The 56,318-nt window shown below is 64.2% G+C and carries 52 protein-coding genes (2 of these 52 only partly in view); 28 read left to right on the top strand and 24 right to left on the bottom strand.

The features are described from left to right. The 10 genes in view from gspE to gspG are tightly spaced (at most 60 nt apart) and all read right to left on the bottom strand, a layout consistent with a single transcriptional unit that may run on beyond the window. Window positions 1–1,014, bottom strand: the 5' portion of a protein-coding gene (gene gspE / locus I7X39_RS03890; RefSeq protein ID WP_198109653.1) for a type II secretion system ATPase GspE. It extends 408 nt beyond the left edge of the window; 1,014 of the gene's 1,422 nt are visible here — the first part of the coding sequence; its start codon is at window positions 1,012–1,014; its stop codon lies off the left edge, out of view. Further along, entirely contained in the window at window positions 1,014–3,140 is a 2,127-nt protein-coding gene (gene gspD, locus I7X39_RS03885) for a type II secretion system secretin GspD (protein ID WP_232351690.1), read from the bottom strand. Before gspD ends, gspE begins: the two co-directional genes overlap by 1 nt. A 2-nt stretch (window positions 3,141–3,142) precedes the next feature. After that, window positions 3,143–3,913: a type II secretion system protein N gene (gene gspN, locus I7X39_RS03880; protein ID WP_198109651.1), complete on the bottom strand. Its 771-nt coding sequence runs from the start codon at window positions 3,911–3,913 to the stop codon at window positions 3,143–3,145. Continuing rightward, window positions 3,910–4,419 (bottom strand): type II secretion system protein M, encoded by a 510-nt coding sequence (locus tag I7X39_RS03875; RefSeq protein ID WP_198109650.1) that lies wholly within the window; start codon window positions 4,417–4,419, stop codon window positions 3,910–3,912. Before I7X39_RS03875 ends, gspN begins: the two co-directional genes overlap by 4 nt. Window positions 4,420–4,426: 7 nt before the next feature. After that, on the bottom strand, window positions 4,427–5,650 hold the full coding sequence (gene gspL / locus I7X39_RS03870; protein WP_198109649.1) for a type II secretion system protein GspL: 1,224 nt from the start codon (window positions 5,648–5,650) through the stop codon (window positions 4,427–4,429). Between the two features lie 60 nt (window positions 5,651–5,710). Next, a complete protein-coding gene (gene gspK / locus I7X39_RS03865; protein ID WP_198109648.1) occupies window positions 5,711–6,685 on the bottom strand; it encodes a type II secretion system minor pseudopilin GspK in 975 nt (324 codons plus the stop codon). Next, complete coding sequence (locus I7X39_RS03860) at window positions 6,685–7,407, bottom strand: PulJ/GspJ family protein (RefSeq protein ID WP_198109647.1); 723 nt, start codon at window positions 7,405–7,407, stop codon at window positions 6,685–6,687. The genes gspK and I7X39_RS03860 overlap by 1 nt, the downstream gene beginning before the upstream one ends. After that, window positions 7,407–7,766, bottom strand: coding sequence for a type II secretion system minor pseudopilin GspI (gspI, locus tag I7X39_RS03855; RefSeq protein WP_198109646.1), 360 nt, complete (start codon window positions 7,764–7,766; stop codon window positions 7,407–7,409). The genes I7X39_RS03860 and gspI overlap by 1 nt, the downstream gene beginning before the upstream one ends. Then, window positions 7,763–8,209 (bottom strand): prepilin-type N-terminal cleavage/methylation domain-containing protein, encoded by a 447-nt coding sequence (locus I7X39_RS03850; protein WP_232351689.1) that lies wholly within the window; start codon window positions 8,207–8,209, stop codon window positions 7,763–7,765. The genes gspI and I7X39_RS03850 overlap by 4 nt, the downstream gene beginning before the upstream one ends. Continuing rightward, window positions 8,193–8,627, bottom strand: coding sequence for a type II secretion system major pseudopilin GspG (gspG, locus tag I7X39_RS03845; protein ID WP_198109903.1), 435 nt, complete (start codon window positions 8,625–8,627; stop codon window positions 8,193–8,195). The genes I7X39_RS03850 and gspG overlap by 17 nt, the downstream gene beginning before the upstream one ends. A gap of 57 nt (window positions 8,628–8,684) precedes the next feature. On the opposite strand from gspG, the gene I7X39_RS03840 reads away from it, so the two are divergent. Next, entirely contained in the window at window positions 8,685–9,374 is a 690-nt protein-coding gene (locus I7X39_RS03840) for a hypothetical protein (RefSeq protein ID WP_198109644.1), read from the top strand. Window positions 9,375–9,380: 6 nt separating this feature from the next. Here I7X39_RS03840 and I7X39_RS03835 read toward each other — a convergent pair whose 3' ends face one another. Both I7X39_RS03835 and ilvA read right to left on the bottom strand, forming a co-directional pair. Beyond that, a complete protein-coding gene (locus I7X39_RS03835; protein WP_198109643.1) occupies window positions 9,381–10,559 on the bottom strand; it encodes a nicotinate-nucleotide--dimethylbenzimidazole phosphoribosyltransferase in 1,179 nt (392 codons plus the stop codon). Between the two features lie 32 nt (window positions 10,560–10,591). Further along, window positions 10,592–12,130, bottom strand: coding sequence for a threonine ammonia-lyase, biosynthetic (ilvA, locus tag I7X39_RS03830; protein ID WP_198109642.1), 1,539 nt, complete (start codon window positions 12,128–12,130; stop codon window positions 10,592–10,594). Window positions 12,131–12,187: 57 nt separating this feature from the next. On the opposite strand from ilvA, the gene I7X39_RS03825 reads away from it, so the two are divergent. Next, window positions 12,188–12,613 carry an OsmC family protein gene (locus I7X39_RS03825; RefSeq protein ID WP_198109641.1) on the top strand — a complete coding sequence of 142 codons (426 nt, stop codon included), beginning with the start codon at window positions 12,188–12,190 and terminating at the stop codon, window positions 12,611–12,613. Here the strand turns inward: I7X39_RS03825 and coq7 are convergent, their stop codons facing one another. After that, entirely contained in the window at window positions 12,614–13,249 is a 636-nt protein-coding gene (gene coq7, locus I7X39_RS03820) for a 2-polyprenyl-3-methyl-6-methoxy-1,4-benzoquinone monooxygenase (protein WP_198109640.1), read from the bottom strand. A 139-nt stretch (window positions 13,250–13,388) separates the two neighbouring features. Here coq7 and I7X39_RS03815 point away from each other — a divergent pair, with 139 nt between their 5' ends. The 5 genes from I7X39_RS03815 (at window position 13,389) to I7X39_RS03795 (ending at window position 18,476) form a co-directional block, all read left to right on the top strand. Continuing rightward, complete coding sequence (locus I7X39_RS03815) at window positions 13,389–14,417, top strand: porin (RefSeq protein ID WP_198109639.1); 1,029 nt, start codon at window positions 13,389–13,391, stop codon at window positions 14,415–14,417. A gap of 169 nt (window positions 14,418–14,586) precedes the next feature. Next, window positions 14,587–15,564, top strand: coding sequence for an ABC transporter permease (locus tag I7X39_RS03810; protein ID WP_198109638.1), 978 nt, complete (start codon window positions 14,587–14,589; stop codon window positions 15,562–15,564). A 2-nt stretch (window positions 15,565–15,566) separates the two neighbouring features. Continuing rightward, window positions 15,567–16,487, top strand: a complete 921-nt coding sequence (locus tag I7X39_RS03805; RefSeq protein ID WP_198109637.1) for an ABC transporter permease — start codon at window positions 15,567–15,569, stop codon at window positions 16,485–16,487. A gap of 10 nt (window positions 16,488–16,497) precedes the next feature. Beyond that, window positions 16,498–17,487 carry an ABC transporter ATP-binding protein gene (locus tag I7X39_RS03800; RefSeq protein WP_198109636.1) on the top strand — a complete coding sequence of 330 codons (990 nt, stop codon included), beginning with the start codon at window positions 16,498–16,500 and terminating at the stop codon, window positions 17,485–17,487. Then, on the top strand, window positions 17,484–18,476 hold the full coding sequence (locus tag I7X39_RS03795) for an ABC transporter ATP-binding protein (RefSeq protein WP_198109635.1): 993 nt from the start codon (window positions 17,484–17,486) through the stop codon (window positions 18,474–18,476). Before I7X39_RS03800 ends, I7X39_RS03795 begins: the two co-directional genes overlap by 4 nt. Here I7X39_RS03795 and I7X39_RS23790 read toward each other — a convergent pair. Then, window positions 18,473–18,547, bottom strand: a complete 75-nt coding sequence (locus I7X39_RS23790; protein ID WP_375140738.1) for a lipoprotein — start codon at window positions 18,545–18,547, stop codon at window positions 18,473–18,475. The genes I7X39_RS03795 and I7X39_RS23790 overlap by 4 nt on opposite strands. A gap of 96 nt (window positions 18,548–18,643) precedes the next feature. Between I7X39_RS23790 and cyaY the strand changes: the two genes are divergently transcribed. Continuing rightward, window positions 18,644–18,973, top strand: a complete 330-nt coding sequence (cyaY, locus tag I7X39_RS03790) for an iron donor protein CyaY (protein ID WP_198109634.1) — start codon at window positions 18,644–18,646, stop codon at window positions 18,971–18,973. Here cyaY and I7X39_RS03785 read toward each other — a convergent pair. After that, entirely contained in the window at window positions 18,963–21,314 is a 2,352-nt protein-coding gene (locus I7X39_RS03785; RefSeq protein ID WP_198109633.1) for a penicillin-binding protein 1A, read from the bottom strand. The genes cyaY and I7X39_RS03785 overlap by 11 nt on opposite strands. A gap of 208 nt (window positions 21,315–21,522) precedes the next feature. Between I7X39_RS03785 and I7X39_RS03780 the strand changes: the two genes are divergently transcribed. The 12 genes from I7X39_RS03780 (at window position 21,523) to I7X39_RS03725 (ending at window position 38,714) form a co-directional block, all read left to right on the top strand. Further along, window positions 21,523–22,602 (top strand): pilus assembly protein PilM, encoded by a 1,080-nt coding sequence (locus I7X39_RS03780; protein ID WP_198109632.1) that lies wholly within the window; start codon window positions 21,523–21,525, stop codon window positions 22,600–22,602. Next, window positions 22,599–23,204, top strand: coding sequence for a PilN domain-containing protein (locus I7X39_RS03775; protein WP_198109631.1), 606 nt, complete (start codon window positions 22,599–22,601; stop codon window positions 23,202–23,204). The genes I7X39_RS03780 and I7X39_RS03775 overlap by 4 nt, the downstream gene beginning before the upstream one ends. Window position 23,205: 1 nt before the next feature. Continuing rightward, complete coding sequence (locus I7X39_RS03770; protein ID WP_198109630.1) at window positions 23,206–23,886, top strand: type IV pilus inner membrane component PilO; 681 nt, start codon at window positions 23,206–23,208, stop codon at window positions 23,884–23,886. Window positions 23,887–23,912: 26 nt separating this feature from the next. Further along, complete coding sequence (locus tag I7X39_RS03765; protein ID WP_232351688.1) at window positions 23,913–24,413, top strand: pilus assembly protein PilP; 501 nt, start codon at window positions 23,913–23,915, stop codon at window positions 24,411–24,413. Continuing rightward, on the top strand, window positions 24,410–26,560 hold the full coding sequence (locus I7X39_RS03760; RefSeq protein ID WP_198109628.1) for a type IV pilus secretin PilQ: 2,151 nt from the start codon (window positions 24,410–24,412) through the stop codon (window positions 26,558–26,560). The genes I7X39_RS03765 and I7X39_RS03760 overlap by 4 nt, the downstream gene beginning before the upstream one ends. 86 nt (window positions 26,561–26,646) lie before the next feature. Next, window positions 26,647–28,743, top strand: a complete 2,097-nt coding sequence (locus I7X39_RS03755) for an Ig-like domain-containing protein (RefSeq protein WP_198109627.1) — start codon at window positions 26,647–26,649, stop codon at window positions 28,741–28,743. Beyond that, a complete protein-coding gene (locus tag I7X39_RS03750; RefSeq protein ID WP_198109626.1) occupies window positions 28,740–29,282 on the top strand; it encodes a shikimate kinase in 543 nt (180 codons plus the stop codon). The genes I7X39_RS03755 and I7X39_RS03750 overlap by 4 nt, the downstream gene beginning before the upstream one ends. Continuing rightward, on the top strand, window positions 29,279–30,427 hold the full coding sequence (gene aroB / locus I7X39_RS03745; RefSeq protein ID WP_198109625.1) for a 3-dehydroquinate synthase: 1,149 nt from the start codon (window positions 29,279–29,281) through the stop codon (window positions 30,425–30,427). The genes I7X39_RS03750 and aroB overlap by 4 nt, the downstream gene beginning before the upstream one ends. Further along, window positions 30,424–31,557, top strand: a complete 1,134-nt coding sequence (locus I7X39_RS03740; protein ID WP_198109624.1) for a deoxyguanosinetriphosphate triphosphohydrolase — start codon at window positions 30,424–30,426, stop codon at window positions 31,555–31,557. Before aroB ends, I7X39_RS03740 begins: the two co-directional genes overlap by 4 nt. A 48-nt stretch (window positions 31,558–31,605) precedes the next feature. Further along, window positions 31,606–32,322: a transposase gene (locus tag I7X39_RS03735; protein ID WP_198109623.1), complete on the top strand. Its 717-nt coding sequence runs from the start codon at window positions 31,606–31,608 to the stop codon at window positions 32,320–32,322. A gap of 99 nt (window positions 32,323–32,421) precedes the next feature. Further along, window positions 32,422–37,206: a glutamate synthase-related protein gene (locus tag I7X39_RS03730; protein ID WP_198109622.1), complete on the top strand. Its 4,785-nt coding sequence runs from the start codon at window positions 32,422–32,424 to the stop codon at window positions 37,204–37,206. A 20-nt stretch (window positions 37,207–37,226) separates the two neighbouring features. Further along, complete coding sequence (locus I7X39_RS03725; RefSeq protein ID WP_198109621.1) at window positions 37,227–38,714, top strand: glutamate synthase subunit beta; 1,488 nt, start codon at window positions 37,227–37,229, stop codon at window positions 38,712–38,714. A 62-nt stretch (window positions 38,715–38,776) separates the two neighbouring features. Here I7X39_RS03725 and I7X39_RS03720 read toward each other — a convergent pair whose 3' ends face one another. The 6 genes from I7X39_RS03720 to I7X39_RS03695 all read right to left on the bottom strand — a co-directional run bounded on the left by I7X39_RS03720 (window position 38,777) and on the right by I7X39_RS03695 (window position 46,112). Beyond that, window positions 38,777–42,751, bottom strand: coding sequence for a pilus assembly protein (locus I7X39_RS03720; RefSeq protein WP_198109620.1), 3,975 nt, complete (start codon window positions 42,749–42,751; stop codon window positions 38,777–38,779). A 17-nt stretch (window positions 42,752–42,768) separates the two neighbouring features. Beyond that, entirely contained in the window at window positions 42,769–43,377 is a 609-nt protein-coding gene (locus I7X39_RS03715) for a hypothetical protein (RefSeq protein ID WP_198109619.1), read from the bottom strand. Between the two features lie 105 nt (window positions 43,378–43,482). After that, window positions 43,483–44,556, bottom strand: a complete 1,074-nt coding sequence (locus tag I7X39_RS03710; RefSeq protein ID WP_198109618.1) for a PilW family protein — start codon at window positions 44,554–44,556, stop codon at window positions 43,483–43,485. Next, the gene (gene pilV, locus I7X39_RS03705; protein WP_198109617.1) at window positions 44,553–45,056 is read right to left on the bottom strand and encodes a type IV pilus modification protein PilV; all 504 of its coding nucleotides are present in this window, start codon (window positions 45,054–45,056) and stop codon (window positions 44,553–44,555) included. Before pilV ends, I7X39_RS03710 begins: the two co-directional genes overlap by 4 nt. 1 nt (window position 45,057) lies before the next feature. After that, the gene (locus tag I7X39_RS03700; RefSeq protein WP_232351721.1) at window positions 45,058–45,657 is read right to left on the bottom strand and encodes a GspH/FimT family pseudopilin; all 600 of its coding nucleotides are present in this window, start codon (window positions 45,655–45,657) and stop codon (window positions 45,058–45,060) included. Beyond that, entirely contained in the window at window positions 45,657–46,112 is a 456-nt protein-coding gene (locus I7X39_RS03695) for a type IV pilin protein (RefSeq protein ID WP_232351686.1), read from the bottom strand. The genes I7X39_RS03700 and I7X39_RS03695 overlap by 1 nt, the downstream gene beginning before the upstream one ends. A gap of 228 nt (window positions 46,113–46,340) precedes the next feature. On the opposite strand from I7X39_RS03695, the gene I7X39_RS03690 reads away from it, so the two are divergent. From I7X39_RS03690 to I7X39_RS03665, 6 genes are all read left to right on the top strand, one after another. Then, window positions 46,341–47,207, top strand: a complete 867-nt coding sequence (locus I7X39_RS03690; protein ID WP_198109901.1) for an ABC transporter ATP-binding protein — start codon at window positions 46,341–46,343, stop codon at window positions 47,205–47,207. Continuing rightward, window positions 47,204–47,989, top strand: a complete 786-nt coding sequence (gene mlaE / locus I7X39_RS03685; protein ID WP_198109615.1) for a lipid asymmetry maintenance ABC transporter permease subunit MlaE — start codon at window positions 47,204–47,206, stop codon at window positions 47,987–47,989. The genes I7X39_RS03690 and mlaE overlap by 4 nt, the downstream gene beginning before the upstream one ends. A 34-nt stretch (window positions 47,990–48,023) precedes the next feature. Then, window positions 48,024–48,500, top strand: a complete 477-nt coding sequence (gene mlaD / locus I7X39_RS03680; RefSeq protein ID WP_198109614.1) for an outer membrane lipid asymmetry maintenance protein MlaD — start codon at window positions 48,024–48,026, stop codon at window positions 48,498–48,500. Next, the gene (locus I7X39_RS03675; protein ID WP_198109613.1) at window positions 48,497–49,243 is read left to right on the top strand and encodes an MlaA family lipoprotein; all 747 of its coding nucleotides are present in this window, start codon (window positions 48,497–48,499) and stop codon (window positions 49,241–49,243) included. The genes mlaD and I7X39_RS03675 overlap by 4 nt, the downstream gene beginning before the upstream one ends. 73 nt (window positions 49,244–49,316) lie before the next feature. Next, entirely contained in the window at window positions 49,317–49,961 is a 645-nt protein-coding gene (locus I7X39_RS03670; RefSeq protein ID WP_198109612.1) for an MlaC/ttg2D family ABC transporter substrate-binding protein, read from the top strand. 3 nt (window positions 49,962–49,964) lie between these two features. Further along, entirely contained in the window at window positions 49,965–50,288 is a 324-nt protein-coding gene (locus I7X39_RS03665) for an STAS domain-containing protein (protein ID WP_198109611.1), read from the top strand. Here the strand turns inward: I7X39_RS03665 and I7X39_RS03660 are convergent. From I7X39_RS03660 to I7X39_RS03650, 3 genes are all read right to left on the bottom strand, one after another. Further along, window positions 50,276–51,136 carry a MurR/RpiR family transcriptional regulator gene (locus tag I7X39_RS03660; RefSeq protein WP_198109900.1) on the bottom strand — a complete coding sequence of 287 codons (861 nt, stop codon included), beginning with the start codon at window positions 51,134–51,136 and terminating at the stop codon, window positions 50,276–50,278. The two genes, I7X39_RS03665 and I7X39_RS03660, sit on opposite strands and share 13 nt — an antisense overlap. 8 nt (window positions 51,137–51,144) lie before the next feature. Continuing rightward, window positions 51,145–52,599, bottom strand: a complete 1,455-nt coding sequence (zwf, locus tag I7X39_RS03655) for a glucose-6-phosphate dehydrogenase (RefSeq protein ID WP_198109610.1) — start codon at window positions 52,597–52,599, stop codon at window positions 51,145–51,147. Window positions 52,600–52,751: 152 nt separating this feature from the next. Continuing rightward, window positions 52,752–54,317 (bottom strand): S8 family serine peptidase, encoded by a 1,566-nt coding sequence (locus tag I7X39_RS03650; RefSeq protein ID WP_198109609.1) that lies wholly within the window; start codon window positions 54,315–54,317, stop codon window positions 52,752–52,754. 258 nt (window positions 54,318–54,575) lie between these two features. Here I7X39_RS03650 and tal point away from each other — a divergent pair, with 258 nt between their 5' ends. Both tal and pgi read left to right on the top strand, forming a co-directional pair. Next, entirely contained in the window at window positions 54,576–55,520 is a 945-nt protein-coding gene (tal, locus tag I7X39_RS03645; RefSeq protein WP_198109608.1) for a transaldolase, read from the top strand. Continuing rightward, window positions 55,520–56,318: the start of a glucose-6-phosphate isomerase gene (gene pgi / locus I7X39_RS03640; protein ID WP_198109607.1), read on the top strand. The gene runs 809 nt beyond the window's last position; the window shows 799 of its 1,608 coding nt (coding positions 1–799); the start codon lies at window positions 55,520–55,522; its stop codon lies beyond the right edge, outside the window. Before tal ends, pgi begins: the two co-directional genes overlap by 1 nt.

Below are 56,318 nucleotides of genomic sequence, written 5' to 3'. Positions count from 1 at the left end.
GTGGCCGGTGAGCGAAGCCTGGATGGCGATTTGCGCGGTCTCGAAGTCGCGGATCTCGCCAATCATGATGACGTCCGGGTCCTGGCGCAGGATGGCGCGCAAGGCCTTGGCGAAGGTCAGGTCGATCTTGGCGTTGACCTGGGTCTGGCCGATGCCAGGCAGTTCGTATTCGATCGGGTCTTCCACCGTGAGCACATTGGTGCCGGCGGTGTCCACCGTCTGCAGCGCGGCGTAGAGCGTGGTCGTCTTGCCCGAGCCGGTGGGGCCGGTGACGAGCACGATGCCATGCGGCTGCGCCGTCAGGCGCTTGAACTGGCTCAGCACCGCGCCGTCCATGCCCAGGCCTTCGAGGCTGAACTTGCTCTCGCTCTTGTCGAGCAGACGCAGCACGGCACGCTCGCCGTGGGCGGACGGCAGCGTGGAGACGCGCACATCGATGGCGCGCCCGCCGATGCGCAGCGAGATGCGGCCATCCTGCGGCAGGCGCTTCTCGGCGATGTCCAGCTCGGCCATGATCTTCAGACGGCTGATCAGCGCAGCGTGCAGCGCGCGGTTTGGCTGCACGATCTCGCGCAGCGAGCCGTCGACACGGAAGCGCACCGAGCTGCTGCGCTCGTAGGGCTCGATGTGGATGTCGCTGGCGCCGTCCTTGGCGGCCTGCGTCAGCAGCGCATTGAGCATGCGGATGATGGGCGCGTCATTGGCAGCCTCGAGCAGGTCCTCCACCGCGGGCAGGTCCTGCAGCAGGCGGCTAAGGTCCACCGCCGATTCCACTTCGCCCACCACGGTGGCGGCGCTGCTCTCGTTGCCGGCATAGGCCACGCTGATGCGCTCGCGCAGGCGCGAGCCTTCCTCGTGCTCCAGGCGGTCGACGGCGTAGAGGCGCTGCACCTCGGCCACGGCGCTCAGCGGCAGGGGCTGGGGGGCCCACAGGATCAGCTCGTCCTGGGTGTCCTCCAGCAGCAGCTGCTGCGCCTTGGCAAAGGCGTAGGGCAGGGGGTAGCGCGAGGCCATCAGGGGGCGACCGGGCCGGTGGACTTGGGCACCGGTTTGGGCAATTGCGGTGCGCCGGTATCGGGCAGCAACAGGGTGGCGGCCGGCTGGGCCTGCACCTGTTCCGCGCGGATCTGGTCGTACCGATCCAGCGTCAGGCGGTTCGAGTCGTCGGCCGTGCGCATGATTACCGGGCGCAGGAAGATCATCAGATTGCTCTTGGTGCGCTTGCGGTTCTCGCCCTTGAACAAGTTCCCGAGGAGCGGAATCTTGGAGAGGACCGGTACCCCCGAGTTGCCGTCGGTGTACTCATCCTGCATCAGACCACCCAGTACAAGAAGATCGTTGTTGTCCACGGTCACCGTGGTCTCCACAGAATTCTTGTTGGTGATAGGTCCTTGGGCACTCTGCGAGCCGATGCTGGACAGCTCCTGGTACACCACCATGCGTATCGCGCCCCCTTCACCGATTTGCGACTTGACTCGCAGCACCAAGCCCACGTCCTTGCGCTCGACGGTCTGGAAAGGGTTGACGGTGCCGCCAGCACCGGTGCCCGTATTGGTGAAGCTGCCGGTCACGAAGGGAACGTTTTGGCCGACGACGATCTTGGCTTCTTCGTTGTCCAAGGCCACCAGATTGGGCATAGAAAGGATGTTGCCGCCACCTTCCTGCTCAAGGAAGTTGGCGAGTGCGCCCAGGGTGTAGAACTCACCGAATTTCTTCAGCACGCCCAGGTTCAGGCCACCGGGCGCACCGCCTTGGGCCAGTGCCGTGCCTGCTGCCGTCCGTCCCCCGGCGATCGCCGAAGTCAGATTGATGATGTTGCTGTTGCCGGAACCGAAATTGGTGCCGGCGCCGACGATGGAGCCGTCCCCCTTGTCCCCAAAGAGGTTTTGCCATTGGATGCCGAACTGGGCGCTTCTGCTGGCGTCCACCTTGACGATCATGGCCTCCACATAAACCTGAGCGCGGCGGCCATCCAGCTGCTCGATGACGGCTCGGACCTGTTTGTAGAGCGGCTCCGGCGCCGTGATGATCAGCGAGTTGGTCGAGGGGTCGGCCTGGATGAATCCGCCGGTCGAGGGGCCGGCCGATTGCGCCACCGGGGCCGTGGCAGCTGCGCTGCCGGCGCCGGTGTTGTTGCCCGCATTCGCCAGGTTGGGCATCTGCGGCTGGGCCGCTGCGCCCACCGCCGCGGCAAAGCCCAGCGCGCCGCTGCTGCTGCCACCCGAGCTGCCGCTGCTCTGGGCGCCGAAGGCCGCCCGCAGCACCTGCGCCAGCTTGGCGGCGTCGGCATTCTTCAGGTAGACGACGTGGATGCCCCCGGTGGCGCCGCCGCCCGGGCGGTCCAGTTTCTGCACCAGGGTCTTCAGGGCCTCCAAGCGCGCGGCGTTGGGGGCGCGCAGGATCAGGGTGTTGGCGCGCGGGTCGGCAATCACGCTGGTGGTGCCGCCGGCGCCCGGCGCGGCGCCGGGGATGGCCGCGCCCTCGCCGAGTTTCTGCACCAGGCCGGCGATGTCGCTGGCCACCGCATGCTGCAGCGGCACGACCTCGACATCCGAGCTGGCCGGGCTGTCCAGCGCCGCCACGATCTTGGCGATGCGCTTGAGGTTGTCGGCGTAGTCGGTGATCACCAGGCTGTTGTTGCCCGGGTTGGCGTTGATGGTGTTGTTGACGTTGACCAGGGGCCGCAGCACGGCCACCAGGTTGTTGGCGTTCTCGTGCTTGAGCAGGAAGACCTGGGTCAGGATCTGATCACCGCGCACCTTGAGCTCGTCCACCGCCACCGTGGTGGCCTGCAGCTTGGCGTCGGCCTCGGGCAGCACCTTCAGGATGCCGGCCACGTCCACCACCGAAAAGCCCAGGCCGCGCAGCGCCGCCAGGTACTGCGCAAAGGCGTCCTGGGCCTTCAGCGGTTGCTCGGCGTAGAGGGTGATGGTGCCCTTGACGCGCGGGTCGACGAGGATGTTGCGGCCGAGCAGATTGCCCATCGCGCGGCTGACGGCCTCGATGTCGGCATTGACGAAGTTCAGCGCCACCGGGGCGTCGGACTTGAGCGCCGGGCCAGTGGCCAGCGCGGGCAGCGTGGGCAGGGCCAGGCTCAGGCCCAGCGTGGCGGCGCGCAGCAGGGTGATGGAGGTCTTCATCGTCATCCGATCGTGATCACCGAGCGCTCGCCCTGGCGGCGGCCGATGATGTTCAGCAAATTGTTCAGGGCCGCTTCCTGGCCCGGGTTGGCGCGCGCTTCGCCCTGGAACTGCAGGCGTCCTTCCAGGCGGCCGCTGCCGTGCAGCTGCAGCGCACCCTCCAGGGTCTGCAATTGCAGCTGCACCGGGCCCTGCGGCACGGCCAGCAGCTGCAGGCGGTAGCTGCCCAGGCTGGGCAGGGTGGAAAGGCGCGAGCCGAATTGGTGCAGCTCAAGCTCCAGCTGGCCCTGTGGCTGCCAGCGGCCGCCTTGGTATTCGAAGGCAGCGGCCTGGGCCGAGAAGCGCAGCTGGCCGCTCGGTTGCAAGGTGTTCCAGGGCGTGCCCAGGCCGTTCAGCCAGGCGGCCGGCAGGCGCAGCAGCGGGCCCTGCTGCTGCGGCAGCTCCACGCGCAGGCGGCCCCAGCCGGGCTTGAGCGGCAGCGCCAGCTCGCCGGCGCTGCAGCAGTCCAGGTTCAGGCGCAGCTGCGGGCCGCTGCGCCAGCTCAGGCGCCAGTGCAGGCGGCCGGGCAGGCGGCTGGCGTCGCGGCTGCCCGCGCCGCCGCTCAGCACCAGGCCGGCACTGCCGTGCCACAGGCTGCCGCGCGGCTCCACCAGCTGCAGGCGGCCTCCGCTGCCTTGGGCCACCCAGCCGCTCAGCCAGCGCGCCGGCGCCTGCCAGATCAGCGCAATCAGCAGGCCGCTGGCCAGGCCGGCCCCTGCCCAGCGCTTCTTCACAGCCCACCCCCGAGCGCCAGCACGATGTGGCCGCTGTAGCCCCGCGGGCCGCGCTGCAGCTGGGCCTCGATGGGACGGGCGCGGGCGCTGCTGCGCACCTCGGCCAGCCAGCGGTTCAGGGCCTCGCCGTTGAGCTCGGTGACGCTGACGCGGGCGCGCTCGCCCTGCAGGTCCAGGCGTGCGCCGGAGCCGAGGAAATCGGTGGCGGCCTTCAGGGCCTGCTGGGCCTGGGCCGGCGGCACGGCGGGCAGCTGGCGCAGCTGCTGCGCCTCGGCCGCCCACTGCTGCATCTGCTGCAACTGAACTTCGAGCTGGGCAGCCTGGGCCGGGCCCTGACGCAGGGTGCGCCAGGCCGGCTGGATGCCAAGCCAGAACAGGGCCAGCACCAGCAGGGCAGCCGCAGCCAGCTGAAGGCCGAGGCGCTCGCGCGGCGCCAGGCCCTGCCACTGTTGCCGGGCGCGGGCCCAGGCGGGTTGCAGGGCGGTGGGCAGACGGGGGGCGTTCATGAGGGGATCAGTTCTTGGCGCGGCGCAGGATCAGCCGGCCTTGCTCGTTGGCCAGGCTCCAGCCTTCGCTGGCCAGGCGCTGGCGCAGCAGCTCGATCTGGGCCTCGGTCCAGCCCGCGCTGGCCAGGCTGAGCTGGCCGGGTTCGAAGCCCAGGGCCTCGGCGGGGCCGCGGTCCTCGGGCCAGGCGCTGGCGGCGGCAGCCAGCAGCGGCTCCAGGTCCTGCGGGCCCAGCGCGCCGGCCTGGGCGCGCAGCAGGTCCATCTGGCGCTGCATCTGCGCCGGGGCATCCAGCACGGCGCGCACCTGGGGGAAGGTCTGGGTCAGGGTCTGGTCGATGGCCAGCTGCTGGCTGCGGATCTGCTGCCGCTGCTGCCAGGCGAGCGCATTCAGGCCGACCAGCTGCAGGCCCAGCAGGGCCAGCAGGCCGATGCGCACCGGCCGCCAGGCCGGCTGCATGAAGCGATGCAGCCATTGGTTGATGCGCTGCAGGCCCTGGATGCGCGGGCGCAGCTCGAACTGGCGCAAGTCCCAGCCCGACCCCAGCGCATCCAGCGCGAACTGGGCGCGGCTGCGTAGCGGCAGGGCCTCGCCCGCGGCACCCAGCTGGGCGGTGGCCGCGGCGGCCACTTCGGGCTCCGCACTGCACTGCGTGCCTGCGGGCAGCAGCGGGGCCGGGCCGCGCAGCGGCCGCAGCAGCAGGCCCTCGGCCTGCGCCAGCAGCAGCAGCGGGGTGCCTTGCTCGTCGGCCAGCACATGGGCGCGCGGGGTTTCGTCGGCAGAGGCCAGCGGAGTGCCGGGTGGCACGATGCGATCCACAAAGCGCTGCGCCGCTTCCAGGGTGGCCACGGCTTGCTCCAGCGGCGCGCGGGCGGTCACGCAGACCCAGAGCTCCTGCCCCGGTGCGGCGCCCGGTGGCAGCGCGAAATGCAATTGCTCCGGTTCTTCCAGCAGCTGTTCTTCCAGCAGCCCGGCCAGGGCGGCGCGCCAGCGCGCGGCGGGCGCGCGCGGCAGCGTGGCGCGGTGGAAGCTGCAGTCCAGCGCATGGGGTTGCAGCACCAGCTGATCGGCCTTGGGCAGGGCGGCGGCGGGGCTGCGGCCTTGCTCCAGGGCGTCACCGCGCTGCAACACCCAGTCGAACTCCGGCACCCGCGCCGTGGCGCCGGCCCGGGCGCTGCGTGCGCCGGCCTGCAGGCGTTCTCGGGGGGGCAGCAGGATCAGCAGGGTGCTCATGAAGGAGAGAGGCGGCGGCCCGCGGGGGCTGGAAGGGCTCGGAGCAAAGGGCGGGCGATTCTAGGGAGCGCCCAGGGCGCCGGTCTGGGTGCTAGTACCGGGTGGTGGGCTGACGCGTTCGCGCCAAAGCAGCTTCACCTCGGTGTCCACGCGCTGCACCAGCGAGCGCTGTTCGACCACCCGGTCGTCCAGGCGCAGCCGGCCGGTGACGAGGAAGTGGCTGCTCTTGACGTCAATGCGCTTGGCGTCTACGCCACCTTCGGCTGCACGGCCCAGAATTTGCTGAATTTCGCCGACGTTGCGAAAGGGCTGGCTGCGCCGCTGCTGCACCAGGCGCTCCGCGGTGGCGAGGTCCATGTTGTCGAACAAGGCCGCCAGCACCTCGCGCGGCGCGGTGTTGACGTTGACGGGGCTGGACTGCGGCAGGATCACCACCCAGGGCTCCAGCGCGCGCAGCGCATCGGGCGGTAGCCCCAACCAGGCCAGCTGGGCCACGGTTTGCGGACGCAGCGGCGCGTCGGCGCTGTCGTCGCTGGCCTGCAGGGCGCGGTTCAATTGCTGCACGAACTGCTCAGCCAGGTCGGTCGGCAGGCCGGCGGACTGGAACAGGCGCACCACAGTGCGCTTTTCCAGCGCCGGAATTTCCTTGCCTTCCAGGTTCCTGAGGTTGTAACGCGCCTGGGCGTCGTCGATGCGGCCGGACAGAAAGGCCTCGGGGCCGTCGTCGGGCTGGGCGTTCTGCTTGTCCGCGGCCAGGAAGGTGGACAGGCGCGCCTCGGCCAGCGGCACGGCCCAGACCTCGCCCAGATGGTCGACCGGCTCGCCGGCATTGGCGCGCTGGTCCTCGCGCAGGATCAGCCGGGCCCAATCCAGCGCGCCCAGCAGCACCCAATGCGCCTGGGCGCGCGCGCGGTCGGCCGCTTCCAGATGCACGGCGCGCATCTGGCGCCACACCATGGCCGCGGCCAGCGTGGCCACCAGGGTGACGATGAGCAGGGCGGTCAGCAGGGCCGCCCCTTGCTGGCGCGCGCGCATCAGGAAGCCCCCAGCAGGACCTGGCGCACCAGCGGGCCGCCGAACTGACCGGGTTCGAAGTCCAGCTGCATGCGCACCGCCTGCGGCAGGGCCGAGCGGGCGGGGTTCTGGGGGCCGGTGGTGGGGGGCTGGGTATCACCGCCGCTACCGCCGGTCGTGCCACCGCCCGGAGTGCCCGGGTTGCTTGGCGCCGGGCCCTTGTTTTCCGCATCGCGCTTGGCGCGCACGGCCGCGTCCTCGATCAGATCGCCGCTCGACTGCGCATTGGTCCAGGCATTGCCGAAGTAGTAGGCCATCTGCCAGCCGGCCACACCTTCCAGCGTGCTGAGCGAGCGGCTGGCCAGCGCCAGGGGCTGTTGGCTTTCTTCGAAGCTCTGCCGCAGCGCCTGCAGATTGCGCACCGGCGCGCCGGCCCAGCGCTGCAGCTTGCCCTCGGCCAGCCACCACACCACCACCTGCAGGCCTTCGGGCTGGCGGCGCGTCAGCCGCAGATGCCGGCCGTCGAAGCGCAGGGCCGGTATGAGGAGGGTGTCCTGCACCTGCTCCAGGTCCTGCTGCCATTGCGCCATCACCGTGTGCAGGCGCGCGCTGCGGTCCAGTTGGGCCTGGCTGATGTCGCGCGCGCGCAGCATGCCGTCCACGCCGCGCCAGGCCAGGGTGGCCATCAGCGCCAGGATCAGCAGCGCCACCAGCACTTCCACCAGGGTGAAGCCGCGCCGCATCAGAAGCGCCCCACGATGGTCGAGAGCGTCAGCAGGCTGGCGTGCTCGCCGCTGCCCACCACGGCGTCCACGCGGCGGAAGTTCGGGTTTGGCGTGGCCTGCACCTGCAGCCGGCCCTGCAGGCTGCGGCCCAGCTGCTGGCATTCGAAGCGGCTCTCGCCCACGCCGGGGAATTGGCGCGAGAGGCGCAGCTCCACCAGCTGGTTCTCGGCGCACCACTGGGCGGCGCTCATCAGCTGGAAGCGCTCGGCGTTGTCCGTCAGCGCGCCGGCGGCGCGCATGCCCGCGCCCAGGGCCACGGCCACCAGCGTCAGGGCCACCAGCACTTCAATCAGGGTGAAGCCGCGCGCGGGTCTCATTCCACCGCCTGACTGCTGAAGGGCGCCAGGCCATCGGTGGCGATGCGCAACTGGCGTGGCCCCAGGCTCAGGCGCAGGGCCTGGGCGGGGATCAGGGGCTCGGGGCCGAGCAGCAGCTCGGTCTGGTTGCCCTCCAGCAGCACCGCCGGCGGGTCGCCCAGCCATTGCATGGGCAGGCCCTGGCGCTCGCTCAGGCCCAGGAAGCGGAAATGCCGGCCCTGGCTGTCCGGCCCGGGCCGCCAGCGCACCACCTGGCCGGTGGCACGAGCCTCGGCGCGCGCCATTTCCAGCAGGGAGACCAGGCGTTCGCCCTCGCGCTCCAGCTGGGTGGCGGCCGGGTCGCGCAGGGCCATGCTGACCGTGGCGCTGGCGATGGCGATCAGCATCACCACCACCAGCAACTCGATCAGGGTGAAGCCGCGGCGCTTACTGCCAGGAGCCAATGTCGGCGTCCGTGCCTTCACCGCCCGGGCGGTTGTCGGCGCCCAGGCTGAAGACATCGACCTCGCCCTTCACGCCGGGGTTGGCGTACTGGTAGGGGTGGCCCCAGGGGTCCTTGGGCAGCTTCTCGATGTAGGGACGCCAGTTGGGCGGAATGCTGCCCACGGTGGGCTTCTGCACCAGGGCTTCCAGGCCTTGCTCGGCGCTCGGGAAGCGCTGGTTGTCGAGCTTGTACATCTTGAGGTTCTGCATCAGCTGGGCGATGTCGCCACGCGCCGCGGTGATGCGCGCGTCGTCCGCGCGGCTGAGCAGATTGGGCACCACCATGGCGCCCAGCACGCCGATGATGACGATCACCACCAGCAGTTCGATCAGGGTGAAGCCGCGACGGCGCGCGCCGGGACCGGAGTAAACACGCATGGAATCAAGGGCCACGGCGGCCAGCTCAAGGGAGTCGGCTCATGATAATCGGCGCCCATGAGTGAACGAATTGCCACCTTCCTGGTGTGGACCCTGGTGGGCTGCAGCGCCGGCGTACTGGCTCTGCGCCTGTGGCCGCAGGGCACCGCCCCCGCCGTGCCCCTGGCCGCGAGCGAGCGCCTGGCGGCGCCTTCGCTGGACCGACTGCTTGGGCCGAGCAGCCCGCCTCCCGAGGCCGCTCAGGCCCCGGCCGCGCCGGCCGATGCCCGCTTCCAACTGCTGGGCCTGGTGGCGGCGCGTCAGCCCGAGCGCCAGGACCGTGAGGGCCTGGCCCTGCTGGCCGTGGATGGCGGCACGCCGCGCAGCGTGCGTGTGGGTCAGGTGGTGGAGGGTGACTTGCAACTGCTGCGCGTCGAGCCCACCGGCGTCTCGCTTGGCCGCGCGGGCGCGGTGCAGGTGCAACTGCGTCTGGACCCGCCGCCTCCGGCCGCCCAAGGCAGCCTGCCCAGCCTGAGCCTGGCACCGGTGCCCGGGGCGCCCCAGGGGCTGCCGATGGCACCGATGGCGCAGCCCGCGCCCGGCGCGCCGCCTGCCGCCTTCGGCGCGCAAGCGCCCCAGCCGGCCGCCAACCCGGCGCCAACAGCCTTCGGCGCGCCGCCCCAGGTGGCTCCGCCCATCAGCGGCCCGATGCCGCCCGCAGTTGATGGCTTGCCGCGCCGGCGCAACCCGGTGGAGACCTTGCGCTAGCCGGCCCTAGTCCAGCAAGGGATTGCCGGAGTAGGTGCTGCGCTCTTCCAGCGGCAGTAGCTCGGTGGCGCTGGCTGGCACCGTGGTGGCTTCGGTGAAGTCGGCCGGCGTGGTGGCGGTGGGCTCCGGCTCATCCGCTTCGCTGTCCTGCAGCGCGGCGACTGGAGCCGTGCCGCCGGCGATGGCCGACTGCATCGGAAATTCATGCACGTCCGACAGCAGGGCGGCGGCGCTGCGCACCAGCGGCCAGGCCAGCGTGGCACCCGTGCCGTCGGCGCTGTCCATGCCCAGCGAGAGCAGTGCGCCGGCGTGGAAGCCGTGCAGGGCGGTGTCCAGGCCGGGTTCGCGGTTGCTGCGGCAGAACAGCACGTAGTCGGTGACGGGGGCGGCGATCGAGGCCGCGCAGCGCAGGGCCGCGCATGCCGGCAGGCCATCCACCAGGATCAGCATGCGCTTGCTGGCGGCCACCAGCATGGCACCGGCCATCACCGCAATTTCATACCCACCGAAGGCGGCCATCGCGTCCATGGCGTCCAGGGCCTCGCGGTGGCGGCTCAGCACCGCCTCCAGCAAGTCCAGCGCCGCCATCGACTGCGGGCTCAGCAGCTCGCGCAGCAGGCGGGCGTCCAGGCGCGAGAGCAGCAGGGCCGCGCATTCATTCGACGCCATGCCCATGCCGGCGCAGGCGAGCACATTGCCATCCAGGTTGTTGGCAATTTCCATGCCCACGCGCAGGGCGGCATGCAGGTTCTCGCGCGACATGGCCTGGCCGAAGATGCTGTTGCGCGTGCCATGTGCCACCTTGCGCAGCTGCAGCTTGGGGTGCGGCGCCATGTCCTCGGCGATGCCGCAGTCGATCACCTGCAATTGCAGGCCATGCAGGCGGGCCAGCACGGTGCTGGGCAGCCGGCCCTGCAAGGCCAGCATGGCCTGGTCGTGCGTGCTGCGGCCCCACTGTGCGCCCACGCCCTCCACGGCCAGGCCATGGTCTGCCGCGAACAGGGCCAGCACCGGGTTCTGGAATTTGGGCGTCAGCGTGTTCTGGATCAGGCCCAGGCGCACTGCCAGCGGCTCCAGCTCGCCGAAGCCGCCGGCAATGGCGCTGCGCCGCGCCAGGCGTTCGCGCAGCGCGCGCTCCAGCTCCGGGTTGGCGGTGGGCGAGATCAGCGATTCGTGGATGGTCATGGCGGCGGCTACGAAATGTTGCCGCGCCGATGCTAGCGAAGGAACAGGCGGTAGGCCGGGTTCTCGCTCTCATCCACATAGGGGTAGCCCAACTGCTCCAGGAAACGCCGGAAGGCAGCGCGCTCCTTGCTGGGCACCTGTACCCCCACCAGCACGCGGCCGTAGTCCGCACCCTGGTTGCGGTAATGGAACAGGCTGATGTTCCAGTTCGGGTGCATGGCGTCCAGGAAGCGCATCAGCGCGCCGGGCCGCTCGGGGAATTCGCAGCGCACCAGGCATTCGTGTTCGGCCAGGCTGCTGCGGCCACCCACCAGATGGCGCAGGTGCTGCTTGGCCATCTCATCATGCGTCAGGTCCAGGGCCGCGAAGCCATGCTTGCCCAGCGTGTGCACCAGGCGCTCGGCGTCGTCGCGCCGGCTCATCGAGAGGCCCACAAAGATGTGCGCCTGGGCCTCGTCCGAGATGCGGTAGTTGAACTCGGTGACGCTGCGCGAGCCGATCAGCTGGCAGAAGCGCTTCAGGCTGCCGCGCGCCTCGGGGATGGTGACGGCGAACAAGGCCTCGCGCTGCTCGCCCACCTCGGCGCGTTCGGCCACGAAGCGCAGGCGGTCGAAGTTCATGTTGGCGCCGCAGGTGATGGCGGCATAGGTCTTGCCCTTGCTGCCGGTGCGCGCCACATGCTGTTTGATGGCGGCCACGCCCATCGCGCCGGCGGGCTCGACGATGCTGCGGGTGTCCTCAAAGATGTCCTTGATGGCCGCGCAGACGGCGTCGGTGTCCACGCGCACCCAGTCGTCCACCAGGGCCTTGGCCACGCGCAGGGTCTCGGCGCCCACCTGCTTGACGGCGGTGCCGTCCGAGAACAGACCGACGTCGTCCAACATCACGCGCCGTCCGGTCTCGATGGAGCGGGCCATGGCGTCGGAATCGGTCATCTGCACGCCGATCACCTGCACCTCGGGGCGCACGGCCTTGATGTAGGCCGCCACGCCGGCGATCAGACCGCCGCCGCCCACGGCCACGAACACCGCATCCAGCGGGCCGGTGTGCTGCTGCAGCATTTCCAGTGCCACCGTGCCCTGGCCGGCGATGACGTCGGGGTCATCGAAGGGGTGCACGAACACCAGGTCCTCGGCCGCCTGCAGGCGCAGCGCCTCGGTGTAGGCGTCAGAGAAGGAGTCGCCGTGCAGCACCACGTCGCCGCCCAGGGCCTGCACCGCGTCGCTCTTCATGCGCGGGGTCGTCACCGGCATGACGATGCGGGCCTTGCAGCCGAGCTTGCGCGCCGCCAGCGCCACGCCCTGCGCATGGTTGCCGGCGCTGGCGCAGATGACGCCACGCGCCAGCTGCTCGGGCGCCAGTTGGGCCATCTTGTTGTAGGCGCCGCGCAGCTTGAAGCTGAACACCGGCTGCTGGTCTTCGCGCTTGAGCAGCACCTTGTTGTCCAGGCGCTTGCTGAGCTTGCGCGCCGGCTCCAGCGCGGTCTGCTTGGCCACTTCGTACACACGGGCGCGCAGGATGCGCTGCAGGTAGCTGTCGGGGCCGGGGGTCAGGGCAGGGCGGCTGGCCATGGGGCTATTTCTCTGTAGCGAAGGGGCGACCCATCATGCCAGCCTAGGATTCGCCAAATGGAATGCACAGTTCAATGGAATGGGCCGGGCAGCATGAGCTTTCATGCCGCCACCGGCAGCGGGCACTGGGTCAATATGGACGGCGCGCCCGAGGGCGGCGGCCGCAACCTGGCGCCCCGCCCGATGGAAATGATGCTGGTGGGGGCCGGTGGCTGCAGCGCCTATGACGTGGTGTTGATCCTGCAACGCGGCCGCCACAAGGTGCTGGGCTGCGAGGTCAAGCTGCAGGCCGAGCGCGCCGAGGTGGACCCCAAGGTCTTTACCAAGATCCACATGCACTTCGTCGTCAAGGGGCGGCAATTGAACGCCGAGGCCGTGGGTCGCGCGGTGGCGCTTTCGCACGAGAAGTACTGCTCGGCCACCGTGATGCTCGGCCGCACGGCCGAGGTCACGACCAGCTTCGAGGTGCTCGAAGCGGATTGATCAGACGTGGTGGGCCGTCCGGGTCATCACCTTGGCGGCCATGTGCATCAGCTGTTTGATCGGGGCCGGCAACTCGGCCGCGCCGGCCTGCTGCGCCGCCAGGCCATGGGCGGCCTCGTCCGCAGCCATCTGCGCCACGATGGCGCGCGAGCTTTGATCACCCGCCGGCAGCCGTGTGAGATGCGAGTGCAGATGCGCTTCGACCTGCCGCTCCGTCTCGACGACGAAGCCGAGTGACCACCGATCGCCTGCCAAGCCGGCCGCCAGGCCAATGCCGAAGGCGCCGCCCCACCACAGCGGGTTGAGCAAGCTGGTGCGCCCCCCCAATTCGGCAATCCGTTCGGAGGTCCACTGCAGATGGTCCTCCTCTTCTTGTGCGGCGTGCTCCAGGTGCACGCGCAGTGCGGCGTCGCGCGTGCTCAGGGCCTGGGCGCTGTAGAGCGCCTGCGCGCACACCTCGCCCACATGGTTCACGCGCATCAGTGCCGCGGCCTCACGGCGCTCGTCGTCGGTCAGCTCGGCGTCGGCTTCGCTGGGCCTGGGGCGCTCCCGCGCCGCATGGGGTGTGGCGAGCAGGGTACGCAGCCCCTGGTCCAAAACGACAAAGAGCTGATCCAGTTCATTGAAGCGACGCATCAGCTCAGTTTAGGAAATCCCGAGTTCGTTGTCGGTGCGCAACGAGAAGGCTTGCTTGTCAGGGAGCTGTCACAGGAGTCTGGTTCAATTCTGCGCAGTCCGGGATTACCCGGTGTGTGACTTCCAACAGGAGCAATGCATGAAGAAGAGCGTTCTGGCCTTTGCGGCCCTGAGTCTGGTGTCGGGTCTGGCTGCAGCCCAGTCGTCGGTGACGGTGTACGGCATCATGGATCTCGCGGTGCGCAACCTGAAGGGCGCCGACTCGATGACCCAGCTGGTCAACGAAGGCCGTTCGGCCAGCCGCCTGGGTTTCCGCGGTGTGGAGGACATCGGTGGTGGCCTGAAGGCAGGCTTCAACATTGAGCATGGCGTGGTGCCTGACACCGGTGAAGCCGGCAGCCCGTTCTGGGGCCGTCGCGCCACCGTCAGCCTGATGGGCTCCTTCGGCGAAATCCGCCTGGGCCGCCACAAGCTGTCGGACCGCACCATCGTGGACGACTTCGATCCGTTCGGCACCAGCGGCATGGCTTCCATCGACCGCATCTACAGCTCGCTGAGCGGCGGCTATGTGAACCGTAGCGACAACCAGATCGCCTACTACCTGCCGGCCATGGGCAGCTTCTACGGCAGCTTCGACACCTCGCTGGGCGAAGGCACCGACGCCAACAAGGCCAACACCTTCCGCCTGGGCTACAAGGACAAGGCGCTGCACCTCTCGGCCGCCTACGGCCAGCATGGCTCCGGCAACAAGCTGAAGACCGGTACCCTGGGCGCGGCCTACGACTTCGGCACCTTCGCGCTCAGCGGCATGTACACCAAGAGCGAGCGCGGCGCGCTGGACCAGGACATCATCAACCTCGGCGCCACCGTCAAGATGGGCCAGGGCAAGCTGATCCTGTCCTTCGCCAAGGCTGACGGCAATGCCACCGGCACCGGCGCCATCGCTGGCAAGCAGATCAACGACGCCAAGCTGCTGGCCCTGGGCTACGACTACGCCATGTCCAAGCGCACCACGCTGTACACCACCGTGGCCAAGGTGGACAACAACGGCGCCACCACCTTCTCGCTGGGTGGCACCAAGGGTGTGGCCGCTCCGCGCGCCGCCACCGCCACCAGCAATGCCGGCGATTCGACCGGCTACGAAGTGGGCATCCGCCACAGCTTCTGATCGACCTTCGGTCGCATCGAGCCAAGCCGCCCTCGGGCGGCTTTTTCTTTGGCGATGCGACCCGGGGGCGCCGATGCGTCACGCGGGGTTGGTGCCGATCGGTACCCCGGCGTAACCCTGGCATGATGCGCGCCCGCTGCCGCCGGGCGGCTGGACTCCAGGATCGCTCATGTTGGTTTTCATTCTTCGCAGATTGCTGCAGGCGGGCGTGGTGATGCTGTCGGTCGCCTTCATCGCCTTCAGCCTGTTCCAGTTCGTGGGCGATCCGGTGGCGAACATGCTGGGTCAGGACGCCACGCCCGAGCAGCGCGATCAGCTGCGCCGCGACCTGGGCCTGGACCGCAGCTTCGTGGTTCAGTTCGGCAGCTTTCTGGGCAACGCCGCGCAGGGCGAATTCGGGCTTTCCCTGCGCCAGGGCCGCAAGGTCTCCACGCTGATTGCCGAAGCCTTTCCGGCCACCATCGAGCTGGCCCTGATGGCTGCCGTGATCGCCGTCGGCGTGGGCATTCCGCTGGGTGTGTATGCAGCGCTCCGGCGCGGGCGCTTCTTCGCTCAGCTGGTGATGGCGCTTTCGCTGGTGGGCGTTTCACTGCCGACCTTCCTGATCGGCATCCTGCTCATCATGGTGTTCGCGGTGAATCTGCAGTGGCTGCCGAGCAATGGCCGCCATGAGGTGCTGAGCCTGGGCTTCTGGACTACCAGCTTTCACAGCTGGACGAGCTTCAAGTACCTGATCCTGCCGGCACTCACGCTCTCGCTGTTCCAGCTCACGCTGATCATGCGCCTGGTGCGCTCCGAGATGCTGGAGGTGCTGCGCACCGACTACATCAAGTTCGCACGGGCCCGTGGCCTGAGCGAGCGCGTCGTGCACTTCCGTCACGCGCTGCGCAACACCCTGGTGCCCGTCATCACCATCACCGGCCTGCAGCTCGGTTCGCTGATTGCCTTCGCCATCATCACCGAGACGGTGTTCCAGTGGCCCGGCATGGGCCTGCTGTTCATCCAGGCGGTGCAGAACGCCGACATCCCGGTGATGGCCGCCTACCTCTGCCTGATCTCGCTGATCTTCGTGACCATCAATCTGGTGGTGGACCTCTTGTATTTCGCCGTGGACCCACGCCTGCGCGTTCACAGCACCGGACACTGATCATGAGCGCTCAACCCACGCGCTGGCAGCGCTTCCTGGCCAGCAACCTCTGGTACTCCTACCGGCGCTCGCCGGTGGCCCTGCTGGCCAGTCTGATTCTGCTGACTTGCGTGATCTGCGCGGTGTTCGCACCGCAGATCGCGCCGCACAACCCGCTGGACCTGGCCACGCTCAACCTGATGGACGCCACCCTGCCGCCGGCCTGGATGGCCGAAGGCAGCACGAAGTTCCTGCTTGGCACGGATGGCTACGGGCGCGACATCCTCTCGGCGCTGTTCTACGGCGCGCGCATCTCGCTGTTCATCGGCCTCGGTTCGGTGCTGCTCTCTGTGGTGATTGGCGTCTCACTGGGCCTGCTGGCCGGCTTTGTGGGCGGCAAGGTGGACGGTTTCATCATGCGCGTGTGCGACGTGATGCTGAGCTTCCCGTCCATCCTGGTCGCGCTGCTGATCAACGGTGTGGGCAAGACCCTGTTTCCGGATGCCGGCGAAACCCTGGCGTTCTCGGTGCTGATCCTGGCCATCGCACTGACCGGCTGGGTGCAGTACGCCCGCACCGTGCGCGGCTCGACCCTGGTGGAGCGCAACAAGGAATATGTGCAGGCCGCGCGCGTGGTCGGCGTGGGTTCGCTGCGCATCATGCGCCGCCATGTGCTGCCCAACGTGCTGGGGCCGGTGCTGGTGATCGCCACCCTGCAGGTGGCCCTGGCCATCATCACCGAGGCCACGCTGTCCTTTCTGGGGGTGGGGGTGCCGCCCACCAGCCCTTCGCTGGGCACCTTGATCCGCATCGGCAATGAATTCCTGTACTCGGGCCATTGGTGGATCACGATCTTCCCGGGCCTGATGCTGGTGCTGATCTCGCTCTCGGTGAACCTGCTGGGCGACTGGCTGCGCGATGCGCTCAATCCGCGCCTGCAATAAGGGTCTGCAGATGACGACGAATCACAAGGAAGCCTTGCTGCAGGTGCGCGAACTCAGCGTCGAGTTCCCGACCCGGCAAGGGGTGCTCAAGGCTCTGGACCGAGTGTCCTTCGACATTGCGCCGGGTGAGATCCTCGGCGTGGTGGGCGAATCGGGCGCCGGCAAGTCCCTGACGGGCGCGGCCCTGATCGGCCTGCTGGAGCCGCCGGGGCGCGTGAGCGGCGGCGAGATCTGGTTCGAGGGCCAGCGCATCGACAACTTGAGCGCGGCCGCCATGCGCGCGCTGCGCGGCAAGAAGATCGGTGCGATCTTCCAGGACCCGCTGACCTCGCTGAACCCGCTGTTCACCGTGGGGCAGCAGCTGACGGAGACCATCCTGGCGCACCTGCCGCTGAATGCCGCCCAGGCACGCGAGCGCGCCATCGACCTGCTTCGGCAGACCGGCATCCCGGCGCCCGAAGCGCGCATCGACCAGTACCCGCACCAGTTCAGCGGCGGCATGCGCCAGCGCGTGGTCATCGCCTTGGCACTGGCGGCCGAACCGAAGCTCATCGTGGCCGATGAGCCGACCACGGCACTAGATGTGTCCATCCAGGCGCAGATCATCCAACTGCTCAAGCGCGTCTGCCGCCAGCATGGCGCGGCGGTGATGCTTGTGACCCACGACATGGGCGTGATCGCCGAGACCTGTGACCGCGTGGCGGTGATGTATGCCGGACGCGTCGTCGAACTGGGCCCGGTGCAACAGGTGATCCACTGCCCGGCTCACCCCTACACGATCGGCCTGATGGGCTCCATTCCGGCGATGGACGAGGACCGCGAGCGCCTGCAGCAGATCGATGGCGCCATGCCGCGCCTGAATGCCATGCCCGGCGGCTGCGCCTTCCACCCCCGCTGCCCGCAGGCCTTGCCGCGCTGCAAGCAGGATGTGCCGCCGCTCGTCGAGGTGGGGGCCACCCGCGCAGCCTGCTGGCTGCACCACGCGGAGGCCCGCGCATGAATCCGCTCGTGCAAGTCAAAGACCTGGCGATGCGTTTTGACGTGTCCGCACCCTGGCTGAACCGGGTGCTGGAGCGCAAGCCCAAGCAGTTCGTGCATGCCGTCGATGGCATCAGCTTCGACATCCCCAAGGGCAAGACTCTGGCCCTGGTGGGTGAGTCCGGCTGCGGCAAGAGCACGGTGGCGCGCCTGCTGGTGGGTCTGTACAAGCCCAGCGGCGGCAGCGTCGCCTTCGATGGGCGCGACACCCGCGAGTGGTTCGGTGCGAAGGATTCGCTGAGCCTGCGCCGCCGCCTGCAGATGATCTTCCAGGACCCCTATGCCAGCCTGAACCCGCGTTGGAAGGTGGCCGACATCGTGGCCGAGCCGTTGACCGAGCAGGGTGTCCTGAAAGACCCGGCGGCCATCCGCGCCCGCGTGGCCGAGTTGCTCACCATGGTCGGCCTGAACCCGCTCGACGGCGCCAAGTACCCGCACCAGTTCAGCGGTGGGCAGCGCCAGCGCATCTCGATCGCCCGTGCCCTGGCCACGGCGCCTGAGTTCCTGGTCTGTGACGAGCCCACCAGCGCGCTCGACGTGTCCGTGCAGGCCCAGGTGCTGAACATCATGAAGGACCTGCAGGCCAAGCAGGGGCTGACCTATCTGTTCATCTCGCACAACCTGGCGGTGGTGCGCCACATGGCGGACCAGATCGGTGTGATGTATCTGGGCCGCCTGGTGGAGCTGGCTGACAAGGCTGCCTTGTTTGCGAACCCGCGCCATCCGTACACGCGCATGCTGCTAGATGCGATTCCGGACATCCACTTGACCGGCCGCGACCGCGTCGCGGTTCAGGGTGAGGTGCCGAACCCGCTGAACCCGCCCAGCGGTTGCAGCTTTCACCCGCGCTGCCCGCACGCCAACGAGCGCTGCAAGCAGGAACGCCCCGCTTTGCAGGACTTCAAGGGCATCCGCGTGGCCTGCCACGCGGTGGCCGAAGCACGGATCTAGGCGGCGGTGGCCTGCTGGGCGGGCGGCGGCTGCCGCAGCGGCCCCTTCTGTCCGCAGGCGCCTAGCAGCATCAACGCGGACAAGGCCAAAGCCCAGCGGGCCATGCCGCGCTGGGCGCGGCTTTCTACACTGCGAGTTGTTTTCATTGCGCCAGTGTAGGCAGCGGCATGAACGATTCCGAATACCACGACCGGGCTGATGCCCTGCTTCGCCGCATCGAAGCCCAGGCCGACGCCTGGCTCCAGGACGATGTGATCGACATCGACACCCAGCGCGCGGGCGGGCTGCTGGAACTCAGCTTGCCCAACGGCAGCAAGTTGGTCATCAACAAGCAACCGCCACTGCACGAGATCTGGCTGGCCAGCCGTGCCGGGGGCTTCCACTTCCAGTGGCAGGACGGCGCGTGGCGCGACACCAAGAGTGGGTCCGAGTTCGTCAGCGTGTTCAACCGCGAGGCCAGCGCCCAGGCGGGGCGGGCACTTAGCCTCACTGCTTGAACAGATCGAGGATGCCCTTCTTCTCCTCGGCATTCGCCGGAGGCGGCAGATTGGGGTCGTCGTTCTCGATCCGGCTCACACCCTGCGGGCCGGCGTATTCATCGAAGAACCATTCGCCGTTGATTTGAACCACGCCCTCGGGCGGCGGGATTTCGGCAACCGCCGTGCTGCGCAGGGCGAACTGCATGAAGTCGATCCAGATCGGCAATGCCAGCCCACCCCCCGTTTCGCGGCTGCCCAGCTTGCGCGGCTGGTCATAGCCCACCCAGACGACGGTCACCAACTCGGGCTGGTAGCCGGCGAACCAGGCGTCCATCGAATCATTGGTGGTACCGGTTTTGCCATACAGGTCCGGGCGCTTCAGGGTTCCCTGCGCCCGCGCCGCGGTGCCACTGCGCGTGACCTCCTGCAGCAAGCTGCTCATGAGGAAAGCATTGCGGGCATCCAGCGTGCGGGTGCCGTCGTCCAAGACGGGTACCGGGTTGCTGAACAGCACGCGCCCCTGGTCGTCCACCACCTTCTGGATCAGGGATGAGGGCAGCAAATGCCCGCCGTTCGCAAATACGGCATAGGCCTCGGCCATCTGCAGCGGCGTGACCGAGCCGGCGCCGAGGGCCATGGTCAGGTAGGCCGGGTGCTTGGCCGCAGGAAAGCCGAAGCGGCCGATCCACTCCTGCGCTTCCCGCGCTCCCACCGCGCGCAGCACGCGAATGGACACCATGTTCTTGGACTTGGCCAGTGCGCGACGCAAGGTCATCGGGCCTTCGAAGGTCCCGTCGTAATTCTTGGGCTCCCACGGCTGGCTGCCTGTGGTGCCGGCGTCAAAGAACAGCGGGGCGTCATTCACCACCGTGGCCGGGGTGAAGCCGCGCTCCAGGGCCGCCGAGTAGATAAAGGGCTTGAAGCTGGAGCCCGGTTGGCGCCACGCCTGGGTCACATGGTTGAACTTGTTCTTGGCGAAGTCGAAGCCGCCCACCATGGCCCGGATGGCGCCGGTGCGGGGGTCCAGGGCCACGAGGGCCCCTTCCACTTCCGGCAGTTGCGTCAGCACCCAGCCGAGCTTGGTATCGGCCTGCACTCGCACGACGGAGCCGCGCCGAATCTGCACTTTGGGGTTGCCGCCCTCCGCCAGTCCCGAAGCGACGGGCTTCAGGCCCTCACCGGTCACCGTGATCGAGTCACCGTTTTGCAGAGCGGCCACCACCTTGCGCGGTCCGGCTTCCAGCACGACGGCGGCGAGCAATTCCCCATTGGGTGGGTGTTCGGACAGCACCTCCGCCACCCGGACATCGACCAGCTTGGGGTCGGCGGGCAGGTCTGCGTGGGCTTCCGGCCCACGGTAGAACTGACGGCGTTCGTAGTCCATCAGGCCCTTTCGCAGCGCCTTGTAGGCAACCGCCTGCTCATCGGCACGTACGCTCAAGGTGACGTTCAAGCCGCGGGAGTACAGGTCTTCGCCGTAGCGACTGAGCAACAGCTGGCGGGCGGCCTCGGCAGCGTAGTCGGCGCCAACCTGGGCCGGTTGGCTGCTGCGAATCTTGAGCGTTTCGGCCTTGGCCTGCGCATGCGCTGCCGCGGTCAAGAAGCGGTTCTCCAGCATGCGGTCCAGGATGTACTGCTGCCGGATGCGAGCGCGCTTGGGGTTGGTGATCGGGTTGTAGGCCGATGGGGCCTTGGGCAGCCCCGCCAGCATGGCGGCCTCCGCGGCACTGATCTGATGCAGCGGCTTGCCGAAATACACCTCGCTGGCGGCAGCGAAGCCATATGCCCGATGCCCCAGGAAGATCTGATTCATGTAAATCTCAAGAATCTTGCGCTTCGAGAGCTCGGATTCAATGCGCAGCGCCAGCAGGATCTCGTACAGCTTGCGCGCCAAAGTCTTTTCGGTGCTCAGGTAGAAATTGCGCGCGACCTGCATCGTGATGGTCGAGGCGCCCTGGCTGCGTGATTCCTGCAAATTGGCCAAGCCGGCGCGCAACACACCCAAATAGTCCACGCCGCCGTGTTCGTAGAAGCGTGCATCCTCGATGGCCAGCACGGCGTCCTGCATCACCTTGGGAATCTGGTCAATCGGCAGGTACTGCCGCCGCTCCTCCCCGAACTCGGCCAGGAGCTTGCCATCGGCCGACCAGATTCGCAGCGGTTGATGCGGCCGATACTGGCTCAGTCCGGAGATGTCCGGCAGGTTCGGATAGGCCGTGACGATCACCAGTGCACCCGTCACCAGCCCGGCGAGCAGCAGGCACAGGCCCGCCACAAGCAACTGCAGGGCGGTGCGGCGCCAAGTGCGAGCCCGTGGGGCGGAAGAGAGAGGGGGCAGGGGCTCGGATGCTTTGCTCATGGGCGCGCCCATTATAGAAATCCCCAGTCCGGCGGCCTTTTCGCTTGCTGCTCCCTTCACAACGAGTTACACCCACCCCTTCGGACGTGCTCGGGTTGCAACGTGGGAAACCCCGAGTGGCCGGTTTTTCCATTGGCCACAAAGGCTTTACTGCTAGCATGCAAGTAAGTTCTTAAGTCGCTCCGTCGTTGGGGCAAAGGGTGTCGGCATGGGAATACTGGATGGGTTGCTGGGGCGCAAGAGCCCGCCCATGCTTGGACTTGATATCAGTTCCACCAGCGTGAAGCTGGTCGAGCTGAGCCAGAACAAGTCTGGGGAATTCGTGCTGGAGCGCTTCGCTTCCGAGTCCTTTGAGAAGGGCTGGATCGCTGACGGGCACATCGAGAAGTTCGACGAGGTTGCGGACGCCGTTCGGCGTGTGGTGTCGCGCAGCGGCACCCGTACCCGTCAGGCCGTGCTGGCCATGCCCGCGTCGGCAGTGATCACGAAAAAGATCATGCTGCCGGCAGGGCTGCGGGAAGAGGAGATGGAGATCCAGGTTGAGGCTGAAGCCAACCAGTACATCCCCTTCTCCCTGGATGAAGTGAGTCTGGACTTTTGCGTGGTCGGGCCCAGTCCTACCTCTGTAGGGGATGTGGAAGTCCTGATTGCCGCATCGCGCAAGGATCGCGTCCAAGATCGCCAGGGTCTGGCTGAGGCTGCGGGGCTCAAGCCTGTCATTCTGGACGTTGAGTCGCATGCCTCCCGGCTGGCCATGTCGCGCCTTGTCAAGGCGCTGCCCAGCGAGGGCAAGGATGCGCTCGTGGCCCTGTTCGAAATTGGCGCGGACACCACCAGTCTGAAGGTCCTGCGCGATGACGAATTGCTCTATGACCGCGATCAGGCCTTTGGCGGCGCCCAACTCACTCAGTTGATATCTCGCCAGTACGGGCTTTCCTTCGAAGAGGCGGAGCAAAAGAAGCTGTCCGGCGATTTGCCGGAGGACTACCGGGCTGAGGTGCTGGAACCTTTTGTGGACAGCCTCTCGCAGGAAATCGGGCGAGCCTTGCAGTATTTCTTTACATCCACGCCGCATCACAAGGTGCATTACGTGATGTTGGCCGGAGGCACTGCAACGCTTGGAGGGCTCAAAGAGCGGGTTACTGATCTCACCGGCTTCGCCTGCATGGTGGTCAACCCCTTCGAGAATATGGTGATCGGCAGCGGGGTGCGCGAAGGTCGGGTCCAGCGCGAAGCACCTTCCTATTTGACGGCCTGCGGCCTGGCCATGCGGAGGTTCTACGAGTGATCCTCATCAACCTACTTCCTTACCGCGAAGAGCGCCGTAAGCGCCGCAAGCAGGCATTCTTTGCAGGGCTTGGTCTTTCATTTGTCGCGGGCATTGGTATCGCAGCTCTGGGTTGGCTGATGCTTCAATCCATGATTGAGCAGCAGCGTACGCGCAACTCGTTTTTGCAAGCACAGATCAGTCAACTTGACGCGCAAATCAAGGACATATCCACCTTGCGGGACGAGATTGATGCTTTGACGCGAAGGCAAAAGGCCGTTGAGGCCTTGCAAGCCGAGCGAAATACGCCTGTGCATCTCCTGAATGAATTGGCGAGGCTGACCCCTGAGGGTGTGTATCTGAGCAGCATCAAACAGGCAGAAAAGTCCGTCACTCTGACTGGTTTGGCGCAAACCCAGGAACGTGTGTCGGAACTTATGCGCAATGCCTCACGTGAAGCCCAGTGGCTTGAGCGACCTGAGTTGGCCGAAATCAAGCTCACCAATGTGTCCACCAACGCGCGCGATTCAAAAAGGCTATTCGACTTTACGCTGAAGCTCAACCTTAAAGGTCAGAGTCCAGAGGCGGGATCTGGCGCAGCGCCCGGCGAAAAGAAGGGTTGATATGGCGAATAAAACCAGCTTCGACCTAAATGCCTGGGGTCGGGACGCAGCAGAGCAATTTCGAGGGCTCAATCCAAAGGAGCCGGGTCAATGGCCTATCTTGCCGAAGCTGGCCACTTATGCCGTAGCGGCAGTGGTTGCGGTGGTGCTTGGTTACGTCCTTGTGCTGGCCGATGAACAGACCCTGCTTGAAGAAGAAGCTGCTAAAGAGCCAGTTCTTCAGAATGACTTCAAGGGGAAAGTCGCTCAAGCGGTCAATCTTCCTGAATTGCGCAAGCAAAAGAGTCAAGTTGAAGAATATGTGACCCAGTTGGAGAAGCAACTGCCGGGGAAGGCGGAAATGGATGCGCTCCTATCTGACATTAACCAAGCTGGCGTAGGCCGAGGGCTGCAGTTCGAATTGTTCAAGCCGAGTTCTGAGGTCGTCAAAGACTTTTACGCGGAACAACCTATCTCGCTGCGAATTGCCGGCCGATATCATGATTTCGGATCGTTTGCCGCGGATATTTCAAATTTGTCGCGCATCGTGACATTGCACAATCTGCAAATTACTCCGCACGGCAGCAAAGACGCGGTTGGTCTGCTGGTGATGGAGTCAACGGCTCGCACCTACCGCTACCTTGACCCCGCTGAGGTGGCAGCGCAACAGCAGGCCAAGGCCAAAGCCGGAGCCAAGAAATGACAGTAGTTCGGTTCGCATGTGCTCTGATGCTGCTGCAGATGGTGGCCGGCTGCTCGTCAGACTTGGATCAGCTGCAAACTTGGACAGAGGCTGAGCGGCGCAATGCCAAGCCAAGCGTTCAAGCTTTGGTGCCGCCGAAGAAATTTCTGCCGCAACCCTACGACGCCTTGGATGGCGTCGAGCCATTCAGCACGCAAAAGCTGAGCGTTGCATCCAAACAGGAGGCTGCTCAGCCCAATTCGATGCTGGCTGCCGAGATGAATCGGCGTCGGGAGCCTCTCGAGGCTTATCCCATAGACAGCATGTCAATGGTTGGCAGTATGGCGCGCGCTGGAGTGCCGCACGCCATCTTGAAAGTCGATAACTTGTTGTACTACGTGAAAGCCGGTGATTATCTTGGACAGAACTTCGGAAAGATTCTGAAGATCAATGAGACCGAGGTGGTCCTCCGCGAAATTGTTCAGGATCCCTCGGGTGAATGGGTAGAGCGGACAAGTACGCTGACGCTTCAGGAGGCGGCACGATGAATACCAAGCAGGAGAATCTTGTGAAGCGATGCGGAACCACGCTGCTCATGGCGCTAAGCCTCTGCCTTCCCTCGATGGCATGGGCCCAAAACATGATCAAGTCGATTCAAGCCGGTCAACAGGCCGGTGCCGAGATCCTTCGGATTGAATTCGACCAAGCACTAAAAGAACTGCCCCGTGGCTTCACGATTCAAGCGCCCGCCAGGATTGCGATCGATCTTCCTGGCGTCGGCAATGCCCTGGGTCGCAACAACATCGAAATCAATCAAGGAAACGTTCGCTCGGCGTCTGTGGCGCAGTCTGCTGACCGAACGAGGCTGGTTCTAAATCTTCGCAATGCTTCGAACTATCGAGCGGAGTTGCAGGATAAGGCTCTGCTCCTGATTCTTGAGCCTTCGTCAGTTGAAGTGCAGGCGAAAGTAGAGACTCAGCACTTCTCTCCGAGCCAGAACAACTCGCCCATCGATCTGAAGGAAATTGATTTCCGGCGTGGTGCTGACGGGGCAGGTCGTGTTGTGATTGCGCTGCCGAATCCACAGGTAGGTGTCGATATTCAGCAGCAAGGTCAGTTTCTTGTGGTGGAGGTGCTTCGGTCTGCAATTCCTGCTGCCCTCAGAAAGCGCATGGACGTGCGAGACTTTGGTACTCCCGTCCAATTTGTCACCGTTGCTCAGCAAGGCGACAAGGTCCGCCTCCAAGTGGATGCAAAGGGCAACTGGGAGCACAGCGCGTACCAGAGTGATAGCCAATTTGTTTTGGAGATTCGTCCTGTCCGCCAAGACTCAAATAAGCTGACGCAGGGTCCGGGGTTCAGTGGCGAGAAGGTGTCGTTCAATTTCCAGAACATTGAGGTACGCGCGCTACTGCAGGTCATCGCGGACTTCACGCAGTTCAATGTGGTGACGAGTGACTCAGTCACAGGTTCAATAACCTTGCGCCTGAAGGATGTTCCCTGGGACCAAGCCCTGGAAATCATCTTGCAAGCTAAAGGATTGGGGTTGCGCAAGACGGGCGACGTTCTATGGATTGCTCCCAAGGAAGAGCTCGCTGCCAAAGAGAAACTTGAGTACGAGAGTTTGGCAGCAAAGGCCCAACTTGAGCCTACCCGCACCCAGGCGTTCCAACTCAATTACATCAAGGCCGAAGATGTTGTGAAGGTGCTGTCAGGTGCAGGCTCCGCCGGCTCCAGCGGTACTGGCGCGGCACAAGGAGCACGTGTTTTGTCTCCACGCGGTAGTGTGAATCCCGAACCGCGCACAAATCAGGTGTTCGTCACTGATATCCCCGCGAAGCTTGAAGAAATACAAGGCTTGGTGCAGAGGATTGATGTGCCCATTCGACAGGTGCTGATTGAGGCTCGAATTGTTGAGGCAGACGATAAGTTTGGCCGTTCACTCGGGGTTAAATTGGGTGCTACCGACATGCGGGGGCTGCAGGGAGGTATTCCAGGTTACTCGGTCGGCGGAAACAACTATCTGTCATTTGGTGGCAACTATGCCGCGTCAGGTTATCAAACAAATCAGTCTCCTCAGGTTGACTTCACGAACAGTCAATTTATTAATTTGCCGGCGACAGCCATCAACAGTGTCGGGGCCGCAACGATAGCCGCCACGCTCTTCAGTGCAACGGCCAATCGGTTCTTGAATCTGGAGCTTTCAGCGCTTGAAGCCGACGGAAAAGGCAAGATTGTCTCAAGTCCTCGCGTGATCACTGCGGACCAGGTCAAAGCGCTGATCGAGCAAGGGGAGGAGATCCCGTATTTAGGGTCGGCACAGAATGGCGCGACAGCCGTTACGTTCAAGAAGGCTGTCCTCAAGCTAGAGGTCACTCCGCAGATCACGCCGGAAGGTAATGTGATTCTTGACGTCGACGTGAATAAGGATAGCCGCGGCGTGCTGACACCTGCTGGCTTTGCGATCAATAACAAGCACGTCAAGACACAAGTGCTTGTCGAAAATGGTGGAACCGTAGTGATTGGTGGCATCTTCACCCTGGAAGAGATAGACAACATCAACAAGGTGCCACTCCTGGGCGATATTCCCTACATGGGGGCCTTGTTCCGGAACAAGTCTCGGATCGCTAACAAGACCGAATTGCTGATCTTCTTGACACCCAAGGTTGTCAGCGAGCGCGCCAGTCTGCGTTAAGTCGCAGGAAAGGGAATGGAGTAAGAGGTATGTGGAAAATGATTTCCAAGTCTGAGCGCGGCTTACGATTCGTAGGCTCTCTGCTTATGCTGCTCGCCGTTGCTGCCTGTGGTGGTGGTGGTGGCACGGCCGGTACGCCTGTCACCGGAGGCGGCGGTAATGGAGTTCCGACGGCTGCAGTGAACGTCGGCGTTACTCTCTCAAGCAGTACGGTCACCTCAGTCAGCCCTGCGACCGTCACGGTTACGGTCAAGAACAAGGCCGGTGCCGGCTTGCCGGGTGTAGTCGTTGGCTTTAGTACCACCCTCGGCATGGGTAGCTTCAGCGCGCCCTCCGCCTTGACCGATGCGAACGGCGTTGCGACCGTGCAGGTGGCCCCGAATACCACATCCGCTACAGGGGCTGACACTGTGGTGGCAAAGGTGAAGGTCAACGATGTCGAGTACAGCGGGAGCACCGGCTTTCAGATGACCGCAACCAATGTGACCATCGGCAGCTTCACGAGCGATGTGTCCACGCTTGCGGCATACGGGCAGACGAGCTTGACCGTGCAGTTGGCGGGCATTACCGCGGGTTCACCCGTCAACGTTGCGGCGACGTCCAGTTGCGTCGTGAACGGCAAGGCCACCTTGACGCCTGCGAACTTGACAACAACGACGGGCCGCGCGGTCTTTACCTACCGCGACAACGGTTGTGGAGCGGTGGCGGCGTCAGATGCCTTGCAGGTCGTTGTCACCGGCACCAGCCTGACGGCCAGCCTTAATATCGGGCTCACTTCGCCTGCTGTTTCGAGCATTAGTTTCGTATCTGCTAGCCCGGAAACTATCTACCTAAAGGGCAGCGGCTACGTGGAAAACTCGAACGTCAAGTTCAAAGTCGTAGACGCAAATGGTAACGGCGTTCCTGAGCGTCTTGTGGAATTGGAGCCAACGACACTTGCCGGTGGTCTGCTTGTTGATGGAGGAAGTGGAAAGGTAACCAAGAAGACTGACTCGAATGGGGAAGTTATCGTGCGTGTCAATTCCGGTACAGTGCCCACGCCGGTTCGAGTTAAGGCCACCCTCAGCAGCAGCACCATTTCCACAGTTTCCAGTAGCCTGGCAATCGCTGTTGGATTGCCCTCTCAGCTAAACTTCTCGCTTTCCGCGCAGACTTTGAATATCGAAGGTTACAATCGCGACGGAACGACTAATATATTCAATGTAATAGCGTCTGACCGAATGGGTAACCCGGTACCCAATGGTACGGCTATTAACTTCGTAACTGAGAGCGGTCAGGTGGAGGCGACGCGTCAGACCACAATGGTTAACGGTATATCCCGGACTTCAGCTAACTACGTTAGCAGCAATCCGAGGCCTCTTGATGGGCGTGTAACTCTGTTGGCCTACGCTTTGGGCGAGAAGTCATTCCTTGATAGCAATGGGGATAACGTATATACGGCAGGTGAGCCGTATCAAGATCTCGGCGACGCCTTTGTAGACCGTTTGTTGAACTTCGACCCCGGGACGCAGACCGGATTTAATGTGGTTGAGGACCAATTTATTTCTCTTGGATTTACGGGATCGCTAGCTTGTAAATTGTCGAGTTCATCATTGCTTGATTTGGATCGCAGCATGCCTTCACGGCCAGGAACTTGTACACAAAGTTTCGGTGACGGCAAAGCATATGTTCGTCGCGCAATGCAGACCATCCTCTCAACCTCCGAGGCGTCCCCGGTATGGGGAACATCCGCTCCAAATGACTCGCTTGTGAAAGCGGTTGGAAGCTGCCCAGGGGTAAGGGATCTCCTTATCAGCTATGAGCCCAGTGATAAACCGGTGAAGCTGCCCTTTATCAATGTGCATGGGACACAGTTGATCACGAGCGCCCGACGCGGAAGCGTTTCAATCGTGCTCTCGGATGCCAACCCGGTAGCGTTTAACCCGATGGCGGCTGGCACTACACTTGAAGTCGAGGGTACAGCGGGGCTGTCCGTCCGGGTGGTGGCCGGAAGCCCCATCCCGAGTACGGATCAGCCCAGCGCTGGCAGTGTGATTTATGAGTTTGATCCGATCACTAGTCAAGGCTCAATCTTCTTCAAGCTCAAGTCTCCTAGTGGCCTGCAAAGCGGCGCCACTGTGTCTCTGAGACTTGAGTCTGACGCTGCTGCATATCAATCGGCCTCTCCGACTACCTGCCCGTGATCATTGGCCTCGTGGGTTTGCCCGGCAGTGGCAAATCCAGTGTGGCCCGCCTACTCGGCCAGCATTACGGATGGGATACCGACGACACCGACTCTGTAATTGAGTCTCGGCTGAGGTGTCCCATCCGCGAGTACTTTGAAAGCTGCGGAGAACCAGCCTTCCGCGATGTGGAGGCCCGGGTACTTCGAGAGCAGGTCGAGCGCTCCGGCCCCTTGGTTTTAGCGACGGGAGGCGGGATCGTGCTGCGGCAGGAGAATCGAGAGCTGCTGCGCAAGCGCTGCTTGGTCTTCTACTTGCGCAGTACGCCCGAGGAACTCGCACGCCGGCTGAGGCACGACAGCAAACGTCCTTTGTTGCAGGGGGTTGATGCATTGCGAAAGCTCCGGGAGCTTTCAGCGGTGCGCGATCCCTTGTACCGGCAGACCGCGCACTATGTCGTCGATGCCAACAGGCCGACGATCTGGGGTCTCGTCCACTGGATTTGCATGCAGTTAGAGCTCGGTGGGCACGTTGCGCCGCCGAATAGACTGGGCGCATGAGCTCAAGAGCACCATTCGCGTTGGAGATCCAGGCCTTTGAAGCCGGCTCCCCTCCCCCGCACGCTTTAAGCATCGATCTAGGAGATCGGAGTTACCCAATCCATATCGGGCAACTAGATTGGCTTGGCTGTTTGGCTGAAGCTCAGTTGGGTGGGCGGCTTGCTGTTGTGATCAGCAATCCGGTTGTAGCGCCGCTGTACTCATCACGCCTGATCAGCGCGCTTCGCACCAGGTTTGCTGCAGTTGAATTGCACGTCGCTCCAGATGGCGAAGTGGCTAAGGAGTGGAGCAGTCTGCAAGCCATCTTGGGAAAGTTGGCTGACTTGGGTGCGGACCGGGATGTGGTGTTGTTTGCCCTGGGCGGTGGCGTGATTGGCGATTTGACCGGGTTTGCGGCGGCGATTTACATGCGGGGGGTGTGCTTTGTGCAGGTCCCCACGACGCTCCTAGCCCAGGTTGATTCCTCGGTGGGCGGCAAGACGGGTATCAATCTGCCGCAGGGCAAAAACTTGGTTGGCGCCTTCCACCAGCCCCAGGCGGTGTGGGCCGACCTTGATGTGCTAGGTACCTTGCCAGCGCGGGAATACAGCGCAGGGCTTGCCGAGGTCATCAAATACGGACCGGTGGCTGACCCTGCGTTCTTTGCTTGGTTGGAGCGCAATATGGATGCGCTGATGGCGCGTGACCACACAGCGCTGATGACCGCGGTGCGGCGCGCCTGTGAGATCAAGGCGGCCGTCGTTGCTGCGGATGAGCGAGAGGGTGGTGTCCGGGCCATTTTGAATTTCGGCCATACCTTTGGCCATGCCTTGGAAGCCGGCCTAGGCTACGGAGCCCTGCTGCATGGTGAGGCGGTGGCTTTGGGCATGTTGATGGCGACAGAACTCTCGGTTCGTGCGCTCGGCCTCGATTCACAGTTGCTGCAGCGCTTGAAGTCTCTCCTGGAGCGGGCCCAGCTTCCTGTTCGCGCGCCGTACCTGGATCCGGAGCGGTTCCTGCAACTTATGCGAGGTGACAAAAAGGCTGCGGCGGGATCTATCCGGTATGTTTTGATTCCCGTGCTGGGCCAGGCCTGCCTGCAGGTGGCACCTGACGCCCTGGCGTTGGAGGCGATCGCGAGTCACAGCGCTTCCGTCACAAAGTGAGCACCGGCTGGGCGTCCTACGCATGCAACCCGCAGCACACGCGGGGCCGCCGAGTCGCCGAACAGGCAGCTTGGGATCGTGACGACTTCCAGCGCGATCGGGATCGAATCGTCCACTGTTCGGCGTTCAGGCGCTTGGTCTACAAGACGCAGGTCTTTCTGAATCATGAAGGGGACTTGTTTCGAACGCGCCTGACACATTCGCTGGAAGTGGCTCAGCTCGCACGTTCGATGGCTAGGAACCTCCAACTGAATGAGGATCTGACCGAGGCCATTGCGCTGGCGCACGATCTCGGACACACACCGTTTGGTCATGCTGGCCAGGACACGCTGAACGCATGCATGGCCACGCATGGAGGCTTCGAGCACAACCTTCAAAGCTTGAGGGTGGTGGACTGGCTTGAGCGCCGGTACGCCGAGTTTCCTGGTTTGAACCTTTGCTTTGAAACACGCGAGGGCATTCTCAAGCACTGCAGTGCCCAGAATGCCCAGCTGCTGGATGCGCAAGAACCGGGTGGTGTCGCCGCGCGCTTCCTGGCGGGGCGGCAGCCTAGCCTGGAGGCGCAACTGTGCAACTTGGCAGATGAGCTTGCGTACTGCGCCCACGATGTCGATGACGGTGTGCGCTCCGGTTTGCTGAATGCTGAGGATTGGCTGGAGCAGCCTTTCCTGGCGGAGCTGGTGCGCCAGGTGGAGAGCGAGCAGAAGGGTCCACTCAGTTCGCGGGTGCTGCTGTACACCACCCTGCGACGGCTTTTGCGCACAGGCGTCCAGGACTTGGTGCTGGCGACGCAGCAGCGCTTGCAATCTGCAGGCGTGCTGACGGTCGACGATGTGCGGGCGGCGCCTATGCTCGTTGGCTACAGCGCGGAGGTCGCTGGGCAACTGAGAGACCTGAAGCGGTTCCTCTTTGCGCGCCTGTACCGGCATCCGCAAGTCGAATCCCAGCGCGTCCTGGCCCAGAAACTCTTGGCGGACTTGTTCGCCATCTATCTGCAAACTGGCGTGCCGGAGGCGCGGGAAGCGGAACCCGCGCGCGCTGTGGCGGACTACTTGGCAGGCATGACAGACCGGTTTGCGGTGCGGGAGCATCAGCGGTTGACGGGGGAGCGCTTGTTCGAAGCGGCGTGAGTCCTGCTCGGCTCCAAAATGGGGCCAGAGTCAACAAGGCCTCCGAAAATGGCACGCCAAGCCCGTCTGATCGTCCCCGGTGCGCTGCATCACGTGCTGCAGCGCGGCAACAACCGGCTGATCGTGTTCCACGACGATGAAGACCGACTGCAGTACCTGACGGCTCTGCGCGAGGCCACACGCTTGCATGGCGTGCGGGTGCATGCCTATGTCTTGATGGACAACCACGTCCATCTGCTGGTGACACCCCAGTCCGAAGACAGCTTGGCCCGGGCCATGCAGACACTGGGCCGGCGCTATGTCGCATATTTCAATCGGCGGCATGCTCGCACCGGCACGCTCTGGGAAGGGCGGTTTCGCACCATGCTGGCGGAAGACGGGCCATATTTTGAGATGCTGCTCCGGTACGTCGAGTTGCAACCGGTGCGCGCGGGCTTGTGCGAACTGGCGATGAACTACCCCTGGAGTAGCGCGGCTCATCACCTCGGCCTGCGCCGCGATGCGCTGATCAGTGAGCACCCTTGCTATTGGGCCATGGGCAATACGCCATTTGAGCGCGAGCTTCGCCACCGGCAAGGTCTGGCAGAAGGGGTGCCGCCGGCGCTCCTGGAGCGAATTCGTAAGCAAGTCCACAGCGGGTGGCCGTTGCTGACTCCTGCGGGTGCGCGGGCCATGGCGGCGCAGACCGAGCGTCCGCTGGTTCCGCGGCCAGTCGGACGACCGCGTCGACAACCTACTATGTCCCCAATAAAAAACGAAGCCTGACTTGTCGGCTTCTGTTATGCACTCTGACCCTAATTTGTTTCCGAGAGGTTACGGGCCGCTTCGCGCTAGGCTTCGGGCAGTCCCGAGCTGGAGTAGCCCATGTCCGATCAAGCCCACCTTGCACCCCAACTGAACGAGCGCCAAGCCCTGGCGGAGTCCGGCCTGTATCGGCCCGAGGCTGAGAAGGACGCTTGCGGCGTCGGCTTTGTGGCCCACATCAAAGGGCACCGCTCACACGCCATCGTCCAGCAGGGCCTGAAGATCCTGGAGAACCTCGACCATCGCGGAGCGGTCGGGGCCGACAAGCTGATGGGCGACGGCGCCGGCATCCTCATCCAGATCCCCGACGAGTACTACCGGGCAGAGATGGCCGCCCAGGGTGTGAACCTGCCGCCTCCGGGCGAGTACGGCGTCGGCATGATCTTCCTGCCCAAGGAGCATGCCTCGCGCCTGGCCTGCATTCAGGAACTGGAGCGCGCCGTCAAGGCCGAAGGCCAAGTGCTGCTGGGCTGGCGCGACGTGCCGGTGGACCGCGAGATGCCGATGTCTCCCACGGTGCGAGAAAAGGAGCCCGTCCTCAAGCAGATCTTCATCGGCCGGGGCCCAGATGTCATCGTGCCCGATGCACTCGAGCGCAAGCTCTATGTGATCCGCAAGACCGCCAGCTCTGCCATCCAGGCACTCAAGCTCACGCACAGCCGTGAGTACTACGTGCCCTCGATGAGCTGCCGCACCATCATCTACAAGGGGCTGTTGCTGGCAGACCAAGTCGGCACCTATTACAAGGACTTGCAGGATCCGCGCGTGGTTTCCGCGCTTGCCTTGGTGCACCAGCGCTTTTCCACCAACACCTTCCCCGAATGGCCGCTGGCGCACCCCTACCGGATGGTTGCGCACAACGGCGAAATCAACACGGTCAAGGGCAACTTCAACTGGATGCGCGCACGCGAGGGGGTGATGAAGTCGCCCGTGCTCGGCGAGGACCTGAAGAAGCTCTACCCGATCAGCTTCGAGTACCAGAGCGACACCGCCACCTTCGACAACACGCTCGAACTGCTGGTGATGGCCGGCTACCCGCTCGCCCACGCCGCCATGATGATGATCCCGGAGGCCTGGGAGCAGCACGAGCTCATGGACGAGCGCCGCCGCGCCTTCTATGAGTACCACGCCGCCATGATCGAACCTTGGGACGGCCCGGCGGCGATGGTCTTCACTGATGGCCGCCAGATCGGCGCCACGCTGGACCGCAATGGCCTGCGCCCGGCTCGTTACATCGTCACCGACGACGACCTCGTCGTGCTGGCCTCGGAAAGCGGCGTGCTGCCGATTCCGGAGAACAAGATCGTCAAGAAGTGGCGCCTGCAGCCGGGCAAGATGTTCCTGATCGACTTCGAGCAGGGGCGCATCGTCGAGGACGACGAGCTCAAGGCCCAGCTGGCGAGCAGCCGACCCTACCGCCAGTGGATCGAGAACGTCCGCATCAAGCTGGACGGCATCGACGTTCAGCCGGCGGAACCCGCGCTCTTCGAGGACAGCTTGCTCGACCGCCAGCAGGCCTTCGGCTACACGCAGGAGGACATCAAGTTCCTGCTCAGCCCGATGGCCGCTACGGGCGAAGAGGGTATCGGCTCGATGGGCAATGACTCGCCCCTGGCCGTGCTGAGCGACAAGAACAAGCCGCTCTACAACTACTTCAAGCAGCTGTTTGCCCAAGTCACGAACCCGCCGATCGACCCGATCCGCGAGGCCATCGTGATGTCGTTGAACAGCTTCATCGGCCCCAAGCCGAATCTGTTGGACATTAACGCCATCAACCCGCCGGTGCGCCTGGAGGTGGAGCAGCCGGTGCTGAGCTTCGAGGACATGGCGCGCCTGCGCGATATTGCGCGCCACACCCATGGCAAGTTCAAGAGCTACGAGCTGGACATCACCTACCCAGTGGAATGGGGCAAGGAGGGTGTGGAAGCCAAGATCGCCAGCCTGTGTGCCGAAGTGGTGGACGCGCAGAAGAGCGGCCACAACATCATCCTGATCACCGACCGCAAGGCCAATCGCGGGCAGGTGGCCATCCCGGCGCTGCTGGCGCTGTCGGCCATCCACCACCATTTGGTGCGTGAGGGCCTGCGCACCACGGTTGGCCTGGTGGTGGAAACCGCCTCGGCGCGCGAGGTGCACCACTTCGCCGTGCTGGCAGGCTTTGGCGCCGAAGCCGTGCACCCTTACCTGGCCATGGAAACCTTGGTCAGCCTGCACAAGGAGCTGCCGGGCGACTTGAGCGCGGAGAAGGCGCTCTACAACTACACCAAGGCCATCGGCAAGGGTCTCTCGAAGATCATGTCCAAGATGGGCATCAGCACCTACATGTCCTACTGCGGTGCGCAGATCTTCGAAGCGGTGGGCCTGCAGAAGGTCTTGGTGGACAAGTACTTCCGCGGCACGCCCTCGCAGGTGGGTGGCATCGGCATCTTTGAAGTGGCCGAAGAGGCCCTGCGCATGCACCGCGCCGCCTATGGTGACGATCCGGTGCTGGCCCAGGCCTTGGATGCGGGTGGCGAGTACGCCTGGCGCGCGCGCGGCGAAGAGCACATGTGGACGCCCGATGCGATCGCCAAGCTGCAGCACAGCACGCGCGCCAACAGCTTCGAGACCTACAAGGACTACGCGCAGATCATCAACGACCAGAGCCGCCGTCACATGACGCTGCGCGGCCTGTTTGAGTTCAAGTTCGATCCGGCCAAGGCGATTGCCATCGAAGAAGTCGAGCCCGCCGCAGAGATCGTCAAGCGCTTCGCCACGGGCGCCATGTCCCTGGGCTCCATCTCCACCGAAGCGCACACCACGCTGGCGATCGCGATGAACCGCATTGGCGGCAAGTCCAACACGGGCGAGGGCGGCGAGGACCCGGCACGCTACCGCAGCGAACTCAAGGGCATCCCGATTGCGGATGGCACCAAGGTCAGCGAAGTGATCGGTGCCAAGGTTGTCGAGGCTGACTACACGCTCAAGGGCGGCGACAGCCTGCGCTCCAAGATCAAGCAGGTGGCGTCGGGCCGCTTCGGCGTCACCACTGAGTACCTGGTGAGCGCCGACCAAATCCAGATCAAGATGGCCCAGGGCGCAAAGCCGGGTGAGGGTGGTCAGCTGCCCGGCGGCAAGGTCAGCGAGTACATCGGTTTCCTGCGCTACTCGGTGCCGGGCGTGGGCCTCATCAGCCCGCCGCCGCACCATGACATCTACTCAATCGAGGATTTGGCCCAACTGATCCACGACTTGAAGAACGTCAATCCGCGGGCGGACATCAGCGTCAAGCTGGTCAGCGAGGTGGGTGTGGGCACCATTGCCGCCGGCGTGGCCAAGTGCAAGGCCGACCATGTGGTGATCGCCGGCCACGATGGCGGCACCGGCGCTTCGCCCTGGAGCTCCATCAAGCATGCCGGCACCCCCTGGGAATTGGGCTTGGCCGAGACGCAGCAAACCCTGGTGCTGAACCGCCTGCGCAGCCGCATCCGCGTGCAGGTGGACGGCCAGCTCAAGACCGGCCGCGACGTGGTGATTGGTGCCCTTCTGGGCGCCGACGAGTTCGGTTTCGCCACGGCGCCGCTGGTGGTGGCCGGCTGCATCATGATGCGCAAGTGCCACCTCAATACCTGCCCGGTGGGCGTGGCCACGCAGGACCCGGTGCTGCGTGCCAAGTTCAGCGGCCAGCCGGAACATGTCGTCAACTACTTCTTCTTCATTGCGGAAGAAGTGCGCGCGCTGATGGCCCAGCTGGGGGTGCGCAAGTTCGACGAACTGATCGGCCGCGCCGAACTGCTGGACATGAAGAAGGGCATTGCCCACTGGAAGGCACAAGGCCTGGACTTTGGCCGCGTGTTCCATCGCCCCACCGTACCGGCCGAGGTGCCGCGCTACCACGTCGAGGCACAGGACCATGGTCTGCACAAGGCACTGGACAACAAGCTGATCCAGCGCTGCCTGCCCGCGCTCGAAAACGGCGAGCGCGTGCAGTTCATGGAAGACGCGCGCAACCTCAACCGCTCGGTGGGTGCCATGCTCAGCGGCGAATTGATCCGCCGCCGCCCGGAAGGCCTGCCCGACCACAGCATCTTCATGCAGATGGAGGGCACCGGAGGCCAGAGCTTCGGCGCCTTCTTGGCCGCGGGCATCACGCTCTACCTGATCGGTGATGCCAACGACTATGCCGGCAAGGGCCTCTCGGGTGGTCGCGTGGTGGTGCGCCCGTCCATCGATTTCCGCGGCGACGCGGGCAGCAACATCATCGTGGGCAACACGGCCCTGTATGGCGCCACCAGCGGCGAGGCCTTCTTCCGCGGTGTGGCGGGTGAGCGCTTTGCGGTGCGCCTCTCAGGCGCCACAGCGGTGGTGGAAGGCACCGGCGACCATGGCTGCGAATACATGACCGGCGGTACCGTGGTGGTTCTGGGCAAGACCGGCCGCAACTTCGCTGCGGGCATGAGCGGTGGCGTGGCCTATGTGTACGACGAAGACGGCCAGTTCGCCAAGCGCTGCAACACCGCCATGGTGGCGCTCGACAAGGTGCTGCCGCGCGAGGAGCAGGAAAGCACGCAGGATCCGGCCACCTGGCACCACATCGACCGCAAGGCCGAACCGGATGAAGCCATCCTGAAGCGCTTGATCGAGGCGCACCACAAGTGGACTGGCTCGCTGCGCGCACGCCAGCTGCTCGACCACTGGGCCGACAGCCGCGCCAAGTTCGTCAAGGTCTTCCCGCAGGAATACAAGCGGGCGCTGGCCGAGATGGCGAGCAAGAAGCTCAGCCGTGCGGCCGTTGAGGAAGCCGCTGAAGCGGTGGCCAAGGCCAAGGCCGTCAAGTCTGCTGCCGCGCGCGCGGCCGCCAAGTAAGCGAGTCAAGGAAAGCAATCATGGGAAAAGTCACCGGCTTCATGGAGTACGAGCGCCTGGAAGAGGGCTACGAGCCCGTCAAGGTGCGCCTCAAGAACTGGAAGGAATTCGTCATTGGCCTCTCGGCCGAAGACAGCAGGACCCAAGCCGCGCGCTGCATGGACTGCGGCACCCCCTTCTGCAACAACGGCTGTCCGGTCAACAACATCATTCCGGACTTCAACGACCTGGTGTACCGCCAACAGTGGCAGCAGGCCATTGAGGTGCTTCACAGCACCAACAACTTTCCGGAGTTCACCGGCCGTGTGTGCCCGGCCCCCTGCGAGGCGGCCTGCACTCTGAATGTCAACGGCGATGCGGTCGGCATCAAGTCGATCGAGCACGCGATCATCGACCGCGCTTGGGCGGAAGGCTGGGTGCAGCCCCAGCCGCCGGCACAGAAGACCGGCAAGAAGGTGGCGGTCGTCGGCTCCGGCCCGGCCGGTCTCGCCGCGGCGCAACAGCTGGCGCGTGCCGGCCACAGCGTCACGGTGTTCGAGAAGAACAGCCGCATCGGGGGCCTGCTGCGCTACGGCATTCCCGACTTCAAGATGGAGAAGTCCCACATCGACCGCCGCGTGGCTCAGATGCAGGCCGAAGGCGTGGAGTTCCGTGTCAATACCCTGGTGGGTGAGCTGCCCAAGGATGGCCCGGCCGCCAAGATCACCAACGACGCCACCACCGTGGTGACGGCAGCCCAGCTGCAGGCGGAATTTGACGCCGTGCTGCTGGCCGGCGGTGCCGAGACCCCGCGCGACCTGCCCGTGCCCGGCCGCGAACTGGAGGGCGTGCACTTCGCCATGGAGTTCCTGCCGCAGCAGAACAAGGTCAATGCGGGCGACAAGCTCAAGGACCAGCTGCGTGCCGACGGCAAGCATGTGATTGTGATCGGCGGCGGTGACACCGGCAGCGACTGTGTGGGCACCAGCAATCGTCACGGCGCCGCGTCCGTCACCCAGTTCGAGCTGATGCCCCAGCCGCCGGAAGTGGAGAACCGCCCGCTGACCTGGCCCTACTGGCCGATCAAACTGCGCAGCAGCTCCAGCCACGAGGAAGGCTGCGAGCGCGTCTTCTCCATCGCCACCAAGTCCTTCAATCCGGGCACCGGCAAGGACAAGGGGCGCATCAAGAGCCTGACCACCGTCCAACTGGAATGGCAGGGCGGCAAGTTCAAGGAAGTGCCCGGGAGCGAAAAGGAATGGAAGGCCGACTTGGTGCTGCTCGCCATGGGCTTCACCGCCCCGGTGGCCTCGGTGCTGGATGCCTTCAATGTGCAGCGCGATGCCCGGGGCAATGCCCACGCAGGAACCGACGCCAGCGGCGGCTATGCCACCAACGTCCCGAAAGTCTTTGCCGCGGGTGACATGCGGCGGGGGCAGAGCTTGGTGGTGTGGGCGATTCGCGAGGGGCGTCAGGCCGCGCAGGCGGTGGACCAATTCCTGATGGGGTTATCAAGCTTGCCACGCTGATTGAGCCTAAAGAAAACGCCCGCCGATTTATGGAATCGGCGGGCGTTTTTCTAGGCATTCAGTCAATCGGTCAGCAGGTTGCGCCAGCGCAGGCGGCGAGCAGGGGTTGGGGCGTCATCGTTCGGCGGGGGGGTCTTGCAAATGCCACCGGGGCACTTTCCGCCGGGGCCGCCGCCGCCTCCGCCTGGCATCACCGTGAAGTCCCAAAGGTCGGAACCGACGAGCGTGATCGTTGGCGCGGTTGGGATGGCATTACCAAGGAAGGCGCCAACAGTCGCCCCGGTTGCGTAGTCGATGTAATTGATCCAACCCGTGCCACCGGCCTTGCAGGCGCCACTGGTGTCTGGGATACCCGAATTCACCGCAAGTGTGCCTCGCACCAAGCGCATATCTGTATGCACGCGCTCTCCGGAAACCAGCAGATCCACATACCAGCCGCCCTTCACCGCGAGGTCAACCGGCAGAGGATTGATCGTCGTACGCATCAGATCGCCGGGGGAGCAAAGGCCTTCCGACCCAGGCGGGCAAGCGGTGGTGGTGCCAAGGGTCTGCTTGACAAAGGCCGGCAGAGTCATGGCACTGCGTGGATTGCCATAACTTTGATCAGTCAAGCGGTCCTTGATGCCATAGATTGAGCCGATCTGAGTGTCCGGAATGTCGGACACGCCGAGGTACCGGCCCGTGCCGACATAGACCATGACGTGGGTCTTGTTGACCAAGCCCAGTTCCGGTCGCGATGTGACGGGTTGGACCACGTTGGCGTCATTCTTGAGCGTGGCCAGCAACTGTGCCTCTACGCCCGGCGCCCCCACGTTGTTGTTGACATCAAATCGCCACACATTGCCATCGGTGTCGCCTCCGTACAGGCGCGCCACCGTAGCGTCACTGAAGCCGTCATCCATCCAAGCGCGGATGTGTCCCAAATTGCTCGGGGTCGAGACGCTGCCCGAGTTTGTGGAAACGGTGGCGCTGGTGATGAGATTTCCAGTCGCGGCATCCACGGCGAAGACATAGCCTTTCCCGTCGCCCGGGCTCACATTGTTGTAGCCGGAGGGCAGGAACACGGTCCAAGTGCCGTCAGCAAGCTTGCCGATCTCAGCTTTGCCAAGCGTGTACCCAAGGTTGTTGTGCGTGAATTCCCAAAGCGCCTTGGGGTTGAGTGGATCGGTAATGTCCAGCGCAAAGTACGAACGACCGCCCTGGCCCAAGCCGCTGACCAGAATGGTCCGCCAATTGCTGCCAATCTTGATGTCGGCAATGACCGGCGTGGCATTGACGAAGTATTCGTGCTTGGTGGCGTACTCTTTGTCAGCCAGTGTGTAAAGCTTGGGCAATACGGCGGTAGGAATAAAGGCCCAACGCTCTGCGCCGGTTGCGGCATCGAGTGCGTGCAGCGCTCCGTCATTAGCGCCGAAGTACAGCATTCCGGCGCGGCTCAGCATCGCCGCGCGGTGTGCGGTATATCCCGTGTCCGTGTAGCCCCGGCGAGAGGTCTTGACGTAGACGCCCTCTGAATGCACCACGTCGCCAAGTACGCTGGCCCGCGCACGGAAGTACTTGTTGACCTCAGTCAGTTGACCTTCGTTGCTGCGGTCCCCTTTCAGGAAGTTCACAAGTGCGGCTCCAGAGGCGGCTGCTTGATCTGTCGTGCTTAGGCAATAAGGGCCAGATACACAGAATTGAGAAAGAGGATTGGCTCCCGAGCTGATGTACGGGGTGGAAAAGTAGGCTTGCTCAGTGCCGCTGAGTGATGCCCAAGAGAAGCTCTTGAGCTTATTGGCTGCCGCCGAAGAAAACATGTAAATCGTTCGGCTGGCTGCATTGGCATCAAGCCAGGCCTTCGCGGACCAATCGCTGTTTGCTGTGTCAACATCACCGGTGTTCACATCGATCCGGTGACTCTTGACATCGCCTGACCATTCGCCTGTGACATAGTTGGAAACGAAAATTTGATTATCACCAGCCGTCACGTTGGGGTTGCTGGTGGTCGCGGCGGCAGAAGCCCCGGCCTTCTTGTCGATGGCGATAAGGGCTGAGCGCAGGCCTGCAAACAATGAGTCGGGATCTTTGGCGCTGAAATAGAGCCCATCAGTATTCACTGCAGCATGCCAAAGGTCGTCAATTGCGGATGGCTTGTCGGCTTCAGGTTTGGGCCAGGTGCAGGTGCCAGAACTCTGCCAAGAGCAGATCCCGTTACCGGGGTCGGCGGCCAATTCCTGCTTGATGGCATGGTAGTCACCCGTGTTGGCGGACAGATAGTTTGGGATGTACTGCATGTTCCCCGGCAGGCCTAAGCCCAGAGAAAACAGCTGCATGTTCTGTTTTTCATGGGGAACCTTGGCGGGGTTGCTGCTATTCCCGCACAGATCCTGGCCGTTACTGGAATTCTTGCAGTAGGCAGTGGCAGCTGCGCTACCGTCGTCATGCCGCAAATCAGTACTGAAGTAATAGTAAGCGGTGTCCGCTAAGCTATTGGATTGCGGTACGCCGTCCTTCTTCGGCGCCGTCAGACTCGAGTCCAGCTCTCCAATTGCGCTGCTACCGTCGACTTTGACGCCAGCTGAGCCGTTCCAATATCCATCGGTCGAGAGTAGGGCAAAGTTCTTCTGACAGGAATACTCCATGGGCTCTTTGACGGTCACTCCGTCAATGCTGGTGCCATTCAGGCGGCCGGCATAGAGACGCCCGGCGACACTGAGGGCCTGACGCAGCGGTGTGCCGGAGCTCGGTTTGGCTGCAAATAGCTGGCTGTACCAATTTGACTTGTGAGTGCTCTCGAAGGTGTCGAGATTCAAGAAGTCGCCGGTGGCATTGCGATTGAGAGTGAAGTAGCCAAGCCGGTAGTTGTTGCCCACCGGTTGAAACGCACGCGAACTAGCTGTCTTCATCAGCTGCATGCGGGTCCGGTAGTACGCCCACCAGTTGGCGAAATTGGTCATCTCCTCTGCATAGGTGCATGTCGCGCCTGCGCAATCGGTGCGCGCAACTGATTTCGGATAACTGCTTGTTGTGGTGACAATATCAACTCGCTCGAACGAACCCGGGAAGTTGCCGGCTGCTCCGTAGCGGCCCGGATATCGTGCATAAGGGAAATCTGCGGTTCGAACAGCTCTGCAATCACCAGTTGTTGGCGTTAGCTTGGCCGCGGCGCTCTCGGTCTTGCACCAGCGCACTGGGGCTGGATAGCTCTTGTCTGCTGTTGGGCCTGCCTGGATTGCGCAGTCGCGAAGGTCAATTGAGCTGCAGTACTCTCCAGTCACTATCTTGTAATAGTGAGGGCCAACATTTCGAGTCTCGGTGCTGATGTTGTCGGGTGTTCCCTTGGCGAATTTTTGCGCCGTTCCTGTTGCGAATTTCGCGCGCTTCACGTTGTAGGTGACGGCGCCGATCTTTCCGGGTAATACGTAGTTCTTGTCTCGCACACAGTCACTGTCTGGCGATGAACTGCTCGGGCACCAAATCATGTCCGGGAATTCTGTCGTGAGATCGGTGTCCCCTGTGCTCTGTACTCCAAATCCATCATTCTTCACGTTTGTCCAGCCGCTGGTTTGGGCTGAGTCCATCGATGGATACGAGCTTCCGTCGTACTTGAGCGGGGGGCTGTAGCGAATATTCGGATTGTAGGCAACGCCGTTGAAATCGGAGGCGAGCAGCGGTGGCAGCATCCGGCGAGAGGAATGGCCATTGATGCCGTAGCAAGCATCGTTCAAGGAGCTGTCCTTGCAGCAATCTGCAGCGAAGGTACCCGGGCTGAAACTCGCTCCACTACCGCTTGGGCCGGCAGATCTGCAGTGTTGCAACAGGTTGTTGCTGGCGTTGTACATGATCTGGTCCGGCATGAAATCCCAGGCCATGGATCCAGAGTCATCCAGGATGAAAACCAGATTCGACTTGATCGACGTGGATGACGAGGTTGCCAGCGGGCTCTTAGATAAATCCGCAGGGGCAGCAATTACCATCGCGGTAATGCCTGCCGTCAGAAGGGAAGTCAGGGCGATTGATTTCGCGGCGAAATTGAACTGTGTGGAGTACTTCATGGTTCCTCGCGCATTCATTAGATCGAAATAATGGTCTGAGTGAAGCTCACTGCATTTCTGGGGCCTTCGACTCGGACGGTTATGCGGTAAAGTGCCTCACGTGCCGCGGGTATGCCGGTTGGGCTTGACATGGACCCTCGCTCATCCACTTTTCGGTATGGCGCCAACTCGCAGTTGGAGCCCATGCTTTCTCTCTTGCCTTGATTGACGCAAAGTCGGTGAATCAAGTAACTGACCTTGTTGCCATTTGCGTCCGGCGGAAGCTCATTGACGAAATTGGCCGCCTTTTGAACGGCCCAGAACGCCTCCCAGCTTTGGCCAGGGATCGGGTCTTGTCGCGTGGCGCGGTAAGCGATCGGTTCTGAGGCGCCCTTGAGGATGTGATTGCTCAACCGATTCGCCTGACCGAGCTGCGCTGGCAGTGCGCCTGAGGCCGGGACCACTTCGGTGAACGCGCGCGCTTGCTGATCCAGCCAGGCCATGGCGGTCTCGACGCCCACTTGCGCTGCCTGTGCTGCGCTTTGCTGAAAGGCGAGGTTGCCGGCGACCTGGTTCGTGGCCAGCATCGTGCGCATCAGGCCGACTGCCGCGAGCGACAGCGCAACCAGGGCGATCAACGCCAGCACGAGTACGAGGCCGTGTTGATTGCCAAGTGGCGGGCGGGTGGGTGTGATTCTGGGCATGTTGATCCGAGGCGACAGGCGGTATTGGCGCGAGCGAAGGGGTGCGTATCAGACAGGTGGCCAATCGCCGTCCGGCAATTCGACCGGCACGTTGGCGAAAGGAATCGCCGCTTCGAAGCTTCGGTAACGGAATCGCTTCCAGTCGCTGCCGGGAATGGAAATCGGAGCGGAGGCTGCGGCGCTCCATGTCGGAGCCGGAGCGCCCCCCGCAACGTCGGTGACCTCTTCTTTTTCCAACTGACCGCTGCGGGCGACGAGAACCATCCGGATGCCCCGAATCCTGCGCCAGCCATCGGCGTCAACCGGGGTGGTGGTATTCGTTGTGTCGGGCACTCCGTCGGCAGGGATGCTGGTATCCCGCAAATACAAGGCGCGTAATGCCACGATGCCTTCAGCTACCGGCGGCCAATTGGCCGGAGCGTTTGAGGTGCAGTTGGCCGTGCGGAAGTCACAGGCCGTGAGCTGTCCCGACCGCACCGCATAAGCGCGAACAATCGGATTCAGGCCCAGATTGAATAGAAATCCTCGTTGGGCGTTGACGATGCCCGCCTGAACGCCGACCACGGACGTCGGTGTCGCCGGGCTCGTTGTGACACGTGTCATGAACAGGGCGCAGGGGTTCACGCGAACTTCGGGCGCTGCGACAACCCACTCATTCAGCCTGAAAGCTTGCGGTGCTTCGGGCAGGTATTCGGCCGGGGTCGGATGGTTCTTGATGCGGTTGCCGAGATGCACGCCCGACGGGTCACCGTACACAACCAGCAAAGTCTCCGAACCGGAGTCGCCGGCTGGAATGCTCGGGTGGTTGATCGTGGCCTGCCCCAAATTGTTCACGGTGAGACCGTTGTCCAAGGTTAGGTTGCAGCCCAATACGTTCTGGTCCATGAAGCCGTTGCCCACCTGCTGCAGGTCTTGCTGGAGCAGGGTCAGCGCGATCGCGCCGCTCGTCTGCGCATCACCGCCGCCAGTGGCCGTCCGGCGCTGCCCTTCAGCGACCTTGAGCATCTGCATCACGATGATGATGACCAGCATGCCGACCACGATGCCGACCAGCACTTCAACCAAGCTGAGGCCAACGTGCTTTTGGCGTCCACCCAGGTGCAACTGAATATGCGCACTCATTTCAACTCCGAGACAAGTTGGAGCTTGTTCGCCGGAGAGGCGGCCGGCTCAGCGGGATGCTTCCAGAACAGTTGGATCGTGACCCTGCTGCTTGGAGTCAAAGCGGGGTCGGCTGGTCCAGTTCCTGAGCCCAAAATGGTCGGCAGCGGATTGATGGCCGTTACGGTGACGGTCGGCGGCGTACTGGACGCCCCTGGCAACTGGGCCAAAACCCGAGCCTTCCAGGCCAGATAGGCGGCCCCAGAGGGTGAGCTTGAAAACTGAGTGCTCAGCGTCGCATTGCTGCGATCGGTGAGGGTCATCTGATTGACCAAGTCATTGGCCAGCTGTGCCGCGCTCGAGCGGTACTGTGCTTGAGAAGACTGGGTGATGGCTTTGGACTGCAGGGCGATCAGACCCAGTACGCCGAGTGAAAAGATCAGCACAGCGACCAGGGCTTCAAGCAACATGAAGCCGGAGCGGGCGCCCGATCGGGAGGAAGAGGCTACGTTGCGCTTCATTTCAGCAAGCCTGCACACTGCCGGTGGCGAAAACTGGGTTGCACATACGGATCTGACCTGCTGCACTCACTTGTACTTGCAGACAATTCAACTCGCCGCCCAGCGATTTGCAGTTGGCCGGGTTGCTGCCGGTGATCGTGACGGTGGTGGCGGCTGCAGGGCCGCCAACCAATCGGCCCATGCCGTTGAATATGACGGAATCGGCAGTTGACGTAACGACGGAGCCGCCTTGTGTTTCTTGGGCCGCATGCTTCTGCAGGACATGAGGCGCAACGGTGTCGGAAGCGGCGGCGTCGCACTGACTCACTACGCTGTCCGCCGCATCTGCGGTCACCACATCGACCACCCAGTTCGGTCCGGTCACAGCCAGAACGCATGTGTCGTCCAGCGATGACGTCAATTGAAAGCGCACCTGGGCATTGCGGCTGGTGGCCTCGGTTCGTGCCAACTGCAGCCCGGCCAACACGGTTTCAGCGGTGCCACGTATGCGTGCATTGGCCATCCAGGCTGAGAAGGCTGGGCCGCCCAAGGTGAACATCATGGCCACGATGACCAGCCCCACCAAGGCTTCAATGAGGGTCAGGCCCTTCTCCGACTGCATCAGCACAGCCCCCCCTTCTTGGTGACCCAGCAGTTGTTCGGGCTGGGCAATGACCATCCTGCCGGGACGGCTGTGGTCTTTTTGGTACCGGCTTGATCGACGGTGTAGGTGAAGCCGCTCATGGAACCAGTGCCGGTAGCGGTCAGCTCAAATGCAGTCGCCGATGCGGCGGTGCAGGAAAAAGTAAAGAACTTGCCAGCAGTGACGGTGCAGGCTAAAGCGCCTGCATAGGTCCGGTTGTCCTGAAAAAACTGTTCCATGCGCACCTGACGCTCGGCCAAGCCCGCTGTGGCTTCTGGAATCCGCCCGCGGGTGACATAGTCCCGGTAAGAAGGCAGGGCAACTGCACCTAGGATGGCGACAACTGCCACGGTGACCATCACTTCAATCAAGGTGAAGCCGAGTGCAAGGGGACTGCGTGAGGGGCGGCAAGAGCGGTGCATGGAGAGGCCCATTGAAACGAGCCTAGATTTTTCTCAATGGGGCCTCTTCAGCCTAGGCCGCCGATCACCAGACTTAAACCGTCGATCACGCAAGTCGCTCGCATTCGTAACAATTCACGCCCACTTTGTGGCGGCCGTGAACTCCTTAACGGTCAGCATGTCGACACCCTTTGACACGCTTTCGGCAGGCCATGTGGGAATCCGGGCAATCCCGTAGTCATGCTGGGGTGCCATGCCACAATGCGCGCCTTTTCAACGCAGGCCTTAGGTTCCGTCCATCCCGTGTCCTCTGCTGCCCTGATCGAGATCGATCGCGTCACTTTCGGCTACGACAGCAGCCGCACCATCCTCAAGGATCTCAGCCTGCGCTTCGAGCGTGGCAAGGTGACCGCGGTGCTCGGCAACTCCGGCTGCGGCAAGACCACGCTACTTCGGTTGATCGGCGGGGTTCATGCGCCGAGCCAGGGTCGGGTTGTCTTCGATGGCGAGGTCATTGATATCCACAACCGCGAGCAGCTGTACCGACTCCGTCGGCGCCTGGGCATGCTGTTTCAGTTCGGTGCGCTGTTCACCGACCTCAGCGTGTTTGACAACGTGGCCTTCCCTCTGCGGGAGATGACCGATCTTCCCGAGGCCATGATCCGCGATCTGGTGCTGATGAAGTTGAACGCCGTGGGCCTGCGGGGTGCCGCCAGTTTGCGCATCAGCGAGGTCTCCGGTGGCATGGCGCGGCGCATCGCGCTGGCGCGCGCCATTGCGCTGGACCCCGAGCTCATCATGTATGACGAGCCCTTCGCCGGGCTGGATTTGATATCGATGGGCGTGGCTGCCAAGCTCATCCGGACCCTGAATGATGTGACCGGCGCAACCTCCCTGCTGATTTCGCACGACGTGCCCGAATGCATGGCCATCAGTGACTGGGTGGTGCTGATGGCGGAAGGGGGGCGCATCGTGGCCCAGGGCACACCGGCCGAGATGATGGCCTCCACCGATCCCGAAGTCCGGCAGTTCGTCCGTGGCGAGCCGGACGGCCCGGTGAAATTCCATTACCCGGCACCGCAGCCCTTGCAGGACTACGGCTTGGTTTCGCAAGGGGAGCGCGCATGACCGAGCTGCTGGCCTCGCTGGGTGCGCGCACCTTGGCCACACTGGGCGGCTGGGGCCGTGCCGCGTTCTTTTTTGCTGGCCTGTTGGCTGCGGTGCCGCGATCCCTGCGGCGCTTTAGCCTGGTGGTGACGCAGATGCATGCGATCGGCAACCGGTCCCTGCTCATCATCCTGGCCTCGGGCATGGCGGTCGGTTTCGTGCTGGCGCTGCAGATGTATTACGCGCTGGTGACTTACGGTGCGGCGGAGTCCCTGGGCCTGGTCGTCAACCTCAGCCTGGTGCGCGAGTTGGGTCCGGTGGTGACGGCCCTTCTGTTTGCCGGGCGTGCCGGCACCTCGCTGACTGCCGAGATCGGCCTCATGAAGGCAGGCGAACAGATTGCCGCGCTGGAGTTGATGGCCATCGATCCGCGGCAACGCATCCTGGCGCCACGCTTCATTGCGGGCATGGTGTCCATGCCCCTCTTGGCCATCTTGTTCTCGGCCATCGGCATCCTGGGGGCATGGCTGGTGGCGGTGGGATTGATCGGCATCGACCCTGGCAATTTCTGGTCGATCCAGCAGAACGGCGTCGACGTCTGGCGCGATTTGGGCAATGGCGTCGTCAAAAGCTTCGTGTTCGGCGTCATCTGCAGTGCCGTTGCGCTCTATCAGGGTTATGAAACCCAGGCGACGCCGGAAGGCGTGGCCTACGCCACCACACGCACGGTGGTGATTTCCTCGCTGGCGGTTCTGGGTATGGACTTCATCCTGACCGCCCTGATGTTCACGACCCCCCGCTGACGGGCGGGTCTCTGCACTGCGTTTACACAACCCTATGACCAAACGCAATATTGAAATCCTGGTCGGACTCTTCGTGCTGGCCGGTCTGTTGGCTCTGCTGTTTGTCTCGCTCAAGGCGGCCAATCTCACCAGCTTTCAGAATGGTGAGACCTACCGCCTGACGGCCCGCTTCGACAACATCGGCGGTCTCAAGGCGCGCGCACCGGTGCGCTCGGCCGGCGTGGTGATCGGCCGCGTCACCAGCATCAGCCTGGACCCCAAGACCTACCAGGGGGTGGTGACGATGGACATTCAGCGCCAGTACGAGTTCCCGCGCGATACCTCGGCCAAGATCCTGACCGCCGGTTTGCTGGGTGATCAATACATCGGCCTGGAGCCGGGCGGCGACGAGAAGCTGCTGGTGTCCGGCGATGTGGTCAAGCAGACCCAGTCGGCCGTGGTGCTGGAGAACCTGATCGGCCAGTTCCTGTACAGCAAGGCTGCCGAGCCGCCGGCTGCCGAGAAGCCATGAAGGCCCGCCTGCAAATTGCGGCGGTGTGCGTGGCGCTGAGTGCCTGCGCTGCGCCGCTGCCGCCCGGCGCACAGCCGCATCCCAAGGATCCCTGGGAGGGCTTCAACCGTCGCGTGTTCGCGTTCAATGACGTGATCGACGAGGCGGCCGTCAAGCCGGCGGCGCGCGCGTACCAGGAAGTGGTGCCGGAGCCGGCGCGGATCGCAGTCAGCAACTTCTTTGGCAATCTGGGGGACGTCTGGTCGGCCGTGAACTGGTTGCTGCAGGGCGAGTTCCGCTACAGCGTGGAGCAGGGCGCGCGCTTCATGTTCAATTCCACGCTGGGTCTGGCGGGTCTGATCGATCTGGCCGGCGAGGCCGGCCTGGAAAAGCGCAGCCAGAATTTTGCGCAGACTCTGGGTGCTTGGGGCGTGGGGCGTGGGCCCTACTTGGTCCTGCCCTTGCTCGGGCCTTCAACCGTGCGCGACACCGCGGCCCTGCCGATTGACCGGCTGGCCCGCTCGTCCGTCTGGTTTGACGGCGCGAATAGCCAACTGGCTGCGACCGCACTGGAGCTCATCAGCGTACGCGCCAGCTTCCTGCAGGCTGGGGAACTGGTCGAAGGCATTGCGCTCGACAAGTACACCTTCTTCCGCGAAGCCTATTTGCAGCGCGCCAACATGAAGAAGCGGGCCAAGTCGGCAGAGGATGACGAGTTCGAGGTCGTGCCCTCGCCATCCAAGCCCGCCGCAAGCGCGCCCTGATGGGGCTTGTCCACCCGGCAAGCGCCTGAACCGTTGACCGCCGGCCCGATTGCGGGCCACGAAGGGAATTCGAATGTCTAATAATCAACGTCGTCTTTGGATCCAAAGCCTGCTGCTCTCGCTGACGCTGGCTTTGCCGGCACTGCCTGCCTGGGCGGCTGACAACAGCACACCCGACGGCTTGGTCAAGGAGCTCTCGGTCGACATGCTGGAGGCCGTCAAGGCCGACAAGGCCATCCAGGCCGGTGACATGGGTCGCATCCAGGCGCTGGTCGAGTCCAAGGTCATGCCCTACGTGAACTTCCGCCGCGTGACACAAACGGCGGTAGGCCGCTACTGGCGTCAGGCCACGCCGGAGCAGCAAGACAAGCTGCAGAAGGAGTTCCGCACCCTGTTGATGCGGACCTATGCCGGCGCGCTGTCGCAGGTGAAGGACCATCAGCTGGCCTTCAAGCCGCTGAAGCTGGCTCCGGAAGAGACCGAGGTGGTGGTCAAGACCCAGGTGCGTGGCAAGGGCGACCCCATCCAACTCGACTACCGCCTCGAGAAGGCCGAAAAGGGCTGGATGATCTACGACATGAATGTGCTGGGCATCTGGCTGGGCGACCAATACCGCACCAGCTTCGCGCAAGAAATTTCGGCCTCCGGCATTGACGGCTTGATCAAGACCCTGACCGAGCGCAACGCCAAGGCCCTGGCGGCCAACTCGAAGGGCTGATCGATGTCCGGGAGTTCGCTGCGCTTGCCGGCTTCCGTTCTGCTGCCCCAGGCGGCAAGCCTTTGGCGGCAGTGGCAGGCCAGCCTGAGTGCTGAAGCGGCCGGCGTGGTGGCCGGCGCGGGCCAGGAGGTCCGGCTCAGTGCGGCCGAGCTGAAGGAGTTCGACTCCTCGGCGCTTAGCCTCTTGTTGGGCTGCGCTCGCGTCTGCCGCCAGCATGGCCTGAGCCTGACGGTGCTGGACGCGCCGGTTCTGCTTCGGGACCTGGCGCGGCTTTACGGGGTGGAAGACCTGCTTTGGCCCTCCGCCCGCGAGGCTCAGCTGGCGTAGCGTTTGCTGCGCAGATTGCGCTTGATTTCCTGCAGCACCGGGCGCAAGCGATCGCCCATGCGCAGGGCAACACCGGTCGTCAGGATGTCCACGGCTACCAACTGCAGCAGGCGCGACACCATGGGGCTGTAGCGCTCGAAGTCTTCCGGGTGGTCCACGGCCAGCAGAACCTGACCGGCTGACTGTCCGATCTGCGCCAGCGGCGAGCCGCTCGCGGTCAGGATGATGAGCGTGGCGCCCTTCTTGCGAGCCGTCTCGGCTGCGTCCAGCAGGTCGCGGCTGCGCCCTGAGTTGGAGAACAGCACGGCGCAGTCACCGGCTCCCATCATGGTTGCGCTCATCAAGAGCACGTGGCCGTCCGAGCACCAGCCGCTGTGCACCCCGAGGCGAAAGAACTTGTGGTGTGCGTCCTGCGCGACGATGCCGGAATTGCCCACGCCCCAGAACTCGATGCGGCGGCCGTTCTCACCGGCATGGCAGAGCGCCTGGATGGCGCGCTCGACCGCATGGCCACTGGCATCGTTGCGGTAGTGCAGTAAGGCCGCCACGGCGTTGTCCACCACCTTGACGATCAGATCGGCCGGCTTGTCGTCGACCTCCACGGCCCGATGCACAAAGGGCACGCCCTCGTTCACGCTACCGGCTAGCTTGAGCTTGAAGTCGGCCAGGCCGTCGTAACCCACGCTGCGGCAAAAGCGCACCACTGTGGGCTTGGAAACTTCGGCCCGGTCGGCCAGCTCGCTGACGGGCAGGCTGGCGAAGGCGCGTGGATCGACCAACAGCAGCTTGGCCACGCGTTGCTCGGCTGGGGGCAAGGCGGGCAGGGCCGCCTTGATGCGTTCCAGCAGCGAACTCATCAGACCTCCTCGGGCCAGGTGAAGCCCTCGCGCGCCACCAGTGCGCTGGCGGCTGCGGGCCCCCAGCTGCCGGCGGTGTAGGGACGCGGGCCTTCTTCCTCGCGGGCCCAGGCATCCAGGATGGGTTCGACCCAGCGCCAGGCCTGCTCTTGCTCGTCACTGCGCACGAACAGGTTCAGGCGACCGGCAATGGCATCGAGCAGCAGGCGCTCGTACGCGCCCACGCGGTTGGCGGCGAATGCCTTGTCGAAGTCCAGGTCCAGCGAAACGGGGGCCAGGGTTTCGCCGTGCGCGCTGCCCTTGGCGGCGAGCAACTGCAGCTCCAACCCGTCCTCGGGCTGCAGCTTGATGATCAGCCGGTTCGCGCGTGGCTTGCCGGGAAAGATGGCGTGCGGTACTTGGCGGAAGTTGACGACGATCTGGGCATCGCGCGCGGCCAGGCGCTTGCCGGTGCGCAGGTAGAAGGGCACGCCGGCCCAGCGCCAGTTTTGGATCTCCGTGCGCAGCGCCACGAAGGTCTCGGTCCGGCTGTCCGCCGGCACCTTGCCCTCGTCCAGATAGGCCGGCACCGCCTTGCCATCCGCATTGCCGGCGCGGTACTGGCCGCGCACCACATCGCGCGCCACGGTCTCGGGCGTGAAAGGCTTGAGCGCGCGCAGAACCTTGAGCTTTTCGTCGCGGATTGCGTCGGCGTCGTTGCTGGCCGGTGGCTCCATGGCCAGCATCGTCAGCAACTGCAGCGCATGGTTCTGGATCATGTCGCGCAGCGCGCCGGTGCCGTCGTAGAAGGGGCCCCGGGTGCCGACGCCGAGCGACTCGGCCAGCGTGATCTGGATGTTGGCAATGCTCTCGCGACGCCAGAGCGGCTCGAAGAAGGCGTTGCCGAAGCGCAAGGCCATCAGGTTCTGCACCGAGGGTTTGCCGAGGTAGTGGTCGATGCGGAATGCCTGGGCCTCGTCGAACACCGAGCGCACCACACGGTTGATCTGCTGGGCGCTCTTGAGATCGTGGCCGAGCGGCTTCTCCAGCACCACCCGCACGCGCTCGTGGTTCAGGCCGGCGGCCCCCAGCTGTTCGCAGATCTGCGTGAACAAGTGCGGACTGGTGGCCAGGTAGAACACCACCGTGTCGGCCGGCTCCTCGGGGCGTTCGGCCAGCCACTGCTTGAGATGCCCGTAGTGCTCGGCTTGGCTCAGGTCCATGCGGCGGTAGAACACCAGGGCTGCAAAGCGCTCGAACTCTTCCTGGCTGGGGCGCTTGGCGCCCTCCACCTCTTTGAAGCGCTCGCGCAGCCAGTCTCGGTACTGGTCGTCACTTTGCTCGTCGCGCGCGACCGCCAGGATGCGCGCCCCGCCGGGCAGCTTGCCGTGCCGGAAGGCCTGGAACAACGCAGGCATCAATTTGCGCCAGGTGAGATCGCCGGTGCCGCCGAAGAAGACAAGGTCAAAGGACATGGTCGAACATGTAATTTAGTTACCAATTGGATGATGCATTGGTTTCTTCGTGCGGTCAACGCGTGGCGCGCCCTGCCGGGCTGGGGCGAACCCAGCATTCGCCAAAAAAAAAGCCCCGCGGAGGCGGGGCTTCGATGGGGCGGAAGCTTGGTTTAGTTGCCGCAGCCCAGGCTCTTGATGCGATCGTCGGCCGCCTTGGCGCGCACCAGACCGAAGCCGTACTTGGTGTCGCGGCCGGCAGTGCCGAGGTCTTCGGCGCTCTTGGTCAGCGAGCTGCGCAGCTGGGCCGCCGTGCAGTTCAGATTGCGGCTCCACACCAGGGCGGCAACGGCCGAGACGTGCGGCGTGGCCATCGAGGTGCCGTCGTAGAAGGCGTAGTGCGAAGGCGTGACCGCCACCGTGGCGGACTGGCCCAGCTGGTTCAGCATCGCGGCCCCTTCGGTGTCGGAAGCCGTGACCGAGGGGATGGTCGTCACAGTGGTGCCCAGCGTGCCGCCGAAGCCGCCTGCCGCGTTGTTGTAGACCACTGCGCCAATGCCGCCGCTGGCCTTGCAGTTCGACACCTTGGTGGCGAAGTCCACGGTGCCGCGCTGGATCAGGCAGACCTTGCCCGTCATGGCGCCGGCCTGGACGGTGTCACCCAAACCAAAGTTCGCCAGGGCGCCGGTGGCCGTGCCGAGCGGCGAGCCATCCATGCCGCCGGGCGCGTAGGTGTTGCTGCCCACGGTCAGGGCCGAGCTGCGGCCGCTGTTCATCGGCACGGTGGAGAGCACGGAGACGCCCGGCGCGGCCAGCTCCACCTTGCTGTTGTACTGGGAGAAGGTGGCCCACTGCTTGGTTTCGTCAATGGCGGCCACCATCACCACGCTGGAGTAGCCAGCGGGGTAGCTGATCACGGTGTTGCCATCGTTGCCGGCCGCGGCGATCGACAGGATGCCGCTGGAGTACAGCGAGTCGAAGGCGCGCTGCTCGGTCTTGCTGGAGCGGCCACCGCCCAGCGACATGCTGATGATGTTGGCGCCAGCGGCCTTGCACTTGTTGGCGGCGGTGGTCAGGCTGGAGGAATAGGCCCAGCCGGCGGCACTGAACACCTTGACGATGTGCAGCTTGAGCTTCTTGTTGGCGTTCACGCCCACCACGCCTGTGCCGGCGTTGTTGACGGCGGCGATGGTGCCCGCCACGTGGGTGCCGTGGTGGTTCTCGTCGGTGTACCACCAGCCGGTGCCACTGTCGTATTCGCCGGTGACGTTGGCGCTGCTGTCCAGGTCTTCGTGGGCACGGTCATAGCCCGAGTCGATGATGCAGACCTTGCGGTTGCCGGCCAGGTCGTCGCTCAACTGATCGGCTTGGACCATCTTGATGCCGTAGGGTACTTGCTGGCCCAGCGCATAGGGCGTGCCGGTCGAGGGGCTGGTGGTGGCAAAGGGGTAGCGCTTCACGTCTTCTTCGACATACAGCACATTCGGGTTGTGTTCCAGCCCCTTCAAGGCAGTTACAGGCACTTCGATGGCCATGGCATCGGCGCCGAAGATTTCATGCTTGATTTCGCCCTTGGCGGCGGCCACGGCGGAACGCAAGGAGGCGGCAGCGCCCGGCTTCATGGCGACAATCACGCGGGTCTTTTCGGGGGCGGCCGCCTGGGCCGGTGCCGCGGCTACCAGCACGCCTGCAAGGGTCAGCAGGGTTTGCAGCACCGGGGTCTTGATCAAGCTCTTCATGAAACGCACTTTCGAACTGAAGGAAGGAATGGGGTCGCACGACCCGCGCTGGCTGCCGGCCACATCCGAACATTCGGTTACTGCGCCTTGCGTGGGGGGTGACTTTAGAAACCTCGCTTCGCATTTGGCTAAGGCGTCTCCCCAAATATGGGGAGGGACCTTCCCTGTTAGTAACAACCCGTTACGGCCGAGGACGCCGCTACACGCTGCCGCGTGGCTGGCCCGCACCGGCCCTTTTGCCTCAACACAAGGTTCAGCATGAATCAGTTGGAACAACTCAAGCAGTTCACCACCGTGGTGGCGGACACCGGCAACTTCCTGCAGATCGCCCAGTTCGCGCCGCGGGATGCCACGACCAATCCCTCGCTGATCCTGAAGGCGGTGCAGCAGACCGAGTACGCGCCGCTGCTGAGTGAGACGGTGGCGGCGCATCGCGACGCGTCGATGGCCGAGCAGGTCGATCAGGTGCTGGTGCGTTTCGGCTTGGAAATCCTCAAGCACATCCCCGGGCGGGTGTCGACCGAGGTGGACGCGCGCCTGTCCTTCGACCGGGCGGCGACCGTCGCCCGCGCGCGCCATCTGATGGGTTTGTATGAAGCACAGGGAGTTGGACGCGATCGCGTGCTCATCAAGATCGCGTCGACTTGGGAGGGCATCCAGGCTGCAGCGGAACTGGAGCGCGACGGCATCCACTGCAACCTGACCCTGCTGTTCGCCTTCTGCCAAGCGGTGGCCTGCGGTGCCGCGGGCATCACGTTGATCTCGCCCTTCGTCGGGCGCATTTACGACTGGTACAAGAAGAGCGCCGGTGCGGCCTGGGTGGAAGCCGAACACGCGGGCGCCAACGACCCTGGGGTGCGTTCCGTCGCCCGCATCTACCGCTACTTCAAGCAGCACGGCATTGACACCGAGGTCATGGGGGCGAGCTTCCGCAATGTCGGGCAGATCCAGGCCTTGGCAGGGTGCGACCTGCTGACCATCGCGCCCGAACTGCTGGCGCAGTTGCAGGCGCTGGAGCAGCCCCTGGTGCGTCAGCTTGAGGCCGGCCCGGAGGCGGTGGAGCCCGCGGTGCACTTCGACGAAGCGGGCTTCCGCTATGCACTGAACGAGGACGCGATGGCAACCGAGAAGCTCGCCGAGGGCATCCGCCTGTTTGCGGCCGATGCGGTCAAGCTGGAGCGCCTGATCGAAGGAGCGCGTTGATGACCCGCGCCGATCGGCTGCCTGCCTGGGGCGAACTGCAGAAACTGCGCGAGTCCTGGTCGCTCGATTTGCGTGCGGCCTTTCAGCAGGACAGCGCACGCGCGCAGCGCTGGCAGTTCGAGGCTGCGGGTGTGCGGGTGGATCTCTCCAAGAACCTGTGGGACGAGGCGGTGTGGAGCGGCCTGCTGCGCCTGGCCGAGCAGGCGGAGGTGCTGGCACAGCGCGACGCCATGCTGCGAGGTGAGGCCATCAACAACACTGAAGGGCGCGCCGTGCTGCACACGGCCTTGCGGGCGCCTGCGGGTGCTCCGACCCCATTCAACGACGAAGTGCAACAGGCGCTGGAGCGCATGCTGGGCTTTGCCGAGCAGGTACGGGCGAGTGGCATCCGCGACGTGGTGCACATCGGCATTGGCGGCAGCGATCTCGGGCCCGCCATGGCCGTGCAGGCCCTCCAGGCCGACTTGCCACCGCACTTGCGCCTGCACTTTGTTTCCAATGTGGACGGTCAGGACCTGGCCGCCGTGCTGCCCCAATTGCAGCCGCAGACCACGCTCTTCATCGTTGCATCCAAGACCTTCACCACCCAGGAGACGCTGGCCAATGCCGAGGCCGCCAAGGCCTGGTTCCTGGCGGCCGGCGGAACGGAACTGGCGCGGCATTTCGCGGCAACCAGCAGCAACCGCGAGGCGGCGCAGGCCTTTGGCATCGAGTCGGTGTTCGGATTCTGGGACTGGGTGGGCGGTCGCTATTCGCTCTGGTCGGTGATTGGCCTGCCGCTGGCCATTGCCATCGGCG

It is taken from the genome of Inhella proteolytica (assembly GCF_016093275.1).
Taxonomy (GTDB): Bacteria; Pseudomonadota; Gammaproteobacteria; order Burkholderiales; family Burkholderiaceae_C; genus Inhella; species Inhella proteolytica.
The sequence above is the reverse complement of the archived record's forward strand: the minus strand, read 5'-3'. Positions and strand labels throughout refer to the sequence as shown.

Excerpts from the sequence above, each read along its gene's own strand:
- I7X39_RS03810 (WP_198109638.1), top strand. The coding sequence starts at position 14,587 with ATGTTGGTTTTCATTCTTCGCAGATTGCTGCAGGCGGGCGTGGTGATG.
- cyaY (WP_198109634.1), top strand. The coding sequence starts at position 18,644 with ATGAACGATTCCGAATACCACGACCGGGCTGATGCCCTGCTTCGCCGC.
- I7X39_RS03825 (WP_198109641.1), top strand. The coding sequence starts at position 12,188 with ATGGAATGCACAGTTCAATGGAATGGGCCGGGCAGCATGAGCTTTCAT.
- I7X39_RS03710 (WP_198109618.1), bottom strand. The coding sequence starts at position 44,556 with ATGAGTGCGCATATTCAGTTGCACCTGGGTGGACGCCAAAAGCACGTT.
- I7X39_RS03770 (WP_198109630.1), top strand. The coding sequence starts at position 23,206 with ATGGCGAATAAAACCAGCTTCGACCTAAATGCCTGGGGTCGGGACGCA.
- I7X39_RS03860 (WP_198109647.1), bottom strand. The coding sequence starts at position 7,407 with ATGCGGCGCGGCTTCACCCTGGTGGAAGTGCTGGTGGCGCTGCTGATC.
- I7X39_RS03765 (WP_232351688.1), top strand. The coding sequence starts at position 23,913 with ATGCTGCTGCAGATGGTGGCCGGCTGCTCGTCAGACTTGGATCAGCTG.
- gspK (WP_198109648.1), bottom strand. The coding sequence starts at position 6,685 with ATGCGCGCGCGCCAGCAAGGGGCGGCCCTGCTGACCGCCCTGCTCATC.
- gspL (WP_198109649.1), bottom strand. The coding sequence starts at position 5,650 with ATGAGCACCCTGCTGATCCTGCTGCCCCCCCGAGAACGCCTGCAGGCC.
- mlaD (WP_198109614.1), top strand. The coding sequence starts at position 48,024 with ATGACCAAACGCAATATTGAAATCCTGGTCGGACTCTTCGTGCTGGCC.
- pilV (WP_198109617.1), bottom strand. The coding sequence starts at position 45,056 with ATGAAGCGCAACGTAGCCTCTTCCTCCCGATCGGGCGCCCGCTCCGGC.
- I7X39_RS03755 (WP_198109627.1), top strand. The coding sequence starts at position 26,647 with ATGCTGCTCGCCGTTGCTGCCTGTGGTGGTGGTGGTGGCACGGCCGGT.
- I7X39_RS03720 (WP_198109620.1), bottom strand. The coding sequence starts at position 42,751 with ATGAAGTACTCCACACAGTTCAATTTCGCCGCGAAATCAATCGCCCTG.
- I7X39_RS03650 (WP_198109609.1), bottom strand. The coding sequence starts at position 54,317 with ATGAAGAGCTTGATCAAGACCCCGGTGCTGCAAACCCTGCTGACCCTT.
- I7X39_RS03785 (WP_198109633.1), bottom strand. The coding sequence starts at position 21,314 with ATGAGCAAAGCATCCGAGCCCCTGCCCCCTCTCTCTTCCGCCCCACGG.
- aroB (WP_198109625.1), top strand. The coding sequence starts at position 29,279 with ATGAGCTCAAGAGCACCATTCGCGTTGGAGATCCAGGCCTTTGAAGCC.
- tal (WP_198109608.1), top strand. The coding sequence starts at position 54,576 with ATGAATCAGTTGGAACAACTCAAGCAGTTCACCACCGTGGTGGCGGAC.
- I7X39_RS03795 (WP_198109635.1), top strand. The coding sequence starts at position 17,484 with ATGAATCCGCTCGTGCAAGTCAAAGACCTGGCGATGCGTTTTGACGTG.
- I7X39_RS03800 (WP_198109636.1), top strand. The coding sequence starts at position 16,498 with ATGACGACGAATCACAAGGAAGCCTTGCTGCAGGTGCGCGAACTCAGC.
- I7X39_RS03735 (WP_198109623.1), top strand. The coding sequence starts at position 31,606 with ATGGCACGCCAAGCCCGTCTGATCGTCCCCGGTGCGCTGCATCACGTG.
- I7X39_RS03675 (WP_198109613.1), top strand. The coding sequence starts at position 48,497 with ATGAAGGCCCGCCTGCAAATTGCGGCGGTGTGCGTGGCGCTGAGTGCC.
- mlaE (WP_198109615.1), top strand. The coding sequence starts at position 47,204 with ATGACCGAGCTGCTGGCCTCGCTGGGTGCGCGCACCTTGGCCACACTG.
- I7X39_RS03725 (WP_198109621.1), top strand. The coding sequence starts at position 37,227 with ATGGGAAAAGTCACCGGCTTCATGGAGTACGAGCGCCTGGAAGAGGGC.
- I7X39_RS03875 (WP_198109650.1), bottom strand. The coding sequence starts at position 4,419 with ATGAACGCCCCCCGTCTGCCCACCGCCCTGCAACCCGCCTGGGCCCGC.
- zwf (WP_198109610.1), bottom strand. The coding sequence starts at position 52,599 with ATGTCCTTTGACCTTGTCTTCTTCGGCGGCACCGGCGATCTCACCTGG.
- coq7 (WP_198109640.1), bottom strand. The coding sequence starts at position 13,249 with ATGCGTCGCTTCAATGAACTGGATCAGCTCTTTGTCGTTTTGGACCAG.
- I7X39_RS03695 (WP_232351686.1), bottom strand. The coding sequence starts at position 46,112 with ATGGGCCTCTCCATGCACCGCTCTTGCCGCCCCTCACGCAGTCCCCTT.
- I7X39_RS03840 (WP_198109644.1), top strand. The coding sequence starts at position 8,685 with ATGAGTGAACGAATTGCCACCTTCCTGGTGTGGACCCTGGTGGGCTGC.
- I7X39_RS03665 (WP_198109611.1), top strand. The coding sequence starts at position 49,965 with ATGTCCGGGAGTTCGCTGCGCTTGCCGGCTTCCGTTCTGCTGCCCCAG.
- gspG (WP_198109903.1), bottom strand. The coding sequence starts at position 8,627 with ATGCGTGTTTACTCCGGTCCCGGCGCGCGCCGTCGCGGCTTCACCCTG.
- I7X39_RS03730 (WP_198109622.1), top strand. The coding sequence starts at position 32,422 with ATGTCCGATCAAGCCCACCTTGCACCCCAACTGAACGAGCGCCAAGCC.
- I7X39_RS03805 (WP_198109637.1), top strand. The coding sequence starts at position 15,567 with ATGAGCGCTCAACCCACGCGCTGGCAGCGCTTCCTGGCCAGCAACCTC.
- I7X39_RS03835 (WP_198109643.1), bottom strand. The coding sequence starts at position 10,559 with ATGACCATCCACGAATCGCTGATCTCGCCCACCGCCAACCCGGAGCTG.
- I7X39_RS03780 (WP_198109632.1), top strand. The coding sequence starts at position 21,523 with ATGGGAATACTGGATGGGTTGCTGGGGCGCAAGAGCCCGCCCATGCTT.
- I7X39_RS03690 (WP_198109901.1), top strand. The coding sequence starts at position 46,341 with ATGCGCGCCTTTTCAACGCAGGCCTTAGGTTCCGTCCATCCCGTGTCC.
- I7X39_RS03670 (WP_198109612.1), top strand. The coding sequence starts at position 49,317 with ATGTCTAATAATCAACGTCGTCTTTGGATCCAAAGCCTGCTGCTCTCG.
- gspI (WP_198109646.1), bottom strand. The coding sequence starts at position 7,766 with ATGAGACCCGCGCGCGGCTTCACCCTGATTGAAGTGCTGGTGGCCCTG.
- ilvA (WP_198109642.1), bottom strand. The coding sequence starts at position 12,130 with ATGGCCAGCCGCCCTGCCCTGACCCCCGGCCCCGACAGCTACCTGCAG.
- I7X39_RS03815 (WP_198109639.1), top strand. The coding sequence starts at position 13,389 with ATGAAGAAGAGCGTTCTGGCCTTTGCGGCCCTGAGTCTGGTGTCGGGT.
- I7X39_RS03760 (WP_198109628.1), top strand. The coding sequence starts at position 24,410 with ATGAATACCAAGCAGGAGAATCTTGTGAAGCGATGCGGAACCACGCTG.
- gspD (WP_232351690.1), bottom strand. The coding sequence starts at position 3,140 with ATGAAGACCTCCATCACCCTGCTGCGCGCCGCCACGCTGGGCCTGAGC.
- I7X39_RS03700 (WP_232351721.1), bottom strand. The coding sequence starts at position 45,657 with ATGCAGTCGGAGAAGGGCCTGACCCTCATTGAAGCCTTGGTGGGGCTG.